Here is a 55,978-nt window from a genome sequence, read left to right as displayed (position 1 = left end):
GCTGTCGGCGAGCCAGCCGGCGACCTTGTCGAGGGCGGCCTCCTGGTGGGCGGCCTCGCGGAAGGCGCCGAGCACGGCGGCGGCGGTCTCGACGGCGCCGAGGCCCTTGCCGCGCACGTCGCCGACCACGGCCCGGACGCCGTGCCGGGTGTTGACCACCTCGTAGAGGTCGCCGCCGATCCGGGCGTGGGCGGCGGCGGCCGCGTAGTGGACGGCGGCCCGGACGGTGCCGACGCGGTCGGGGACGGGGCGCAGCAGGACGCGGCGGGCGATGGCGGCGACGAGCTGGGCGTCGGCGAGGAGGCGCTCCTGGCGCAGCCTCAGGGTGGCGCTGACCCAGCCGATGGCGGCGACGAGGACGATGGCGAAGACGGTGGCGCTGTGCACGGACTCGCTGAGGACGTCGTTGTACACGGCCATGGCGAAGGCGGCGGCCTCGGTGCAGGCGCCGATGGCGAGCGGGTACCAGGTGCGGCGGCTGACCACGGCGGCCAGCGCGGGGACGGCGGTGAGCGCCGGTTCGACGGTCACGGCGGCGTCGGTGAAGTAGTCGAGGACGACGACCAGCGCCATGCCGATGAACGGCAGCGACAGCGCCGTCCTCGGCCAGGTGCCGGTCGCGCCGGGTGCGGTTCCCGGGGTCGGCCCGGCGAACCGTTCTCTGATCCATCCGGTCGCGCTCAACTTCGGTTCTCCAGCAGAAGACGCGGGTGCCCGTGGGCACCTGCGGTGATGACTGAGGGTTGGGGACTGCGGGCCTCGCTGGCGGCCGGAGCACGGGGGTTGACCGGTTACCGACCCCACGATAGGCGCGAAACGTGCATTACGCACAGGTTTCGCCCGTTGCCGTGATGACTTGAATGCTCTCCGTGACTCATTCTTCACTGTTCCCGATCAGGAGCCGTTCCAACTCTTTTCGGTCGGGAAGTCCTGCCGGTTGTTCGACCCGGCCACTCCGGACGTACAGGAACGAGGCCGTGACCTGCTCCAGGGGGACGCCGGCCTGTTCGGCCCAGGCCAGCCGGTAGACGGCGAGTTGGAGCGGGTCGGCGGTCTCCTCGCGGTGGGTCTTCCAGTCCACCACTTCGTAGCGTGACGCGCCGCCGGATTCCGACCCGTCGTCACCGTCACGGTAGACCGCGTCGATCCGGCCGCGCACCACCCGGCCCGCCAGCACCAGGTGGAACGGCGCTTCGACCCGCAGCGGGGCGCGGTCCGCGTACGGGGTGCGCAGGAAGGCCTCCTTGAGGCGTTCGAGGTCCTGCTCGTCCTCGATGCCGTCGTCGTCGGCGCCGGGCAGCGCGCCCGGGCCGATCAGCATCAGCGGTTCGATCCGGGACTGCACCCAGGCGTGGAAGCGGGTGCCGCGCCGGGCGGCGGGCTGCGGCGGGCGGGGCATCGGGCGGGCGAGGTCGTGCGCGAAGCCGTCCGGGTCGGCGGCCAGCCGCAGCAGCTGGGTGGCGGAGAGCGAGGCGGGCAGCGGCACCTCCCGCACCCGGCTGCGGGAGCGTTCCAACTCGCCGAGCAGCGCGGTGAGGTCGCGGTCCCAGGACTCCACCAGCCGGCGGTCCTCGGGGGCCATCGGCCCGGGGTCGGGGGCGGGCTGGCCGGCCAGGCGCCGGTGCACGACCTCGGCGACCCGGCGGCGGGCGTGCTGGGCGGCCGGGTCGAGCGGTAGCGGCCAGGGGCGTTCGGCGGGCGCGGCGAGCGCCGGGTTCTCCGCGCCCTCGGCGGGCGGTTCGGCCCAGACGTCGATCTCGCCGTTGCCCGGCCGTTCGGCGTGCTCGCGCAGCTGCTCCAGGAAGTCGGAGGGGCCGCGCGGGGTCTTCTGGCTGGGCCCCCACCAGTGGCCGGAGGCGAGCAGCAGGGCGCGGGGGCGGGTGAAGGCGACGTAGCCGAGGCGCAGTTCCTCGGTGGCGGAGTGCTCGGCGAGGGAGGTCCTGAACTCCTTCACGGCCTTGGCCGTCCAGCCGCCCCGGACATCGGGCAGGGTGGCGGCGTCGCCGCGCAGGGCGTGCGGCAGGACGCGCTTGGCGCTGGTCCAGCGCTCGCGCGGGGAGGTGCTCGGGAAGGCGCCCTTGACCAGGCCGGGGACGGCGACGACGTCCCACTCCAGGCCCTTGGACTTGTGCGCGGTGAGGACCTTGACGGTGTCCTCGCCGCCGGGCAGGCCGGCGTCCAGGCCGCGGTCGTGCTCCTGGGCGGCGCGCAGGAAGCCGAGGAAGGCGGCCAGGCCGGGGTCGCCGTCGAGGTCGGCGAAGGAGGCGGCGACGTCGAGGAAGGCGTGCAGGGTCTCCCGGCGGCGGGCGGCGAGCGCCTGCGGGGAGGCGGCGAGCTCGACCTCCAGGCCGGTGACGGCGAGGACCCGGTGCAGCACGTCCATCAGCGGCTCGGCGAGCGAGCGGCGCAGGTCGCGCAGTTCGCGGGCGAGCCGGGCGAAGCGGAGCCGGGCCTCGGCGGAGAACGCCGGGCCGTCGGGGTCCTCGGGCGCGTCGTTGTCGAGGAAGCTCTCCAGGGCGTCGGCGAGCGAGACGACCTCGGTGGGGTCGGTCTCGGCGACGGCGGCGGCCAGCGGCTCCACGCCCTCGGGCCGCGCGGTGCGGACGAGTTCGGCGGCCCGCCGGCCGAGCAGGGCGAGGTCGCGCGGGCCGATCCGCCAGCGCGGGCCGATCAGCAGCCGGACCAGCGCGGCGTTGGCGGTCGGGTCCTGGAGCACCTCGCAGACCGCGACCAGGTCGGCGACCTCGGGCAGGTGGAGCAGCCCGCCGAGGCCGACCACCTCGACCGGCACCTCGCGGGCGACCAGCGCGGCGTGCACGTCGGGGAAGGCCGCGCCGCCCCGGCACAGCACGGCGATCCGGCCGGGGGCGGTGCCGGTGCGCACCAGGTGGTCGATCTCGTCGGCGAGCCAGTCGATCTCCTCGGCGTGGGTGGGCAGCAGCGCGGCCCGCACCCGGCCGTCGAGTTCGGCGCCGGGGGCGGGGCGCAGCGCCTCGACGCCCTCGTGCATGGCGCGCAGCGGCGCGGCGAGCCCGTTGGCGAAGGTCAGCAGCCGGCCGCCGCTGCGGCGGTTCTCGCTGAGCGCGTACCGGTCGGCGGGGGTGCCGTCGGCGTCGGGGAAGTGCCGGGGGAAGTCGTCGAGGTTGGCGACGGAGGCGCCGCGCCAGCCGTAGATGGCCTGGCAGGGGTCGCCGACGGCGGTGACGGGGTGGCCGGGGGCGGGGCCGCCGGGGCCGGCGCCGAACAGGCCGGCCAGCATCAGCCGCTGGGCGACGGAGGTGTCCTGGTACTCGTCGAGCAGGACGACCCGGTACTGGTCGCGCAGCAGGGCGCCGACCTCGGGGCGCTGCTGGGCGAGGCGGGCGGCGGCGGCGATCTGGTCGCCGAAGTCCATCAGGCCGGCGGCGTTCTTGCGGCGCCGGTAGTCCTCGACCAGGCGGAGCAGTTCCAGGCGGGCGCGGGCGGTGGCGGGCACGGCCCGCAGGTCCTCGTTGGTGAGCCGGACGCCGGCCAGGGCGTCGAGCAGGTCCTCGTCGTGGGCGCGCAGCCGCCCGGGTTCGACGAGGTGCTCGGCGAGTTCGCCGTCGAGGGCGGTGAGGTCGGCGACCAGGGCGGCGAAGGTGCCGGTGAGGGCGGGGAACGGGCCCCGGGCGGTGCGCAGCACCTTGGCGGCGAGCTGGAAGCGGGTGGCGTCGGCGAGCAGCCGCACGTCGGGCTCGATGCCGATGCGCAGGCCGTGCTCCTTGAGGAGGCGGCCGGCGAAGGCGTGGTACGTGGAGATCTCGGGTTCGCCGAGGGCCTCGCCGTCGGGCTCGGCGGCCCGGCCGTCCTCCTCCGGGGGCTGTCCCACGCCGGCGAGCCGCAGGGCGGCGCGGACGCGCTCGGCGAGTTCGCCGGCGGCCTTGTTGGTGAAGGTGAGGCCGAGGACCTGTTCGGGGCGGACGGCGCCGGAGCCGACCAGCCAGACGACCCGGGCGGCCATCACGGTGGTCTTGCCGGAGCCGGCGCCGGCGACGATGACGGCGGGCCGCAGGGGGGCGCCGACGGCGGCCATCTGCTCCCGGTTGAAGGGGATGCCCAGCAGCTCCTTGAGCTGGTCGGGATGGCTGAGCACGGCGGTCACCACGCAACGGTAACGGGGGGCACCGACAGGCCGGGCGCCGCTGTGGCGACGGCCACGTGTTGCGTCGGCTACTCCGGGCCTACTCGACGACCTGGGCGCCTTCGCGCTGGGCGGAGCAGCTGCGGCGGAAGGCGCAGCGGTCGCAGCCGCCGCCGGTCCGCGGGACGAAGCGTTCGGCGAGGATCCGCCCGGCGGCGTCGGCGAGCAGGTTCTCGATCCACGGCCCGCCCTCGGGCGGGTCCTGCCGCTGCACCTTGGGCGCGTCGGGCACGGCCTTGTCGGGCTTGCGCAGCTGGACGAGTTCGGCGCCGCCGGACTCCGCCGCGGCGGAGTCGAAGCCGGGCAGCCCGTTGAGCGCGCCGGAGCGGACGGCGAGCTGGTAGACGGCGAGTTGCTTGTGCTCGGGCAGGGACTTGTCGGTGGGCGTCTGCTTGCCGGTCTTGAAGTCGACGACGTAGGCGCGGCCGGCCTCGTCCTTCTCGACGCGGTCCATCGAGCCGCGGATGCGCACCTGGACGCCGCCGGCGTCGAGGGTGACGTCGAAGCCGTGCTCGGTGGCGACGACGTCGCGGCCGCGGGCCATGACGTGCCAGGTGAGGAAGCGTTCCAGGGCGTCCCGGGCCTCGTTCTTCTCCTGCTGGGACTTCCACGGCGCGTCGAAGGCGAGCGCGTCCCACACGGTGTCCAGGCGCTCCATGAGGACGGCGAGGTCGGCGGGGGTGCGGCCGGAGCCGACCTCGTCGGCGAGGGCGTGCACGACGTTGCCGAAGCCCTGGGCGGCGGAGGAGGTGCCGCGGGCCTTGACCTCCTTGTCGAGGAACCACTGGAGCGAGCAGTCCTCCAGCTGTTCCAGGCCGCTGCCGGACAGCCGCACCGGCAGGTCGGCGTCGCGCAGCGGGCCGGGGGCGGCGGTGGGGTCGTCCAGGCCCCACCAGGCCTCGGGGCGGGCGGCGGGGACGAGCGGGCGGCCCTCGTCGTCGGTGGCGAGGGCGAGGGTGGCGAGCCGTTCGGCGGCGGCGCGGCGCAGTTCGGGCGAGCGGGCGGGGTCGACGGTGACCGCGCGCAGCTCGGCGACCAGCGCGTGCACGGCGAGCGGGCGGCGCGGGCGGTGGGCGACGTCCTCGACGGTGACCGGCGGGGTGCGGCGCAGCACCCGGCCGGTCCGGGGGTCGACGTCCTCGCGGTAGAGCTCGCGCAGGAAGCGGGACGGCTGGTCGCCGTCGTCGGCGGGGGCCTTGACGGCGGTGACGACCAGGCGGTCCTTGGCCCGGGTGGCGGCGACGTAGAAGAGCCGGCGCTCCTCGGCGAGCAGGGCGGCCGGGGTGAGCGGTTCGGCGAGGCCGTCGCGGCCGATCCGGTCGGCCTCCAGGAGGGAGCCGCGGCGGCGCAGGTCGGGCCAGAGGCCGTCCTGGACGCCGGCGACCACGACGAGCCGCCACTCCAGGCCCTTGGCGCGGTGGGCGGTCATCAGCCGGACGGCCTCGGGGCGCACGGCGCGCACGGTGAGGGTGTCGGCGGCGATGTCCTGGGCCTCCAGCTCGGCGAGCAGGTCGAGGGCGCCGCGGTGGCCGGTGACCTGCTCCTCGGCGCGGGCGGCGGTCTCGAAGAGGGCGCAGACGGCGTCGAGGTCGCGGTCGGCGTTGCGGCCGGCGGCGCCGCCGCGCAGGGCGGCGCGCTCCAGGCGTTCGCGCCAGCGGCGGGAGCCCTCCCACAGCTGCCAGAGGGCGTCCTCGGCGGTGCAGCCGCCGGCGAGCGCCTCGCGGACCTTGCGGAGCAGGGTGCCGAGGTCGTGGGCGCGGCGGGCGTAGGGGGCGTCGAGGACGACGAGGCGCTCCGGTTCGGCGAGGGCCTCGCGGATCAGGTCGCCGGCCGGGCGGGGCACGGCGGCGGGGGCGGGAGCGGCCCCGGCTTCGGCTTCGGCGGCGCGGGCCCGTTCGGCGGCGTCGGCGCGCAGCGCGGCGCGCTCCTCCTCGCGCAGGGTGCGGCCGAGGCGGCGCAGGTCGGCGCCGTCGAGGCCGCCGAGCGGACCGGTGAGCAGGGCGTGGGCGAGCTCGGTGGTGAGCGGGTCGGGCGCGCCCGGGGCGCCGCCGTCCGGGCCGTCAGCGCCGTCAGGGCCGTCGTCCGCACCGTCGCGGACGTCCCGGCGGTCGCGGACGGCCTGCTCGGCGCAGACCCGCAGGGCGAGCAGCAGCTGCGCGACGGCCGGCTCCTCGCGCAGCGGCAGGTCGTCGCCGTCGATCTCCAGCGGCACGCCGGCCGCGCCGAGCGCCCGCTGCACCCCGGGGATGGACCGGGCGCCGGCCCGGACCAGTACGGCCATCTCGCCCCACGGCACGCCGTCCTCCAGGTGGGCGCGGCGCAGCAGGTCGGCTATCGAGTCCAGCTCGGCGCCGGGCGTGGGGTAGGTGCGGACCTCGACCCGGCCGCCCTCGCGGGCGGGCAGCGGGGCGCGGTGCTGGGCGAGCTTGTCGCTGGGCAGCCGGCCCATCGGCATCCGGCGGGTGAGTTCGCGGGCGGCGGCGAGCAGCACGGCGCCGGAGCGTCGGGACACCCGCAGCACCTTGACCTCGGCGGGGCGGCCGTCGGCCTGCCGGAAGGTCTGCGGGAACTCCAGGATGCCGTTGATGTCGGCGCCGCGGAACGCGTAGATGGACTGGTCGGGGTCGCCGACCGCGACCAGCTCGCGCCCGCCGCCGGCCAGCCGGCGCAGCAGCCGGACCTGGGCCGGGTCGGTGTCCTGGTACTCGTCGACGAAGACGGCGTCGTAGCGCTCGCGCAGGCTCCGTTCGACTTCGGGGCGTTCGGCGAGCAGGACGGCGCGGTGCACGAGCTCGGCGTAGTCGAGGACGCCGCGCAGGTCCAGGACGTCGAGGTAGTCGGCGAGGAAGTGGGCGGCGGCGGCCCAGTCGGGGCGCTGGACGCCCTCGGCGAAGCGGGCCAGCTCGGTCTCGCCGAGGCCGAGCTCGCGGCTGCGGGCGAGGACGGCGCGGACCTCGTCGGCGAAGCCCCGGGTGGTGAGGCAGGCGCGCAGGTCGAGCGGCCAGGCGATCCGGGAGCGGCCGCGCCGGGCGTCCTCGGCGCCGCCGGCGAGCAGTTCGCGGACCATGACGTCCTGCTCGGGGCCGGAGAGCAGGCGCAGCGGCTCGGCGTAGTCGGCCGGGTCCTGGTGGGCGCGGAGCAGGGCGTAGCAGAAGGAGTGGAAGGTGGTGGCCTGCGGGGCGGCGGCGCGGGCGCCGGCGGCGGTGGCGGAGAGCCGGCCGGCCATCCGGTCGCGCAGCTCCATGGCGGCCTTGCGGCTGAAGGTGAGGACGAGGATCCGCTCGGGGTCGGTGCCGTTCTCGATCCGCCGGGCGACGGCCTCGACGAGCGTGGTGGTCTTGCCCGTTCCCGGCCCGGCGAGCACCAGCAGCGGGCCGCCGGCGTGCTCGACCACGGCGCGCTGGTACGCGTCGAGTTCGGGCGGGACGGGCGGCGCGAGGGGGCTGCGCACCAGACGGTAGGGGGAGCTCACGGACGTCCTGGGGGTCGTGCTCGGGCAACTGCGGGCGGGCCCCACCGAGGGGCCCGCCGTATCGAGCCTACGATCCTGCCCCGTCATTCCCGTCCGCGCACGGGAATCCGTCCGATCCGCGCCCGGTCGGGGGGCGGTCTCCGGAATCCGTGCCGGGGCCGCCGGAATCCGGGATGCCGGCCCCGTGGGACCGAGGCCGGTGAGGCGCTACTCCGCCGCGGGGCCGCCGTCCCAGCGGGCGCGCCGCAGGTCGACCCGGGGCGGGTCGGCGAGCTCGCGCAGCGGGGTGCCCTCGTCGCCGTAGTGGGCGAGGGCGCGGTGCTCGTGGCCGGGCAGCAGCCGGCCGTCGGCGCGGACCACCCGCCACCAGGGCACGGCGCCGCCGTACAGGGCCATCACCCGGCCGACCTGCCGAGGGCCGCCCTGGCCGAGGTACTCGGCGACGTCTCCGTAGGTCATCACCCGGCCGGGTGGAATCCGCTCGGTCAGGTCGAGCACCAGTTCGGCGAAGGGCGGCAGCTCGCCGTGGTCGGCCTCGTCGGGGGCGTCCGTCACCTGCGGCATTCTTCCGCATCGGGCCGGGCGGTGGGGCCCGTGCGAACGATCCGCCGCGCCCGATCCGGCCCCTGTCCAGCGCGGGGCGCCGCGGCATGCCACCATCTTCGGGGCGGTGAGTGGTGATACGAGGACAAGACCAGATGACCGGGACGGCTGACGTGGGTGTGGACGAGGGCTCCGACGAGTCCTCCGACAGCATGCCCGCAGGTCGCGGCGGAGAGCCCGACGCCGCGCCGTCACCGGAAGTCTCCCTGATCAAGGACCGGACGATCAAGAGCCCCAAGCCGGCCGGCCCCGCGGCCGGGGCCCCCGCCGTCGTACCCGTCCAGCCGTCCGTCCCGGAGCCCGCCACCGAGCCCGTCCCGGAGCCCGCCGCGGCCTCCGGGGCCGGCGGGTCGGACGCCCCCGACCCGGACGCCGCCGACCCGGGCCCCGGGCACGACCCGCTGGACGACGCCCCGCACCTGGACGTCGACGAGCCGCTGCTCGCCGCCCGCGCGCACCGCCCCTCCGACCTCATCCGCTTCCTGGCCGGCGTCTTCGGCATCGTCGCGGTGTTCGTCCTCGCCGGGGTGGCGACCTCGACCACCACCGGCATCGAGATCGACATCGCCGAGAACGCGCCGCGCTTCTCCCCGGTGCTGTCCACCATCACCGGCCTGGTCTCCAACGTCGCCGTACTGGCCGTGCCGCTCGCCTTCGCGGTCGAGCGGCTGATCAAACGCGACGGACTCCGGGTCGCCGACGGCGTGCTCGCCTCGGTGCTGGCCTACGGCGTCTCGCTGGGCATCGACTGGTGGGTCGCCGAGGGCGCCTCCGACCACATCAGGGACGCGCTGACCCGCTTCCCGCTGGACTCCGTCGGCACCCTCACCGACCCGGTGCACGGCTACCTCGCCCCCGTGATCGCCTACATGACGGCGGTCGGCATGTCGAGCAGACCCCGCTGGCGGGTCGCCCTGTGGGTGGTGGTCGTCTTCAGCGGCATCACCGAGCTGCTCGGCGGCTACACCACCCCGCTGTCGCTGCTGCTCACCGTGCTGATCGGCTGGTCCGTCGCCTACGGCACCCTCTACGCGATCGGCTCGCCGAACATCCGGCCCACCGGCCAGCACCTGATGATCGGCCTGCGCAAGGTCGGCTTCACCCCCGCCAGCGCCCACCGCGCCCCCGACGCCCCCGGCGGCACCCGCCGCTACCTGGTCACCCAGCAGAGCGGCCCGCCGCTGGACGTCCACATCGTCGACCGCGAGCAGCAGGCCTCCGGCTTCTTCTACCGGGCCTGGCGCCGGCTGCGGCTGCGCTCGGTGGCCGTCCGGCGCAGCCCCCAGTCGCTGCGCCAGGCGCTGGAGCAGGAGGCGCTGATCGCGTACGCGGCCGCCGCCTCCGGCGCCCGGGCCCCGCAGCTGGTCGCCACCTCCGAGCTCGGCCCGGACGCCGCGATCCTGGTCTACGAGAACGTCGAGGGCCGCACCCTGGACGACCTCGCCGACGAGGAGGTCACCGACCAGGTGATGGCCTCGCTGTGGGAGTCGGTCGCCGCCCTGCACGAGCGCCGGATCGCCCACCGCCGGCTCACCGGCGAGTCGCTGCTGGTCGTCGACGAGAAGACCGCCTGCCTGGTCAACCTCTCCGGCGGCGACATCGCGGCCACCGACCTCACCCTGCGGATCGACGTCGCCCAGTTGCTCACCACCTTCGCCCTGCGGATCGGCCCGGAGCGGACGGTCACCACCGCCAACGCCGTGCTCGGCGCCGAGCGGGTCGCCCAGGCGCTGCCGCTGCTCCAGCCGGTCGGCATGAGCCGCTCCACCCGCGTCGACCTGAAGAAGCTCAGCAAGGAGCGGAAGACCGCCGCCCAGGCCAAGGCCCTGGAGCAGGTCGCGGCCGGCGAGCGCACCCAGCAGCAGGCCGAGGAGGACATCGCGGTCGCCGGCGAGGACCTGCTCAGCCGGATCCGCGCCCAGATCCTGCAGATCGCCCCCGAGGCGCCGATGGAGCCGGCCCGGCTGGAGCGGCTCAAGCCGAAGAGCCTGATCATGGTGATCGCGCTCACCTTCGCCGCCTACCTCACGCTGACCACGGTCAAGCCGGCCCAGCTCAAGCTCTCCCAGATGGACTGGGCCTGGGCGGCGGTGGCGCTCGCCGCGGCGGGCTTCTCCTACGTGGCCGCGGCGATGAGCCTGACCGGCTTCGTCCCGGAGAAGCTGCCGTTCCGCCGGACCGTGGCCGCCCAGATCGCCGGGTCCTTCGTGAAGCTGGTCGCGCCGGCCGCGATCGGCGGCATCGCGCTGAACACCCGCTACCTGCAGAAGGCCGGCATCCGCTCCGGCCAGGCGGTCGCCTCGGTCGGCGCCTCCCAGCTGGCCGGCCTGGCCGGTCACCTGCTGCTGCTGTTCAGCTTCGGCCTCATCACCGGCAGCCAGACCAACGGCGACCTCTCCGCCTCCCGCGCGGTGATCATCGGCGTGCTGAGCGCGGCGGTGCTGGCCCTGGTGGTCGCGGCGGTCGCCCCGCTGCGGCGGTTCGTGCTGAACCGGCTGCGCTCGCTGTTCTTCGGCGTGGTGCCCCGGATGCTCGACCTCATGCAGACGCCCAGCAAGCTGGTCACCGGCTTCGGCGGCATCCTGCTGCTGACCCTGTCGTTCACCGCCTGCCTGGACGCCTCGGTGCGGGCCTTCGGCGGCTCGATCTCCTTCTCGGCGGTCGCCGTGGTCTTCCTGACCGCCAACGCGGCCGGCTCCGCCATCCCCACCCCGGGCGGCATCGGCCCGGTCGAGGTGGCGCTGATCGGCGCGCTCACCGTCGCCGACGTGCCGGCCGCCGTCGCCACCCCGGCGGTCTTCCTCTACCGGGCGCTCACCTTCTGGCTGCCGGTGCTGCCCGGCTGGATCTCCTACAACGTGCTCCAGCGCAAGCGCGCGCTCTGAGCGGAGCCACGACCGGCCCGGAACGCCGAAAGGGCCCGCCGGAGCGGGCCCTTTCGCGCTGACCGGTCGTCCGCGGTGATCAGTACACCGGCTTGTGCGGCTCGATCTGGTTCACCCAGCCGAGCACGCCGCCGCCCAGGTGGACGGCGTTGGCGAAGCCGGCCGCCTTCACCACGGCCAGCACCTCGGCCGAGCGGACGCCCGACTTGCAGTGCAGCACGATCTTCTTGTCCTGCGGCAGCTGCTCCAGCGCGTTGCCCATCAGGAACTCGTTCTTCGGGATCAGCACCGCGCCGGGGATGCTGACGATCTCGTACTCGCCGGGCTCGCGGACGTCGATGAGGAAGATGTCCTCCTCGTCGTCCTGCCACTGCTTGAGCTGCTTCGAGGTGATCGTCGAACCGGCGGCCGCGGCCTGCGCCTCCTCCGACACGACGCCGCAGAAGGCCTCGTAGTCGATGAGCTCGGTGACGGTCGGGTTCTCGCCGCAGAGCGCGCAGTTCGGGTCCTTGCGGACCTTCACCTGGCGGTAGTTCATCTCCAGGGCGTCGTAGATCATCAGCCGGCCGACCAGCGGGTCGCCGACCCCGGCCAGCAGCTTGATCGCCTCGGTGACCTGGATCGAGCCGATCGACGCGCACAGCACGCCCAGCACGCCGCCCTCGGCGCAGGACGGGACCATGCCCGGCGGCGGCGCCTCCGGGTAGAGGCAGCGGTAGCAGGGGCCGTGCTCGGCCCAGAACACGCTCGCCTGGCCGTCGAAGCGGTAGATCGAGCCCCACACGTACGGCTTGCCGAGCAGCACCGCGGCGTCGTTCACCAGGTACCGGGTGGCGAAGTTGTCGGTGCCGTCCACGATCAGGTCGTAGCCGGCGAAGATCTCCATGACGTTGGTGTTGTCGAGGCGCTCGTCGTGGAGGATCACGTTGACGTAGGGGTTGATCTCCTTGACCGAGTCCCGCGCCGACTCGCCCTTCGAGCGGCCCACGTCCGACTGGCCGTGGATGATCTGCCGCTGCAGGTTCGACTCGTCGACCACGTCGAACTCGACGATCCCCAGCGTCCCGACGCCGGCCGCGGCGAGGTACATCAGCGCGGGCGAGCCCAGGCCGCCGGCGCCGACACACAGCACCTTGGCGTTCTTCAGCCGCTTCTGCCCGGCCATGCCCACGTCGGGGATGATCAGGTGGCGGGAGTACCTGCGGACCTCGTCAACGGTGAGCTCGTCGGCCGGCTCGACCAGGGGTGGCAGCGACACGGGGACTCCGATGGTCGTCGGTTCGGGTGGCCAGGGCCAGCTCCAGGGGCATGTTGCTCCGCCACCTCGGTGGCTCTGCTACGCCAACAGTGTCACGCCGCTCCGGTATTCCGAGACAGCCCGTCCGATGGGCGAGACGGGCCGCATCGGATGATGGGACCGCGCGACGGGCCCCGGAGCGGTCCGCGCAAACCGCTCCGGGGCCCGTCCCAAACCCCTCCGAGGCCTGGCCGGAACCGGTTCCCCGACCCTCCCGGACCAGGGCCCGTCCACCGCCGCGCCGGGTCAGACCCGGCAGGCCGTCTCCAGCCAGACGTCCCCCAGCGACTCCTCCAGCGGCACCTGCGTCCGCCAGCCGAGACGGTCCCGGGCGGTCCGCACGTCCGCCTGCCGCCACGGCACCGGCTCGCCCGCCGCCGGCCGCCCCTCGCCCGGCCGGGGCTCCGCCGGACGGTGGCCGGGCAGGTGGTGCGCGGGCACGTGGCCGGGTACGTGCTCGACCGGCCCGCCGGCCTGCGCGGGCAGCACGACCTGCCGGTTCTCCTCGACCACGGCCCCCTCGAAGCCGGACGCCCGGACCAGCAGCTGGGCCGCCTCCCGGGCCCGGACGGCGTGCCCGCTGCCGATGTTGATCACACCGGTCGCGGCCGACACCGCGGCCGCCTGGATCGCCCGCGCGACGTCCCGCACATCCACGAAATCCCGGTATCCGGACAGGTCCGGCATCCGCACCTGGGACTCCTCGCGCTCCAGCGCCCGCCGCAGCCCCTCGGCCAGCCGGCCGAACAGCGAGGCGGTCGGCGCCCCCGGCCCGACCACGTCGAACACCCGCAGCACCGCGGCGTCCAGCCCCGAGGCCAGCACCAGCTCCGTCCCGGCCAGCTTGGACACCCCGTACGGGCCCACCGGCCGCGGCTCGGCGCTCTCCGACACCGGCACCCCGCCCGGCACCGGCCCGTACTCGGCCGCCGAACCGACGTGCACCAGCCGGGCCGGCTCCCGGCTGCGCCGGATCCCCTCGCAGACCGTCGCCACGGCGAGCGTGTTGGCCCGGATCAGCGTGCGCGAGCTGCCGTAGGTGGCGCCCGCGCAGTTGATCACCACCTGCGGCGCGACCGCGTCCAGGAACCGGGCCAGCGCGCCCGGACTGCCGGTGGTCAGGTCGAAGCGGATGTCGGCGGAGTCACGCCGGCCGAGCACCGTCACCTGCAACTCCGGATCCATGAGCAGGCGGTCGGTGACCCGACGGCCGATGAAGCCGTCGGCGCCCAGCAGCAGCACCCTCATCGGGGGCGTCCTTCCACGAAGCCAGACCGGGCACGGTCTGGCGGGTTCGAGTGAACAACGGGAAATCGAGGGGACCGGACGGCCCGGACGGCGGTCGCCGCGCGGGTGCCCGGTCAGCGGTGCGCATCGGGGCGGCCCAGCACCGGCCACGCGTACAGCAGCAGGGCCAGCGCCACCGCGCCGCCGCCGAGCAGCCCGCCGGCCGGGGCGGGCAGCAGCGCCGTCCCCGCCGCGCCGGCCAGCGCGCGCAGCGCGGCCGCTCCGGGCCGTCCGCAGCGCGCCAGCAGCACGGGCAGCACCAGCAGCAGACCGAGCACCCCCTGCGCCGCCCACTGGGCGGGCTCGGCGCGCTCGGCCGCCAGGTGCAGCAGGCCGCCGCCGTGCGCCGGGCCGGGCCTCGGCGCGAGCGCGGTCAGCACGGCGAGCGCCGCGAAGCTCAGTACGGCCAGCACCGCCAGGTGCAGCGCCAGCGCCACCGGGAGCACCGGCCGCATCCGGGAACGGAACTCGGCCAGCGTCGCCGCCGCCCCCAGGTGCCCCCGGCCGATCTGCCGGTACCACCGGGCCGCCCACTCCGCGGACCCGGCGGACAGCGCCGCCGCCAGCACCAGCGCGGCCGTCACCCGCCGCTCGCCCGGCCCGTCGGCCGCCACGGCCAGCGGCACCAGCAGCAGCGCGGCCACCCCGGCCCCCCGCCCGGCCGGCGCCCACCGGTGGCGGCCCGCCACGGGCCGACCGGTCCGCTCCCGCACGGGCCCGGCCGGTCCCAGCTCCGCCTCCGGCCCCTCCTCGGGACCGGGCCCGGCCCAGGGCGCCTCCGCCGCGCCGCCCGTCCGGTCCGCACCGGCGGCCGCCGGGACGAGGGCGAGCGGAACGGCCGCCGCGAGCAGCACCGGACGGCTGCCGCCGAGGGCGGCCGCCGCCGCGCACGGGAGCACGGCCAGCCCCGCCGTCCGCAGGGCCGCCGCGCACCGCCGCTGCCAGCCCTCGGCGGGCCCGGCCGGCTCGGTCGAGGGCGGTCGGCGCGGCACCCGGGCGTACAGCTCCTCGGCGAGCGAGAACAGGTCTGCGTGCCGGCACCGGGCGGCGGCGGCCGGGCCGAGACCGGCCTCGGCCAGCCCGGCGGCGATCTCCAGCGGGTCCACGGCCCGCTCGCAGAGCACCCGGTGCTCGGCCATCACCTCCCGGACCGGGTCCCCGGACCCGTCCGCGAGCCCGACGGCCGGCGCGGCCCCGCCGCCGCCCGCCATCAGACCGCCTCCGCGAGGGTCCCGGCCGGATCGGGCACCGCACCGGCCCCCGCACCGCCCACCGGTCCCCGTCCGCGCGCCAGTGGCAGCACCGCGCCGTCAGGCCCCACGGCCTCGCCCCCGTCCGCGTCGTCGGTGACGGGCCCGGCGGACTGACGGACGCCCGGGGCACCGTCCTCCAGGAGGCCCGCGGCCGCGTGCGCCGGGCCGCCGTCGGGCTCCGGGGCGGTGTGCCGGCGGTCGGTGATCCAGTACTCGGCGGGCCGGGCGAACGGCCGGGGCCGCGGGCCGGCGCCGGCGTCCGGGGCGACGGCCGGGAAGGCCGGCCAGTGCGAGACCAGCTCCAGGTAGATCTCCCGGAAGGCGCCGATCACCGGCTCGACGGCGAAGCGTTCCTGCGCCCGCAGGCGGCCCGCCAGTCCGAGCCGGGCCCGGCGCTCCGCGTCGCGCAGCAGGGCCAGGCAGGCCCCGGCCAGCGCCTGCGGATCGCGCGGCGGGACGAGCAGCCCGGTCGGGCCGACCACCTCGCGGGCCACCCCGACATCCGTGGCGACCACGGCGCGACCGCTCAGCATCGCGTCGGCCAGCAGCCGGGGCCGGCGCTGGGAGAGCGCGGAGAAGACCACGACGGTGCCGTCCGCCCAGGCGTCGGCGGCCGACCGGGGCCGGCCGGCGAACTCGACCGCCCCGGCCACCCCTAGCCGCTCGGCGACGGCCGCGCAGTGCGCCAGGTAGCCGGGGACGGCCTCCTCACCGTGGACGACCAGGCGCGCGTCGGGCAGCTCGGCGCGGACCCGGGCGAAGGCGTGCAGGGCGAGTTCCGGGTCCCGGCCCGGTTCCAGGGCGCCGGCCCAGACCAGCGTGGGCGCGGCCGGCTCGGGGCCGGCGGCGGGCCGCTCGACCGCCGGGGTGCCCTCGTACACCACCCGGGTGCGCACCGGGTCGGCCCCGCAGCGGCGCTGCCACTGCTCGTCGTGGGCGCTGCCGGGGGTCAGTATCGCGGCCTGCCGGTAGGTCTCCTCGGTGAGCGCCCGGAAGAAGGCGAGCAGCAGCGCCCGCACCGGCCAGCGGTAGGGGGCCTCGCGGTAGCCGAGGTACTGCTCGCGCAGGTGCAGCCCGTGCTCGGTGACCACGAACGGCACGCCGTGCAGCTGCTTGGCGACCAGCGCGGGCAGCGCGGCCGGGCCGCCGCCGACGACGTGGCAGAGGTCGGCGGCGCCGAGGCCGCCGGGCTCGGTGCCGTACCAGGGGGCGGAGAGCGGCCGCAGGCACTGTTCGAGCAGGTCGGCGGCGACCAGGACGTCGCAGACCAGGGGCAGGCCCGCGGAGGTGTCGGCGCCGGGCGAGCGCCAGACCCGTTCCAGGACGCGCCGGGCCCGGTCGGAGACCAGGAAGGCGGACAGGGCGCCGTCGGCGCGGGCGAGTTCGGCGAGCCGGTACAGGCCGGGGCCGAACTCGGCGCGCTCGCCGGGGCGCAGCAGGGCCCGGACCAGCCGGTCGTAGGCGGCGGCGTACTGGCGTCCGCGCAGGGCGCCGGGCGCGCGGCCGGCCGGGCGGCGGCCCCGGAGGGTGAGTTCGTGGATCCCGGGCCGGGCGCCGTCGGGACCGGCGCCCGGCGCGGACGCCCCGGCCGTCCCGTCCGTCCCCGCTGTCCCGTCCGTCCCCGCGAGGACGTACCACGCGAAGTCGTGCTCGCGCAGGCCGTCCACCAGGCGGTCGCACCAGCCGCCGGCGCCACGCGAAGCGTGCGGGCGCACACCTTCGGTGAGCAGTGCAACGCGCACGGGAGACCTCCAGGACAGAACGGGATCGGCGGATGGCTGGGCGGGCTGAGCGGGCGGTGCCGGCCGCGCGGGCCGGCCGGCGCCCGGCCGCCTCCGTGCGACGCGTGCGGCGCGTCCGACGTGGGGGCGACCCGGGCGGAGGGGGAAGCCCGCCGCGGACACGGCGGCCCGGACCGGTGGCCACCACCGGCCGCCGGCGGCCCTCGCGCGGCCGCCCTCCGGGTTCTCCGGCGGCCGCGGCTCCCCCACACCTGTTCGGTCCGACAGCAGAAAGGTAGGACCGGCCCGGGGAAATCCATCGGTCACATGCCTGGTTGCCACCTGAACGAGTGAACCGGAGTGACCTCTTCCCGATCATGGCGTTAGCGGCGGCCGATCGCGGGGTATCGGTCGCGCCCCGCCGCGGGCGGAGCCGTCCCCGCCGCGGCCCGTGGACGGCCCGGTCCGGAAGGTCCCGTCTCATTCCCCGGACACCGGCACTGCCGACGGCCCTGGTGAGCGCCGTATTGTGGGCACCTGACAAGGGGGACCATCGCATTTCTCGCACTTGGCAAGCGCGAACACGGTTACCCGAAAGTAGAATCGGTCGTCCTGCCGACCCCGTACGACCCGTGAAGTGAGGAGCGCCGTGACGGCCATCCAGGAGGCGCAGGAGCGCCCGCGCGGTGCCCGCCTGCCGCGAAGCGCCCGCCGTGAACAACTGCTCGGTGCCGCCCAGGAGGTGTTCGTCGCGCAGGGTTACCACGCGGCCGCCATGGACGACATCGCCGACCGCGCCGGGGTGAGCAAGCCGGTCCTGTACCAGCACTTCCCCGGGAAGCTGGAGCTCTACCTGGCGCTGCTGGACAAGCACTGCGACGCCCTGGTCGACTCGACCCGCGAGGCGCTGGAGACCACCACCGACAACAAGCTGCGGGTGGCGGCGACCATGGAGGCGTACTTCAACTACGTCTCCAGCGAGTCCGGCGCGTTCCGGCTGGTCTTCGAGTCGGACCTGACCAACGAGCCGGCCGTGCGCGAGCGCGTCGAGCGGGCCGCGGAGGCCAGCGCGACGCTGGTCAGCAGGGTGATCCAGGAGGACACCGACCTGCCGGAGTCGGAGTCCAAGCTGCTCGCCGCGGGCGTCTGCGGCCTGGCCCAGATCACCGCCCGGTACTGGCTGTCGCAGGGTCTGGAGATCCCGCGCGACGAGGCGGTCCGGCTGGTCGCCAGCCTGGCCTGGCGCGGGCTGAAGGGCTTCCCGATGCACCCGAACACGGAGTCGCCGGAGGCACCCGCCGCCGAGTGATCCACGGACCTTCGCCTCGGCACTGATCCGGTGCTCGTCCGGTGCTCTATGGTGAAGCCGTACGGCGCGGCAGCCGAGAACGCTTGTCCCAGGCGGTCCGGTGCCGCGCGTGGATGGCTGCAACCCCGGAGGGACGGAAGCCCGTGGAGGTCAAGATCGGCGTGCAGAACGCGCCGCGCGAGATCGTGATCGAGAGCTCGCAGACTGCCGAGGAGGTCCAGGACGCGGTCGCCAAGGCACTGGAGGGCACCGCGAAGCTCTTCACCCTGGCCGACGAGCACGGGCGTCGCGTCATCGTCCCGGCCGAGCGCCTGGCGTACGTGGAGATCGGCGAGCCGGCCGCGCGCAAGGTCGGTTTCGGCACGCTCTGAACCGTGGGCCTCGCCCGGTGCCCCGCTCCCTCACCCGAGGGGGCGGGGCACCGTCGTTCCCGGACGCCGTCGGTCCCCGGCGGCGTGAGCGACGTGCCGGGGGTGCCGGGGGTGCCGGGGGTGTACGGACGGGACGGCCGGGGTACGGCGTCAGTGCGGCCGGCCACGTGCCGCACACCCGTACCCCGGGGAGGCATCCTTGCTGGTCGAGACCGTCGCCTTCGCCCTCGTCGGCCTGATCGTCGGCGCCGCCGCACTGGCGTCGTTGCCCGCCTACTTCCCGGCCGGCCGGGCCCTGCCGCTGGGCACGGCCCTGGGCTCGGCGCTGCTCGCCGGGGTGGTCGCGCACTTCGCCCTGGACGGCCGGTACCCGGCGGCGAGCATCGCGATCTCGGCGGTCGCCTCGGCCTTACTCACCTCGGTGCTGGCCCGGCCGGACCTGGCCGCCGGGCGGGCGCCGGCGCACCGCCACCGCCAACACCGGGCGGGCGCCCACCGCGCGGGGGCGCACCGGCGCCACCGGCCCGCCTGAGGGTCCGTCCCGCTCGGCCCGCGCCGAGCAGGACGGGGCCGTGCGGGACGCGGCAGTGCCGGCGGGATCAGGACGCCAGGCCCAGGGCGGCCATCCGCCGGGTGTGCGCCTCGGTGATCCGGTTGAACATCTTGCCGACCTCGACCAGGTCGAAGCCCTGCACCTGGACGCCGCCGACCAGCAGGTTGGAGAGCGCGTCCCGCTCGGCCACCACCCGCTGGGCCTGGCTGAGCGCCTCGCCCATCAGCCGCCGGCCCCACAGGGCGAGCCGGCCGCCGGCCCGCGGGTCGGTCTCGATGGCCCGGCGGACCTTGTCGACCGCGAACTGCGCGTGGCCCGTGTCGGACATCACGCCGAGCACGAGGTCGCGGGTGTCGTCGTCCAGCCGGACGGCCACCTCGCGGTAGAAGTCGGTGGCGATGGCGTCGCCGACGTAGGCCTTGACCAGCCCCTCCAGCCAGTCCGAGGGCGCGGTCATCCGGTGGAACAGCTCCAGCGGCTCGACGAACGGCCGCATCGACTCCTCCGGGTCGGCCCCGATCTCGGTGAGCCGGTCGTGCAGCCGCTGGTAGTGCTGGAACTCGGCGGTGGCCATCCGGGCCAGCGCCGCCTTGTCCGCGAGGCCGGGCGCGAGCTTGGCGTCCTCGGCGAGCCGCTCGAAGGCGCTCAGCTCGCCGTACGCGAGGGCGCCGAGCAGGTCCAGTACGGCGGCCCGGTATCCGGGGTCGGCCGAGCAGGCCGCCCAGTCGCCGATCGAGCCGGCCGCCACGTCGTCCTGCGTCTCACCACGGTTCTCCATGACCCGCACCTTAGCCCCGGTCCGTCCCGGGGCACCTCTCCCACCGCTGCGACCTGCGATGTCGCCCGCGTCACGTGTTCGAGTCGTCGGGTGACTGTATGGTGGTACGGAGGCCCGTCGTGCTCGCACGGTGCCACCGACGTCTCGGTGCGCCTGGCAAGCCCGCTCCGAAGCGCCACCGTCCCCCCGGACGAGTCGCGCGGGAGCCGGGTACTCAACGTACGCGGATGCCCGGTCGGAGAGCCGATCGGCTCCGACCATGGCTTGGACTTCAAGCCTTGGCACCGCATCAGTGGCCGAGCGAGGGCCGCCGAGACCGCGCCAGCCGGCGCAGGTCCCGCGCAGGTCCCTCACGGGAATCCTCCCCGACGCCGCCGGCGACGCGCCCCCTTCACCGGGCCGCGCACCGGCCGGCCGCAGGGACCGGCGCGGTTGTGCGTCCGCGCAGCTGCATTCGAGGCCGTCCAGGCCCGTACGCAGCCGCGCGGCTGCCCGCCCGCCGCTCGCTCTCGGCCCCTCCACACGGAAGAGGCAGCACCCTGTCCACCACCGCTGAACCCACGAAGACCACGTTCCGGGACCTGGGGATCCTCCCGGAGACCGCCGAGGCCCTTGAGTCCGTCGGCATCGTCCACCCCTTCCCCATCCAGGAGATGACCCTGCCGGTCGCGCTGACCGGGCACGACGTCATCGGCCAGGCCAAGACCGGCACCGGCAAGACCCTCGGTTTCGGCCTCCCGCTGATCGAGCGGGTCGTCGTGCGCGCCGACGTCGACGCCGGGCGCGCGACGGAGGAGCAGCTCTCGGAGTCCCCGCAGGCGCTGATCGTCGTCCCGACCCGCGAGCTGTGCACCCAGGTCACCAACGACCTGCAGACCGCCGGCAAGGTCCGCGACGTCCGCGTGCTCGCCGTCTACGGCGGCCGTGCCTACGAGCCGCAGGTCGAGGCGCTGAAGAAGGGCGTCGACATCGTCGTCGGCACCCCCGGCCGACTGCTCGACCTGGCCGGCCAGAAGAAGCTGAACCTCTCCACGGTCCGCTCGCTGGTCCTGGACGAGGCCGACGAGATGCTCGACCTCGGCTTCCTGCCGGACGTCGAGAAGATCATCACCATGCTGCCGGCCAAGCGGCAGACCCTGCTGTTCTCGGCGACCATGCCGGGCCAGGTCATCAACCTCGCCCGCCGCTACATGAGTCAGCCGACCCACATCCGCGCCGCCGCGCCGGACGACACCGGCACCACCGTGGCCAACATCGAGCAGCACATCTTCCGTGCGCACTCGCTGGACAAGGTGGAGATGGTCTCGCGCATCCTGCAGGCCGACGGCCGCGGGCTGGCGATGATCTTCTGCCGGACCAAGCGGACCGCCGCCGACGTCGCCGACCAGCTCACCCAGCGCGGCTTCGCGGCCGGCGCCGTGCACGGCGACCTCGGGCAGGGCGCCCGCGAGCAGGCGCTGCGGGCGTTCCGCAACGGCAAGGTCGACGTGCTGGTCTGCACCGACGTCGCGGCCCGCGGCATCGACGTCGAGGGCGTCACGCACGTGATCAACTACCAGTGCCCGGAGGACGAGAAGACCTACCTCCACCGGATCGGCCGCACCGGCCGGGCCGGCGCCTCGGGCACCGCGGTCACCCTGGTCGACTGGGACGACATTCCGCGCTGGCAGCTGATCAACAAGGCGCTGGACCTGCCGTTCAACGAGCCGGAGGAGACCTACTCCACCTCGCCGCACCTGTACGAGCTGCTGAAGATCGCGCCGGGCACCAAGGGCATCCTGCCCCGCTCGGAGCGGACCAGGGCCGGGCTCGGCGCGGAGGAGGTCGAGGACCTCGGCGAGACCGGCGGGCGCGGTTCGCGCACCGGCGGTCGCGGCAAGGGCGGCCGGACCTCCGGCCCCGCCGCCGTCGCCGAGCCGGCCGCGGCCGAGGAGAAGTCGGCCCGCAAGCCCCGTGAGCGCCGGCGGACCCGCCGGGGCGGCTCGCTCGACGGCGCCCCGGGTGCCGCCGACGAGGCGCCGGCCGCCACCGAGGCGCCCGTCGCGTCGCAGGCCCCGGCCGTCGAGGGCGCCGAGGACGCCGCGGCCCCGCGCCGCCGTCGCCGCCGCTCGCGCGGTGCGGCGTCCGGCGAGGGCACGGCCACCGAGGTCGCCACCGCCGTCGCGGAGGCCGCCGTCGTCGAGCCGGCGGCCGAGGCCCCGGCCGCCGTGGAGAAGCCGAAGCGCACCCGTACCCGGGCGAAGGCGAAGACGGAGGCTCCGGCCGTGGCCGAGGCGACCGCCGCGGCGCCGGCCGAGGGCGCCGCCGAGGCCGCGGCCCCGCGCCGCCGCACCCGGACCCGCCGCCCGGCCGCCGCCGAGGCGACCCCGGAGAGCTGACCCGCGTTTCCCCCGCAGGGGCGGTCCGGACCTCCGGACCGCCCCTGCGGCGTCCGCGCGCCGTGATCCGCAAGACACGCCCTAAGCTCGGGGTTCCTCGCCAGTTCGCACCGGTCGCCGGAGGTCCGTCCATGAGCACGCCGCCGTTCCTCACCCTCCCGCCCGGTGCGCGGGCGCTGCGGCTGGTGACGGCCCGCGGGGAGTTCGCGGCGCTGCGGGCCGAGCCCGTCGGCGCGGCGCGCGGCTCGGCCCTGCTGGTGCCCGGCTTCACCGGCAGCAAGGAGGACTTCATCGCGCTGCTGGAGCCGCTCGCCGCGGCCGGCTACCGGGTGACCGCGGTGGACCAGCGCGGCCAGTACGAGACGGGCGGGCCGCACGACGACCCGGCCGCCTACACGGTGGCGGCGCTGGGCGCGGACGTGCGGGCGCTCACCGCGACCCTCGCGGCCGAGGACGGGACCGGGCCGCTGCACCTGCTGGGCCACTCCTTCGGCGGCCAGGTGGTCCGCGAGGCCGTCCTGGCGGAGGCTGCGGAGACGGCGGCAGCCGGCCCGGGCGCCGCGCGGCTGCCGTGGGTGTCGCTGACCCTGATGGCCACCGGCCCCGGGGCGATCGACCCGGCCGAGGCGAAGCGGACCAGGCTGCTGATCGACGTGCTGCCCACGATGAGCCTGGAGGAGATCTGGCAGGTGATCCAACAGATGGAGGAGGGCAGCGGGGACCGCGCGCGCCGCCCCTCCCCCGAGGTGGCCGCGTTCCTGCACCGCCGCTGGCTGGCGAACGTGCCGCAGGCGCTGATCACCGCCGGCGGCCATCTGGTCGCCGCGCCGGACCGGGTGGCCGAGCTGGCCGCGACGGTCGCCGCCGGACTGCCCGCCCTGGTGCTCTCCGGCGTCCGGGACTACGCCTGGCCGGTTCCGGAGCAGACCGCGATGGCAGAGCGGCTGGGCGCCCGCCGGGTGGTCGTCGAGGACGCCGGTCACTCCCCCAACGCCGAGCAGCCGGCCGCCACCGCCGAGGCCCTGCTGGCCCACTGGGCCTGACGGGCCGCCGACCCTCCCGCACCCCCGAATCGGGACCCCGCCGCGCGGGCCCGCGCGGGCTCCTGGTACAAGGGGGCGACAAAATTCGTTAGTTGCGGTAATATTTGATTAGGTCCTGGAAACATCGTCGACAGTGCCGTCGGCGCGTCGCCGGCGCGACCCTTCCGAAACCAGGACTTCACCGACGGGCAACGGCCCGGTAGCAGCGCCGCCACAGGCTGGTACAGCAGGGACACCGACGCCCTTGGCAATCAGGGGGGAGCCCTCTTTGCCGCGAGAGCAGCTGGTCGGCGACTCGACCCGAGACGAATCGGTCCGAGGCGCCTCGACCCGACAGACCCCGAACGGGCTGATACCCGCTCAGCCACGACCGCCCCGCCCCGCGGGGCCAGGAAAGGAGACGCCCATGCGCTTCGAAATTCTCCGACTGGACGACGCCCACGGCACCGCCACCGACCGCCTGATCGCCGACGCCGAGACCGTCCGCGAGCTCGTCCAGGCCGCCGCCCGCACCGGCGAGCGCCTGCTCATCCGTCCGTGCCCGGCCGTCTGACCGGGCCCGGCGCCACGGAGTCCCCGCACTCCCCCGCCGCCGAGGAGCCCGGCGCGTCCGATCCGGACGTTCCGATACCCGACTGACGCCCCGTCATCGCCGCAGCGACGACGGGGCGTCAGTGCGTCCGGGCCCACCGCCGCGGCCTCCGATCCGGACCTCGACCCGGCTCCCACCCGAACGCCGCTCGAACGGCACCCCGCCGCCGCGCCCCGGCGCACACCCCCGACGTTTGCCGCCGCCCCCCGCTGGACATTTCCCCACGGGAGCCGCCCGCACCGCGCCCACCCCGCGCCAGGCCGGCACCCGCCACCGACAGGTGCCGCGCCGCCCTCCGTACGGGTGATCGTCCTTGACGCGGCCGTCCGGAGGGAGGAGCGTTGTCGGCTATGAGGGGCGAGCCCAGCTGTCCGAGGTGCGCCGGTCGGGTCCGCGCGCCCGGTCTGTTCTCCGACACCTGGCAGTGCGACCTGCACGGCGCCGTGCACCCGATGCAGCCGGTGCTGCCACCGAGTGTGGAGGCGCTCGGCGTCGCCGTCGCCCGGTCGCAGGTCCCCGTCTGGCTGCCCTGGCCGCTCCCCGTGGGCTGGCTCTACACCGGCATCGCGCACGTCGGGGACGACGTCTCGGGCGCCCGGGCCACCGCCGTCGCCTGCTCCGGGCCGGCCCCGCTGGGCGGCTTCGGCGAACTCGTGCTGGTGGCCGAGGAGCTGGGCGTGGGCCTCGGTGCCCGGTACGCGGGGCTGTCCGGGCCGGACCCGGGCGAGTCGGTGTCCCTCTACAAGCCCGCCGACGCCAAGCTGATGGCGGCCGGCCGGCCGACGCCGATGTTCCACGTGCCGGACGCCCCGGCGGACCGCGCGGTGTTCGTCGGCGAGGCCCGCGGCCTCTGGCTCTGGGCGGTCGCCTGGCCCGAGCAGTCGGCCCTGGTGATGTACGACGAGCTGGTGCTGACGGACCTGCGGGAGGCCGGCGCCGAGCTGGACCTGCTGCCCTGCGGGGCCCTGTCGCCCCAACTGCTCGGCTGACCCCCGCCGGTCCGCCCGGCCCCTCACCCGCGGGCGGCGGCCGCACTATCCTGGGCGGCAGCCACCGGCCCGCCGGGCCGGCCCCCAGCGCCGCCCCGCGCGGCGCCGACCTTCGAGGAGCACCGCCCGTGCGCATCGACCTCCACGCCCACAGCAACGCCTCCGACGGCACGGACACCCCGGCCGAACTGGTGGCGGCGGCCGTCGCGGCCGGGCTGGACGTGGTGGCGCTGACCGATCACGACACGGTGGCCGGCCACGCCGAGGCGGCCGACGCGGTGCACGCCCTGCCCGCCGGCACCCGGCTGACGCTCGTCCCGGGCGCGGAACTCTCCTGTGTGGTCGACGACATCTCGATGCACCTGCTGGCCTACCTGTTCGACCCGGCCGAGCCCGCCTTCGCCGCGGAGCGCGAGCTGGTGCGCACCGACCGGTTCCGGCGCGGCCGGGCGATCGTCGAGCGCTGCCGTGAGCTGGGCGCGGAGATCAGCTGGGAGCAGGTCCAGCGGATCGCCGGGGCCGGTTCGGTGGGCCGTCCGCACATCGCCAGCGCGCTGGTCGAGGCGGGCGTGGTGGCCTCGGTGTCGGACGCGTTCACGGCGGACTGGCTGGCCAACGGCGGGCGGGCGGACGTCCGCAAGCACGAGACCGACCCGGTGACGGCGGTCCGGCTGGTCCGGGCGGCCGGCGGGGTCCCGGTCTTCGCCCACCCGGGGGCGGACAAGCGCGGACGGACCGTCTCCGACCAGGTCATCGCCGACCTCGCGGCGGCCGGGCTGGCCGCGCTGGAGGTCGACCACATCGACCACGACGAGCCCACCCGGGAGCGCCTGCGGGGCCTCGCGGCCGAGTTGGGGCTGCTGACCACCGGCTCCAGCGACTACCACGGCGGCCGCAAGACGGTCCGGCTCGGCGAGCACACCACCGATCCGGCGGTCTACGAGGCGCTGGTGGGCCAGGCGACCGGCGCGAAGCCGATCGGCGGCTGAGCACGCTGCCCCCGCCCGCCGGTCCGGCGCGCGCGGGGCGCTGACGCCGGTTCGGGCGGGGCGCCCGGCCGGTCAGTCCAGGCGGACGCCCCGGCGCTCCGGGTCGCGCAGGTCGGTCCCGTACCAGAGCCAGCGCTCCTGGAGGGCCTCGGCGCCGTGCACCCGCTTCCAGCCGGCCTCGTTGGGGGTCATCGGCAGCAGCGGCAGGAAGCGGACCGGATCGGCCGGCGCGTCCAGCTCCAGGTCCTCGACCAGCCCGCCGGGCTCGGCCGCCAGGACGGAGGTGAACGGCGCGCCCTCCCACAGCGGGGCGCCGAGGTCCAGCGAGCCGCCGGGCGCCACCACCAGTCCCTCCACCTGCGGGGTCGCCGCGAAGGTGGCCAGCGGGCGGAGCACGCCGTCGCGCCCGCCGCGGACCGTCAGCACGAGTTCGGCGCGCGGGCCGCGGACCTGGTCGGCGACGGCGGCGCTCGGGTCGGCCATCGGCGCGGCGGACATCCCGAGGGTGGCGTAGCGGACCAGGCCCTCGGCGTCGGGGCCGAAGCGCAGCACCTCGATGCGGTCGGTGCCGAGGAAGGTCACGGCGGCGCGGCCGCTCGTCTCGCCGAAGGTGGTGAGCAGCCTGGCCTCGACGGCGGCCAGGACCGCCGCCCGGGAGGGGCCGTGCGCGCTGCCGCCGGAGGGGTCGCCGAAGAGCGGGAAGTCGTGGGCCATGCCGGTGAGCGTAACCCGCGCGCCGCAGGCCGTTGGCACGGCCTTTACGTGAACGCGGGCGCGGCGGAGGCCGATCGGATGTTAGTGTGAGCGACTGGCTACCGGGGAATTCCCCTTCCTCCGGGGCAGCGGCGCGAAGGAGGTGGTTGCGGTGGATACCAGCCGACCATGCAGTACCGGCAGCTCTACCCGGCCCGGACGCCTTCCCCGTACCCCTCGACACACGGGCTGAAACAGCGGGCTCCGGAAACCTCGGCAGTGCCGAACGGTTTCGTCACCGGCGCGCTGGACCCGCCCGCCCCGTGCCGTCGGCACGCGGCCATCCGGTCCGGCCGGGAGAGCACCCCCACCGACGTCAGGTCGTTCCGTTCCGCGTGCCCCAGCAAGGCCGAGGAGCGACCGCAGGCGCCGGATTCCATCGGTGTTCCTCCGCCGTCGCACCGCGGCCACCCGTCACCACGCCGTCATGCGGCGGTTCCTGCCCAAGGGAGCCTGCCATGTCGATGATCAACAGCCTGCGCGCAGCCGTCCGCACCAACCGCCGCCGAACCGCGGCGGGCCTGTTCGACACCATCCACCCCGGTGAGACGCCGTCGGCGGTGGTGGACTGCGCGGTCTACCAGCACGGCCGGCGCCACGGCGAGACCTGCAGCCCGCGCGAGGCGGCCCGGCTGGTCAAGGCGTCCAAGCAACTGCCGGACGGCGACGGCTCGTTCAGCTGGATCGGGCTGCACGAGCCGACCGAGGCGGAGTTCGAGGGCATCGCCCAGCGCTTCGGGCTGCACCCGCTGGCGGTCGAGGACGCGGTGCACGCGCACCAGCGGCCGAAGGTCGAGCGGTACGACGACGTGCTGTTCGCCGTCTTCAAGACGATCCGGTACGTCGACCACGACCAGCTCACCCCGACCAGCGAGGTGGTCGAGACCGGCGAGCTGATGGTGTTCGCCGGGCGGGACTTCGTGATCACCGTGCGGCACGGCGGGCACAGCTCGCTCAAGGAGCTGCGGCACCGGCTGGAGGCCGACGCGGACGGCACGGGGCTGCTGGCCAAGGGCCCGTCGGCGGTGCTGCACGCGATCGCCGACCACGTGGTGGACAACTACATGCTGGTCGCGGACCAGTTGCAGACCGATGTGGACGAGATCGAGTTCGAGGTGTTCTCCAACCGGGGCGGCCGGGGCGCGGACGTCGGGCGGGTCTACCAGCTCAAGCGCGAGGTGCTGGAGTTCAAGCGGGCGGTGGCGCCGCTGCTGCGGCCGATGCAGCAGCTGTCGGAGCCGCTGCAGCGGCTGGTCGACCCGGAGATCCAGAAGTACTTCCGGGACGTCGCCGACCACCTGGCCCGGGTCACCGAGCAGGTGCACGGCTTCGACGAGCTGCTGAACTCGCTGCTCCAGGCCAATCTGGCGCAGGTGTCGGTGGCGCAGAACGAGGACATGCGCAAGATCACCGCCTGGGCGGCGATCTTCGCGGTGCCCACCATGATCACCGGCGTGTACGGGATGAACTTCGACTACATGCCGGAGCTGCACCACCGGTACGGCTACCCGATGGTGCTCGGCAGCGTGGTGCTGATCTGCATCGGCATGTACCGGGGCTTCCGCCGCAACGGCTGGCTGTAGCCGGGGCCCGACGGCGAGCCCCGGCGACAAGGCCCGGCGACAAGGCCCGACTACACGGCCTGGCCCGCGGCTACCGCCGGTCGGCGCGGGCGACCAGGACGAGGCCGAGCAGGACCAGCACCACCGCCGGGTAGGCCGCGGCCGGCGGCCACTGGCCCAGCCAGAGCGCGGCGATCAGCGCGGCGCCCGGGGTCTCCAGCAGGATCGCGGTGGAGGTCACCGAGGGCCCGAGGGTGCGCACCACCCGGTTGCTGAGCGAGTGGCCGAGCAGCTGGGCGGTGGCCATCAGCAGCACGATCTGCCACCAGACCCCGCCGGACCAGCCGGACAGCGGCGTCCCGGCGACCAGGCAGACCACCAGCAGGACGGCGGCCGCGGTGGCGTAGCAGACCAGGGTGTACGCGGTGGTGCTGACGGTCCGCCGGACCTCCGCCCCGAGCAGCATGTACCCGGCGGCGGCGAGGCCCGCGCCGAGCGCGAGCGCGTCACCGGCCAGGGCGCGCGGCGAGAGCGAGAGGTCGACGCCGGTGAGCACCAGGACGCCGGCGAAGGCCACCACCGTGCCGATCCACACCATCCGGGGCGCCCGTACCCCGAGCAGCCGCATCAGCACGATGGTCCACAGCGGGGTGGTGGTGACCAGGGCGGTCGCGGAGGCCACCGAGGTCATCCGCAGGCTGGGCATCCACAGCGCGAAGTGGACGGCGAGCAGGACGCCCGCGGCGATGGCCAGCAGCAGCGCGCGCCGGGGGACGGCCCGCAGTTCGGCGCGGTGGCGCAGCAGCGCGTAGGGGCCGAGGACACCGACCGACATGACGTTGCGCCAGAAGGCGATGGCCAGGGCGGGCGCGGCGGTGGCGCTGATCAGCGGGGCGGAGAGCGAGATGGCGCCGACCGAGACGGCGAGCAGCACCAGGTCGGTCCTGGGGAGGGGGCGCCCGGGGGCGGCCGGCGTCCCGGCGGTGGGGTCGGGAACGGGGACGGCGGCGGTGACGGCGGCGGTGACGGCGGCGGTTTCGGCGGCGTCGATCTCGGGCCGGGCGGCGGGCACGGCACTCCTCTACATCTGGTCGGCGGTGCGGGGCGCTCTTACCGTAAGGCCCATGGGGCCGTCATGGAACTGTCGCCCGAGGCGCGAGACGCCGCCCGCCCGACGCGGCCCGTACCACGCAGGCCGTACGCTGTGCGCCATGGACCGTACGCCCGCCGCAGCCGCGACCGCCGACGACTTCCTCGACCGGGCCCTGCTGGAGGAGGCCGCGAAGAAGTCCGGACTGCTCTGGGTCCTGGCGGACGGCCAGGAGCACGCGCGGGCGCTCTGGCACGCCTGGCACGACGGCGCGGTGGTGGTGGTCGGCGACGGCGCCGAGCAGCCGCTGCACGGGCTGGCCGGCGGGGCGGGCGCGACGGTCACCGTCCGCAGCAAGGACAAGGGCGGCCGACTGACCGGCTGGCAGGCCCGGGTGGTCGAGCTGGCCCCGAAGAGCGAGGCCTGGCTGGGCGCCGTCGAGGAGCTGAAGGGCAAGCGGCTGAACGCGCCGGACACCGACGCCATCGCCGACCGCTGGGCCCGTGAGTGCCGGGTGCTGCGGCTGGAGCCGGCCGGGGCGGCGGGCGCCGAGCTCGCCGAGCGGCCCGGAGCGATGCCGGAAGGCTCGCACGCCACGGCGCCGATGGCCACGCCGGCCACCACCCGCCGGCCGATCCCGGCGGGGCTGCCGAAGCTGCTGCTCAAGCGCCGCAAGGGCTGACGCAGCGCCACACCCTCCCATCCGCCCCCGTTCGCCCGATTCGCCCGGCCCCCACCGAGCCCGGGCGGAGCCGCCCGAGTAGCCTTGGCCGCGGGGCGTGCCCGCGACGCCCGACCGGGCGTCGAGCGAGGCGAGGGAGTCCATGGCAGGGCCAGCCAACCGGGTCTTCATCTCACACCTGGCCGGCATCGCCGTCTTCGACCCGAACGGCGACCAGGTCGGCCGGGTGCGGGACGTCGTCGTCGCCCTGCGGATCGGCAGTCGCCCGCCCCGGGTGCTCGGCCTGGTGATCGAGGTGGTCGGCCGGCGCCGGATCTTCCTCCCGATGATCCGGGTGACCAGCCTGGAGTCCGGCCAGGTGATCACCACCGGTGTGCTCAACATGCGCCGCTTCGAGCAGCGCCCCGCCGAGACCCTCGTCCTCGCCGAGTTGCTGGACCGCACCGTCACCTGGACCAAGACCGGCCAGGAGGTCACCGTCCTGGACGTCGCGATGACCCAGACCCGGCTGCGCGAGTGGGAGATCGGCAAGGTCTTCGTGCAGGTCGGCCGGATCGGCCGGCTGCGCAAGGCCCGCGGCGAGACGCTCACCCTGGGCTGGCAGGACGTCACCGGATTCACCCTGCCGGAGGAGAACCAGGGCGCCGCCAACCTGCTCGCCACCTTCGACCAGCTGCGCGCCGCCGACCTCGCCAGCGTCATGCACCACCTCTCGGCCAAGCGCCGCGCCGAGGTCGCCGCCGCACTCGACGACGAGCGGCTCGCCGACGTCCTGGAGGAGCTGCCCGAGGACGACCAGGTCGAGATCATCGGCAAGCTGAAGGACGAACGGGCCGCCGACATCCTGGAGGCGATGGACCCGGACGACGCCGCGGACCTGCTCTCCGAGCTGCCCGGCGAGGAGGCCGAACGGCTGCTCCAGCTGATGGAGCCGGACGAGGCCGAACCGGTCCGCCGGCTGCTGACCTACGAGGAGAACACCGCCGGCGGTCTGATGACCACCGAGCCGATCGTGCTGGAGCCGGACGCCACGGTGGCCGAGGCGCTCGCCCGGGTGCGGGTCTCCGACCACAAGCCCGCGCTGGCCGCCCAGGTCTTCGTCTGCCGCCCGCCGAACGAGACCCCGACCGGCAAGTACCTGGGCACCGTGCACTTCCAGCGGCTGCTGCGCGAACCCCCGTACACCCTGGTCGGCTCGCTGGTCGACGACGACCTCGACCCGCTGCCGCCGGACACCCCGCTGACGCTGATCACCAGCTACCTGGCGACCTACAACATGGTCGCCGCGCCGGTCGTCGACGAGGCGGACCACCTGGTCGGCGCGGTCACCGTCGACGACGTGCTCGACCACCTGCTGCCGGAGGACTGGCGGGAGGCCGCGCTGCACGGCGGCCCAGGCGAGGAGCAGGCCGACGAACCGGACGAGAGGGAGGTGACCGGTGGACGCTGACCGCAAGGGCCGGCGGGAGGAGTCCCCCCGCCAGCGGCTCAAGGGCGAGCTGCGCGAACTGCGCCAGCTGCGCGCCCGCGAGGGCGCCCGGGACCGCCGGACCGAGACCGTCTCGCTCGGCCCGGCCTCGCGCAACCGGCTCGACCAGCCGCGCACCGGCCGCCCCGGCCTGCTCACCCTGCCGTCCTACGACCCCGAGGCCTTCGGCAAGCTCTCCGAACGGATCGCCCGCTTCCTCGGTACCGGCCGCTTCCTCGTCTGGATGACGGTGGTGATCATCCTCTGGGTCGCCTGGAACACCCTGCTGCCGGACGTGGCCCGCTTCGACGACTACCCCTTCATCTTCCTCACCCTGGTGCTCTCGCTCCAGGCCTCCTACGCGGCGCCGCTGATCCTGCTCGCGCAGAACCGCCAGGACAACCGGGACCGCGTCAACATGGAGCAGGACCGCGCCGCCAGCGACCGCAACATCGCCGACACCGAGTACCTCACCCGCGAGGTCGCGGCCCTGCGCCAGGGCCTCGGCGAGGTCGCCACCCGCGCCTACATCGGTTCCGAGCTGGGCAGCCTCCGCTCCGAACTCCAGTCGCTGCTCAAGGAGATCGACGACCGCCGGGAGGCCCCGGAGCCGCTGTGACCCGCGGCACGCTACCGGCCGGTTAAGCACCCCCCGCGGCGCCGTACCATCAAGGCATGGCCAACGAGACAGAGGTTGCGGCCGGCGTCACGGAGGAGTCCGTGCGCCAGGCGCTGGCGACCGTCAACGACCCGGAGATCAACCGCCCGATCACCGAGATCGGCATGGTGAAATCGGTCGGGATCGGCGAGGGCGGCGCCGTACGGGTCGCGGTCTACCTGACCGTCTCCGGCTGTCCCATGCGCGACACCATCACCACCCGGGTCCGCGAGGCCGTCGGCCGCGTCCCCGGCGTGACCGACGTCGAGGTCGAGCTCGACGTGATGAGCGACGAGCAGCGCAAGGAGCTCTCCCAGCTGCTGCGCGGCGGCGCCCCCGAGCGGGAGATCCCGTTCGCCAAGCCCGGCACGCTGACCCGCGTCTACGCCGTCGCCTCCGGCAAGGGCGGCGTCGGCAAGTCCTCGGTGACCGTCAACCTGGCGGCCGCGATGGCCGCCGACGGCCTGAAGGTCGCCGTGGTGGACGCCGACATCTACGGCCACAGCGTGCCGCGCATGCTGGGCGTCGACGGCCGGCCCACCCAGGTCCAGGACATGATCATGCCGCCGCAGGCGAACGGCGTGAAGGTCATCTCGATCGGCATGTTCACCCCGGGCAACACCCCGGTGGTCTGGCGCGGCCCGATGCTGCACCGCGCGCTGCAGCAGTTCCTGGCCGACGTCTACTGGGGCGACCTCGACGTCCTGCTGCTGGACCTGCCGCCCGGCACCGGCGACATCGCCATCTCGGTGGCCCAGCTGGTCCCCAACGCGGAGATCCTGATCGTCACCACCCCGCAGATGGCCGCCGCCGAGGTCGCCGAGCGGGCCGGCACCATCGCGGTGCAGACCCACCAGAAGATCGTCGGCGTGATCGAGAACATGTCCGGCATGCCGTGCCCGCACTGCGACGAGATGATCGACGTCTTCGGCACCGGCGGCGGCCAGACCGTCGCGGAGGCGCTCACCCGCACCGTCGGCGCCACCGTCCCGGTGCTCGGCTCGATCCCGATCGACGTCCGGCTGCGCGAGGGCGGCGACGACGGCCGCCCGGTCGTCCTGGCCGCCCCCGACTCCCCCGCCGGCACCGCCCTGCGCGCCATCGCCGGCAAGCTCGGCGGCCGCCAGCGCGGCCTCTCGGGCCTCTCCCTCGGCCTCACCCCGAAGAACAAGTTCTGACGCACCGACGACAGGGGCCCGCCGGTTCGTACCGGCGGGCCCCTGTCGCGTGTCCGGGCTGTTGAGGACGGCCTCTACGGGCGGGTGTAGGCCGTGAGGTCGGGGACGGTGGCGAAGCCGGCGCCGTAGGCGCTGATGCCGCGGCCGTAGGCGCCGAGCATGACGCCGGGGGCCTCGCCCGCCAGCACCCAGCCGTACTCGGACTCGCGGTAGCGGAACGGCTGCGGCAGGCCGTTCACCGGGAGGCTGAGGGTGGACCAGCCGGAGCCGGCCAGGTCGTCGGCGAGGTCCCAGGCGAGCGCGGACTGCTGGTCCAGCCAGTCCTGGCGCAGCGCCCGGTCCAACTGGCCGGGCCAGGTCGCGGCCAGCAGGCCGGAGCCGGCCAGCCAGGCCGCGGACGAGGCGGAGGTCGCCTCCAGGGTGCCGGTGTTGTCGGCACTGCGCCGGCTCTCCCGGCGGGCGACCGTGACGGTGACGGCGAACTTGCGCATGTCGCGCGGCTCGTACTGGCGGGCCGGCTCCTCGCCGTGACCCAGGCTGCCGTAGTCGACGGTGCCGTGCGCGCCGGAGCGCGGGCCGCCGAAGCCGCTGGGCAGCAGGAAGCGGCGGCCGTTCCAGCCGTCGTCCAGTCCGTACCAGGGGAAGTCCGCGGCCAGGTACGGCACCAGCGGGTCCGCCGGGCCGGCCTGTCCGCCGACCATGGGTCCGCCGGCCGTGGCCGTTCCCACCGCCTGACTCGTCGCGTCCATCCCCGGAGCCTCCTCAACGACGTTTGCCTGCCGTGGTGCGCTCCCATCGTGGCGTACCGCGGCGCCCCCGCCGACCGACTTCGGCCCGGACGGGACCGGAAAGTGACAGACGGCACAGCGGGCACAATCAGCACAATAGCGGCGCACACGCCGACGCCCCGCTCAGCCGTGCGGCTCGGCGGGGCGGGGGTGTCCCGGATGCCGGACGGGGCCTACGTCGCGTCGGGGTCGAACGGGGGGCGCTCGCCCACCGCGAGCGGGGCTCCGGCGGACGCGGGGGCCGGGCCGGCGGCCTTGTCGAAGGAGACGCTGCCGCTGCGGCCGTGGCCGTTCACCGGCGCGGCCGGCTTGTCGTCCAGCACCGAGCGGATGTCCAGGGTGTCCCGCATGTCCTTGAGGCCCAGCGGGTCCTCGTCGCCGCCCATCAGCTGCTTGCGGACGAAGGTCTTCGGGTTGAGGTCCTCGAACTCGAAGTCCTTGAACTCCGGCCCCAGCTCACTGCGGATGTCCTCCTTCGCGGAGTCCGCGAAGGACCGGACCTTCCGGATGAAGCCCATGGTGTCCTGGATCAGCTTCGGCAGCTTGTCCGGACCGAAGATCACGATGGCCATGATGACCAGGGTCAGGATCTCCAGTGTGCCCACGTCGCTGAACACCAAAGCTCCCTAAGCTCTCGGCCGGATCGGACAAACGCTCCTCACAGCGTAATGGCCATCGGCGGGTCCGTGACCCCCGGTGTGATGAAGCCGTGGTGAAGACCCGCCGATGACCGCGCGACCCCTGAGGGGGCCGGCGAGGTCTATCTGTTCTCGCGGTGCAGACCGGCGAGACCGGAGCTCGGTGTGCGCTCGGGGAGCTCGTGCGACGGCCACGCGCCCCGGATGTCCGCCACCGGGCGGAGCGGCAGGTCCGCCGCCGGCACCTGGGCGTTCATCGGGACCATGCCGCCCCGGCCGCCGCCGGCCGGGCTGATCGTGGTGCCGCGCTGCTCCTCGCCCTGGTCGGCGATGCCGCCGACGCCGCCGAGCGTCACCGCGGCCACCGAGAAGGCGCCGGCCGCCGCGAAGACGAAGCGCCGGCCGCGCGGCGGGACCGGCCGGACCACCGGGGCGATCGCGGCCGCGGCCGCCGCCAGCGGCTGGACCAGGGCGTCCGGGCGGGTGGCGCGGCGTCCGATCAGCGGGCGCAGCACCGAGCCGCCGCGGCCGAAGGCCCGCGGGTCGACGCCGGGCACCGGGGTGTCCGCCCCGAGCGCCCCGCCGCCGAAGGAGGCCCCGGCGCCGCGGCCGAACGAACCGCCGTTCAACCGGCTGCCGCCGAGCGTGCCCGGGGCGGCCACACCGCCGCCGGGCAGGTCGTCGTCGTCCCGGCGCGGCCGGTCGGCGCCCGGCTGCCGCTCGTCCTCCGGGAGCGCCCCGACGGCCATCAGCCGGGCCATCAGCCCGGAGGACAGGCCGGGCGTGCCGGTCCGGGTCAGCAGGTGCTTGACGGCGCGGCCCTCGTCGGCCTCGGCGAGGCACTGCGGGCAGGTCGCCAGATGGGCCTGGACGCGCTCGCGCGAGTCGTGGCCGAGTTCGCCGTCGACGAAGGCGGACAGCCGCTCCCCGAGGTGGTGCTCCTCGGCGGGCTCGACCGGCCGGACGGCGACGGCGCGCAGCGCCGGCTCGCCCGGCGGCACGGGACCGTCGGCCGGCCCCGGTCCGTCCTGGCCCCGGCGGCCCAGCGCCGGCCAGCCGGCGCGCCGGGCGGCCGTACGGCCGGGGGTGTCCGGACAGTCCGGCCCTGACCGGCCGGTTGCGCTCACGATCGCCTCCGTCCGCGCCCGCCCGGCACGGCCGGGGCCTCACCGACTCCGGCGCCGACCGGGACCGGCTGCTCCTCGGCACCGCCGCCGCGGCGCTCACGGCCGGGGGCCGAGCCGGGGGCACGGTGCTTGAGGGCGGCGCGCAGGTGCGAACGGCCGCGGTGGATGCGGCTGCGGACGGTGCCGAGCTTGACGCCGAGCGTCGCGGCGATCTCCTCGTAGGAGAGGCCCTCGATGTCGCAGAGCACCACGGCGGCACGGAACTCGGGCGCCAGGGTGTCCAGGGCCTGCTGGACGTCGGCGTCGAAGTGGGTGTCGCTGAAGTGCTGGGCCGGGCTGGGCTCGCGGGAGGCGAGCCGCTCGGCCGCGTCCTCGCCGAGCGCGTCGAAGCGGATGCGCTGGCGGCGGCGGACCATGTCCAGGAAGAGGTTGGTGGTGATCCGGTGCAGCCAGCCCTCGAACGTGCCGGGGGTGTAGGTGGACAGCGAGCGGAAGACCCGGACGAAGACCTCCTGGGTGAGGTCCTCGGCGTCGTGCTGGTTGCCCGTCAGGCGGTAGGCCAGCCGGTAGACGCGCGCGCTGTGGGCCTCGACGATCTCCTCCCAGCTGGGCGGAGTCCAGGTCTGCGCGTCGGGGCCCTCGGAGAAGGTCGCGAGAGCGGGAGCCTCGGCGGCGCCGGCGGCCGGCGCGTCGTGCGCGGCGGTCGGCTGGTCCAGGGTGGAGTGCGCAGGCTGGTTCATCACGGGCTTCGGCGTACGGGCCGACGTGGTGCCGCGGGAGTGCCGCCGCACAGGGACGTCGCCCTCGGCCACACCTCCTCGGTTGGCTCTTCTGCCCAGCAGGGCCACCACCATATCCACCTCGCCCGTCAAGCCCGGATAAGAAGTCTCCGGGACCGCGTCCGGCATCTCCGGCGTCGTCCGGCCCGGAGGACGGCTCCCGGAGGGTCTCCGGGACGGCCTGTTCCCCCGGTCCCTGCTTCACCAACGGCCCGCCGCCGTACGCGGTTCCCGCCCGGCCAGTAACCTGTGGCAGGAAATATCGACATCCGCTCGGCGCCGGGCCGCCACCCGGGGCTCCGAAAGAGGCAGCCATCAGCGAGTTCGGGCCCGCGCGCGCGGCGCTCTCCGACACCTTTGTCGGCGAGGACGCGGTGCTGACGTACGCCCGGGCGCAATCCGCGCGCACCGGGATCCGGGCGATCGGCCCGAGCGGGGGTGCCTGCCTGCGGCTGATGGCCGCCGCGCTGGACGCCAAGGCGGTGGCCGAGATCGGCACCGGGACGGGCGTCTCCGGGGTGTACCTGCTGCGCGGGATGCGACCGGACGGCGTGCTCACCACCGTCGATTCGGAGCCGGTGCGCCAGCAACTGGCGAAGGAGGCCTACCAGGCCGCCGGGTTCGCGGCCAACCGGTCGCGGTTCATACCGGGCCGGGCGCTGGACGTGCTGCCGCGGCTCGCCGACGGCCAGTACGACCTGGTCTTCTGCGACGGCGACCCGGCGGAGTCCGGCGAGTACCTGGCGGAGTCGCTGCGGCTGCTGCGGCCGGGCGGGATGGTCTGCTTCGAGGGCGTGTTCCAGGAGGGCCGGCTGGCCGAGCCGGAGCTCCAGGACCCGCAGACCCGGTCGGTCCGGGACCTCGTCCGGGACGTCCGGGAGAGCGACACCCTGCTGCCCGCGCTGCTGCCGGTCTCGGACGGGCTGCTCTGCGCCGTGAAGCGGTAGCGGCGCTAAAAGCGGTAGCCGGGCGCCCCGGGACGGGACGCACAGGGCCGGACCGTACGGCGCCGGAACGTACGGGGCCCGGGCCGACGAGATCGTCGTACCCGGGCCCGGCAGCACATCTCCAGGAGATGGCGAGCACCTGCTGCGGTCAGCCGCAGGCCTTCTTCAGGGCCTCGCCGAGGGCGTCGGCCTCGTCAGGCGTGAGCTCCACCACGAGGCGTCCGCCGCCTTCGAGCGGAACGCGCATGATGATGCCCCGCCCCTCTTTGGTGACTTCGAGCGGGCCGTCACCCGTCCGCGGCTTCATGGCCGCCATGCTCGTTCCCCTTCCTGCAACCGCTCAGCTACGCACCGGCAGTCCGTCCACCGCCGGTATCGAACGCATTGATCGGAAGCCATTATCCCGCATGCCACGGCCTGATGACCAACATCACTCTCGGTGCAACCTCGTCCGGACCGCCGCAATCCGTGCCAATTTCCGGCATAAGCCCCGGCGCGGCGCGGCTCCGTACGCCACCGGAAGGTGCGATACCTCACACTCCCCAGGTGGCCGTGCGCTCCGGCATCCTGGCAGCCGACGATCACGAGCAAGGGAGCTCCCGCCCAATGTCCGATTCCGTGCTGTACGAGCTGGACGGCGGCCTGGCCGTCATCACCGTCAACCGCCCCGAGGCGATGAACGCGCTGGACGTGGCGACCAAGGTGGCGCTGCGTGACACCGTGACCGCCGCCGCCGAGGACCCGGCCGTGCGCGCGGTGCTGCTGACCGGCGCGGGCGACCGGGCGTTCTGCGTCGGCCAGGACCTCAAGGAGCACCTGGGCCTGCTGAAGCGGGCCGAGGAGACCGGCGAGGGGGCGCTGAGGACCGTCGCCGAGCACTACAACCCGCTGGTGCGGGCGCTGGCCGGGATGCGCAAGCCCACCGTGGCCGCGGTCGGCGGGGTGGCGGCCGGCGCGGGCGCCTCGCTGGCCTTCGCCTGCGACTTCCGGATCGTCGCGGACACCGCCGGCTTCAACACCGCGTTCGCCGGGATCGCGCTGACCGCCGACTCCGGCGCCTCCTGGACGCTGCCGCGGCTGGTCGGCCACGCCAAGGCGACCGAGCTGCTGATGCTGCCGCGCACCGTGAAGGCGGCCGAGGCGATGGAGCTGGGCCTGGCCACCAAGGTCGTGCCGCTCGCCGAACTGGCCGCCACCGCCCGGGTGTTCGCCAAGGAGCTGGCCGAGGGCCCGACGGTGGCGTACGGCGCGATCAAGGAGTCGCTGGCGTACGGCGCGTCGCACTCGCTGAGCGAGCTGCTCGACAAGGAGGACGAGCTGCAGACCCTGGCCGGCGCGAGCGAGGACCACCGGATCGCGGTCCGCGCCTTCATCGCCAAGGAGAAGCCGGCGTACCTGGGCCGGTAGCCCCGGCGTCCGAGGGGGCTACCGCGTGAGCGCGGTGCGGACGTGGCAGTCGGCCAGGTGGTCGTCGACCAGTCCGCAGGCCTGCATCAGCGCGTACGCGGTGGTCGGGCCGACGAACCGGAAACCGGCCTTCTTCAGGGCCTTGGCCAGCGCCGTCGACTCGGGCGTGACGGCCGGCACCTCGTCCGTCGTACGGGGCGCCGGCCGGTCCGGGTCGCCGGCGAACCCCCAGATCAGCGCGTCCAGTCCGCCGTCGAGGTCACGGGCGACCCGGGCGTTGGCGATCGACGCCTCGATCTTGGCGCGGTTGCGGATGATGCCGGTGTCGGCGAGCAGCCGCTCGACGTCGGCCGGGCCGAACTCGGCGACCGCGGCGATCTCGAAGCCGGCGAAGGCGGACCGGAAGCCCTCGCGGCGGCGCAGGATGGTGATCCAGGAGAGGCCGGACTGGAAGGCCTCCAGACAGACCCGCTCGAACAGGGCGTCGTCGCCGCGGACCGGGCGGCCCCACTCGGTGTCGTGGTAGACGCGGTAGTCGTCCGAGGAGTCGCCCCAGCCGCAGCGGCGCAGCCCGTCCGCCCCCAGGACGGCGCCGGTGGCGGTGCTCACCGCTGCTCCCCCTCCGGCGCGGCGTCGTCGAGCTCGCGGGCCGCGGGGGCCCAGACGGACTTGGTGAGGGCGACGGCGGGCTCGACGACCTGGGCGAACTCCTCCAGGCCGGGCAGCGGCTCGGCGCCGGGCTCCGGGTGGTCGGTGGTCTCGACCGCGCCGCGCACCGCGGCCAGCGCCTCCAGCTCGGCGATCCGGGCGTCCCGGTGGGAGAGTTCGGCGCCCAGCCGGTCGAGGACGTCGTCCACCTCGTCCATCCGGTAGCCGCGCAGGGCCATCGGCAGGCGCAGCGCGTCCACGTCGGCGCGGCCCAGCGGGCGGTCCTGCGGCAGTCGGGCGGAGATCCGGTCCTGCACGGCCTCCGGGAGCGAGCCGCCGCCGCCGAGCGCCACCAGCGCGGCGCCGCCGACCACCACGGCCATGGCCACCACGATCACCCAGAACACGAGCGGTCCTCCCGATTTTCCGGCCGGCCCCGACAGGAGTGGGATCATGGTCCCGATGGGCCGGGGGCCATCATCGCACCCGCAGCAGCTCTGGAGGAGACATCGGTGGCACTGCGCCTGGGACCACGGGAATTCGGTGACGACGAGCTGGTGATCATGGCGATCGTCAACCGCACGCCGGACTCGTTCTTCGACAAGGGCGCGACCTTCGCCGACGAGGCCGCGTTCACCGCCGCCGACCGCGCGATGGCCGAGGGCGCCGCGATCCTCGACATCGGCGGGGTGAAGGCCGGGCCGGGCGACGAGGTGACCGTCGAGGAGGAGCTGCGGCGCACCGTGCCGTTCGTGGCGGAGCTGCGCAAGCGCCACCCGGAGGCCGTGATCAGCGTGGACACCTGGCGGCACGAGGTCGGCGAGGCGGTCTGCGAGGTGGGTGCGGACCTGCTGAACGACGCCTGGGGCGGGGTGGACCCGCGGCTGGCCGAGGTGGCCGCCCGGTACGACGTCGGGCTGGTCTGCACCCACGCGGGCGGCGCCGAGCCGCGTACCCGTCCGCACCGGATCGGCTACGAGGACGTCATGGCGGACATCCTGCGGGTGACCGTCGGGCTGGCCGAGCGGGCGGTGGGGCTGGGCGTGCGGCGGGACGCGGTGATCATCGACCCGGGGCACGACTTCGGGAAGAACACCCGGCACTCGCTGGAGGCGACCCGGCGGCTGCCGGAGATGACCGCGACCGGGTTCCCGGTGCTGGTGTCGCTGTCGAACAAGGACTTCGTCGGCGAGACGCTCGACCGGCCGGTGGACGAGCGGCTGCTGGGCACCCTGGCGACCACGGCGGTCTCCGCCTGGCTGGGCGCCCGGATCTACCGGGCGCACCAGGTGGCGGAGACCCGGCAGGTGCTCGACATGGTCGCCTCGATCCGCGGCACCCGCCCCCCGGCGGTGGCCCGCCGGGGGCTCGCCTGAGGATCCGCGCGGATCGCCGTCGGGATGCGGCCTAGATCTCGTGCACGGGCCGGCGGGCCTCGGCGAGGATCTTCATGACCTCGTCGATCTCGTCGGTCACCTGGAAGAGCTCCAGGTCGTGCGGGGCGGCCTTGCCCTGGGCGACCAGGGTGTCGCGGAGCCAGTCGACGAGTCCGCCCCAGTAGGCGCTGCCGAAGAGGATCACCGGGAAGCGGGTGACCTTCTTCGTCTGCACCAGGGTGAGCGCCTCGAACAGCTCGTCCAGCGTGCCGAGGCCGCCGGGCAGGACGACGAAGCCCTCGGCGTACTTCACGAACATCGTCTTGCGGACGAAGAAGTACCGGAAGTTCAGCCCGAGGTCGACGAACTCGTTGAGCCCCTGCTCGAAGGGCAGCTCGATGCCGAGCCCGACGCTGAGCCCGCCGGCGTCCGAGGCGCCGCGGTTGGCCGCCTCCATCGCGCCCGGGCCGCCGCCGGTGATCACCGCGTAGCCGGCCTCGGCCAGCGCCCGGCCGATCGCCACGCCCGCGGCGTACTCGGGTGAGTCGACCGGGGTCCGCGCGGAGCCGAAGACACTGATCGCGGGCGGGAGTTCGGCCAGCGCGCCGAAGCCCTCGACGAACTCGGAGGTGATCCGCAGGACCCGCCAGGGGTCGGTGTGCAGCCAGTCGGTCGGGCCGGTGGTGTCCAGCAGGCGCTGGTCCGTGGTGCTCTCGCCGACCTGGTCCCGGCGCACCAGCACCGGGCCCTTCTGCTTCTCGGGCCACGCCTTCTTCGGGCGCGGCTCGCCCACCTGCTCAGGACCGTGCCCGTAGTGCTTTTCGTCTCCAGTGCCTGTCATGACGAAACCCTACGCCCGCGTCCCGCCTTTTTCAGGCAACGGTGGAAGGTCGGTCAGGCAACCGGAAGATGGCGTTCGGCCGATGGTCGGACGGTCGGACCGGCCGCGCGGACCGGTCCGGCCGTCCGCCGGGTTCAGGCCGTCAGCCAGGCGCGCAGCCGCTCCTCGGTCTCGGCGATGGCGCTCAGCGAGCAGTGCTCGTCGCGCTTGTGCGCCATGTTCGGGTCGCCCGGGCCGTAGTTGACCGCGGGGACGCCGAGCGCGCTGAACCGGGCCACGTCGGTCCAGCCGAACTTGGCGCGGGCGGTGCCGCCGGTGGCGGCGAGGAAGGCCCGGGCGGCCGGCTGGTTGAGGCCGGGCAGCGCGCCGGGGGCGAAGTCGGTGACGGTGACCTCGAAGCCGTCGAAGACCTCGCGCACGTGCTTCTCGGCCCCGGCCTCGTCGCGGTCCGGCGCGAACCGGAAGTTGACCGTCACCACGCACTCGTCGGGGATGACGTTGCCGGCCACGCCGCCGTCGATGCGGACGGCGTTGAGGCCCTCGTGGTACTCAAGCCCGTCGATCTCGACCTTGCGCGCCCGGTACTCGGAGAGCCGGCGCAGCACCTCGGCGGCGTGGTGGATGGCGTTGTCGCCGAGCCAGCTGCGGGCCGAGTGGGCGCGGACGCCGGTCAGCCGGACCTGGGCGCGCAGGGTGCCCTGGCAGCCGCCCTCGACGACCGCCCCGCTGGGCTCCATGAGCACCGCGAAGTCGGCGGTCAGCCAGTCCGGGTGGGCCTGGGCGAGGTGGCCGAGGCCGTTGCGGTTCGCCTCCACCTCCTCGCAGTCGTAGAAGACGAAGGTGAGGTCCCGGTTGGGCTCGGGCAGGGTGGCGGCGAGCCGGAGCTGGACGGCGACGCCGGACTTCATGTCCGAGGTGCCGCAGCCGTACAGCAGGTCGCCCTCGACCCAGGAGGGCAGGTTGTCGGCGATCGGCACGGTGTCGATGTGGCCGGCGAGCAGCACGCGCTCGGCGCGGCCGAGGCCGGTGCGGGCGACCACGTTGTTGCCGTACCGGTCGACGGTCAGGTGCGGGAGGGCGCGCAGGGCGTCCTCCACCGCGTCGGCGAGCGCCTGCTCGTCGCCGCTGACGGAGGGGAAGTCGACCAGCTGGGCGGTCAGCGCGCCGCCGTCGAGGGTGAGGTCCAGGGGCGTCTTCGGGCTGCTCATGGTGGCCCAGCGTAGTCCTGCCGGGATCCCGGGCGGGGCCGGGCCGTGGCAGGCCTGTGACACCCTCGCGGCAACCGCCCGCCGCCGCACACCCGTCCGAGTGGGTACGGTGTCGGTTCGGAGTGCTCGGTTGGAGAGGGGCGGCGGTGGCCAGGCGGAAGAGCGGCGGCGGGGGCGAGGACGCGGCTCCGCCGCGGCGTCGCAGGCCGCTGCGGGTGGTGCTGATCGGTCTGCTCGTCCTGGCCGTGGTCGCGGTCGGCCTCTACTGGCTGCGCGACCAGAAGCTGCTGACCCCCGAGGGCTGCTCGGTGAAGACGCCGGCCGGCGAGGGGACGCTGGAGATCCCGCAGGCCGCCAACGCGGCGACCATCGCCGCCGTCGCGCACGCCCGCGCCCTGCCGGACCGGGCCGTGACCATCTCGCTGGCCACCGCGATGCAGGAGTCCAAGATCCGCAACCTGGCCGGCGGCGACCGGGACTCGGTGGGCCTGTTCCAGCAGCGGCCCTCGCAGGGCTGGGGCACCGTGCAGCAGATCATGGACCCGGTCTACGCGACCAACAAGTTCCTGGACGGCCTGGTGAAGGTGCCCGGTTACACCCGGCTACCGCTGACCGACGCGGCCCAGCAGGTGCAGAAGAGCGGCTACCCGCAGGCCTACGCCAAGCACGAGACCAAGGCCACCCTGCTGGCCTCCGCGCTGACCGGGCGCGAGGCGGCCGCGCTGAACTGCGTGGTGCGCGACTTCGCCGCGCCGGACACCGACGAGGAGGACGCCTCGCCGGCCCCGGCCGGGGCGACGCCGGCCACCGGTGCCGCGGCGCCCCGCCCGGACCGGGCGCAGGTGCTGAGCGACCGGGTGCGCCGGGAGTTCGGCCGGACGGTGACCCCGGCGGCCGGCTACACCTCGACGATCAAGGGCGCGGAGAACGCCGTCTCGCTGACCCCGGACCCGACCGCGTCCACCGACGCCGGGCCGGACGCCGAGCGGCAGAACGGCTGGGCGGTGGCGCAGTGGGCGGTGACCCAGGCGCAGAAGCTGGGCATCGAGACCGTCGCGTACGACGGGCGGATCTGGCGGAAGGCGAAGTCCGAGGACGGCTGGAAGCCGCAGCCGACGGGGACGTCCACCAAGCTGGTGCTGGTCTCGCTGGCTGCCCCCGCGAAGGGCTGAGCTCCGGCCCGGAACGCGGTACCGGGCGGTTGACGCACTGGTGTCCGGGTAGCCGCCGACCGGGTGATTCCCGTCAACGCAGGTGGACGCGGGGGTGTCCCGGCCGGGCGGGGCGCAGAACCGTCACTCCCCTTGGCCCGTCGCACGCGGACGCCCCCGGCCGGGCCCCGGGAGCGGCCCCCTCTGCGGTCCTACCATCCGATGGTCGGGCCGGCGTATTCCTTGCACCGACCGAAACCTTCTGGCTTCTCAAGCGGTAAGAACGTCGTCCGCCCGGCGGACGGTACGGACCCAGACCCCTTCGAGGAGCCCCATGTCTCACCCCCTCACGCGCCGGATCGCCCAGGCCGCGCTGCTCGTGGCGGCCGGCGCGACCCCGCTGGTCGCGGCCGGCTCCGCGTCCGCCGCCGACGCCCTGCTGCCGAAGAGCGACCTGGCCGCCCCGCTGGGCCAGCTGACCAACACCGACACGGGTTCCACCCTGCAGCACACCACCCACGAGCTGGGCCAGGCCGCCGGGAACACCGGCGCCGCCACCGTCGCCGCGGGCGTGCCGGCCACCGCCGACGCCACCGGCAACATCGTCGCCCACCAGCTCCCCGAGGCGAACGAGAAGGCCAGCTCGCTGACCGCGCCGGTCGACCAGACCGCCGCCACCACCGGCCAGCTCTCCGGTGTCACCCCGAAGGTCGCCAAGACCCTGGCCGGCAAGCTCGGCGAGGCCGTCACCGGTCACGCCGCCGGCCCGCAGCGCAGCTCGCAGGCCGGCTCCGGCCCGGTCGGCGGGCTCGCCCAGGCCGGCTCGGTCGCCAACGCCGTGCCCGGGGCGGGCGGCCTCACCCAGGCCGTGCCCAGCACCGGCGCCGTCACCGACGCGCTGCCGATCGGCGCCGTCGGCCGCGCCCTCCCCGGCGGCCTGACCTCCGACCTGCCCGGCGCCGACGTGCTCGGCCTGGCCGAGCACGGTTCGGCCAACCGCCTGGGCGGCGCCGACCTCGGCCCGAACAGCCCGCTCCAGGGCCTCGGCGGCCTGACCGGCGCGCTCGGCCCGGTCGGCGGCCTGCTGGGCGGCGTCAACGGCGGCGGCCTCGGCCTGTAGGACCGGCGCCCCGGGCGCCCCGGTCCCTGCGGCGCCCGGCTCCGACGACGGCGAAGGGGCCGGTGTTCCTCCTCGGAACACCGGCCCCTTCGGCCTTCTAGCTGCGAGCCTCAGTCAGCGGGCCGCGCGAAGCCGCTCCGCGGCCGCCTCGACCCGCTCGTCGGTCGCGGTGAACGCGACCCGGACGAACCGGTCCCCGGCCGGGCCGTAGAAGTCGCCGGGCGCCACCAGGATGCCCAGTCCGGCGAGTTCGGCGACGGTCTCCCAGCACGGCCGGTCCTGGGTCGCCCACAGGTAGAGGCTCGCCTCCGAGTGCTCGATCCGGAAGCCGTACGCCTCCAGCGCCGAGCGCAGCACCGCGCGCCGGGCCGCGTACCGCTCCCGCTGCTCGGCCACGTGCGCGTCGTCCCCGAGCGCGGCCACCGTCGCGGCCTGCACCGGCGCCGGCACGATCATGCCGCCGTGCTTGCGCACCTCCAGCAGCTCCCTGACCACCACCGGGTCGCCCGCCACGAAGGAGGCGCGGTAGCCGGCCAGGTTGGAGCGCTTGGACAGCGAGTGCACCGCCAGCAGGCCCTCGTGGTCGCCCCCGCACACCTCCGGGTGCAGCACCGAGACCGGCTCGGCCTCCCAGCCCAGCTCCAGGTAGCACTCGTCGCTGACCAGCAGGGCCCGGTGCTCGCGCGCCCACGCCACGGCGCGGCGCAGCTCGTCCGCGCCGAGCACCCGCCCGGTCGGGTTGGACGGCGAGTTGACCCAGAGCAGGCGCACCCGGGAGCCGTCCAGCTCGTCCACCGAGTCGTACGCGACCGGCTCGGCGCCGCAGAGCCGCGCGCCCACCTCGTACGTCGGGTAGGCCAGCCGCGGGTAGGCGACCTGGTCGCCGGGGCCGAGGCCCAGCTGGGTGGGCAGCCAGGCCACCAGCTCCTTGGAGCCGACGGTCGGCAGGACGGCCTGCGGGCCGATCTCGGCGCCGAGCCGGCGGTGCAGCCAGCCCGCGATCGCCTCGCGCAGCTCCAGCGGGCCCCAGACGGTCGGGTAGCCGGGGGTGTCCGTGGCAGCGGCGAGCGCCTTCTGGATCACCTCGGGCACCGGGTCGACCGGGGTGCCCACGGAGAAGTCGCAGAGCCCGCCGGGGTGGGCGAGCGCCGTGCTCTTGTACGGCTCCAGCTTGTCCCAGGGGAAGACCGGCAGGAGGTCGGAAACGCGGCGCGCCGCCCCCGGGTGGCCCGGGAACGGCGCGCGCGTGCTGTTCGTGGTACTCACAGCTCAGTTGCCACCGATCGGTCAGTGCTCGGCGTTCTGCGGCGGCAGAGCGGCGATGAACGGGTGGTCGCGTTCGATCAGCCCGAGCTTCGAGGCACCACCGGGCGAACCGAGGTCGTCGAAGAACTCGACGTTCGCCTTGTAGTAGTCCTTCCACTCCTCCGGCGTGTCGTCCTCGTAGAAGATCGCCTCGACCGGGCAGACCGGCTCGCAAGCGCCACAGTCGACACACTCATCCGGGTGGATGTAGAGCGATCGCTCGCCCTCGTAGATGCAGTCAACCGGGCACTCTTCGATGCAGGCCTTGTCCTTGACGTCGACACAAGGCTGCGCGATGACGTAGGTCACGCTGTCGTTCCTCCTCGGAAGGGCTCGGCGGCCCAGTTCTGTGTTCTCGCGTGCGCGGGTGAGCGCGGTGTCGTCGATGCCCGCCCCTAGTATCGCGGGTCGGAGACCGCAAATGCACAGGAGGTGCCCAGATGGCCGTCGAAGGGCCGGTTCAGCACCGTCCGGAGGTCCGGATGGATCGCTCTGACGTGGGCCGGAGGGTCTCCGTACGGCGACTCGCCGGATTCGCCGACGACAACCGGCCAGTCTTCCGCGACGCCATCGGCGTGCTCGCCGCCTGGGACGACGACGGCCTCACGGTGGTGCCGCGGGCCGGCGACCCGGTCTCCTTCGACGAGCGGCTGCTGGTCGCGGGCAAGGTGGTGCCGCTCTTCCCGGCCCGGCGCGCGCCGCTGCCGACGGCGGACCCGGCCGGGCTCCGCCGGATCGCCGCGCGCGGCTGGCCGGCGGTCGAACAGGAGCCGCTGGGCGCGTGGACGCTGCGCGCCTCGGCCGGCTTCACCCGGCGGGCCAACTCCGTCCTGGCGCTCGGCGACCCCGGCCGGCCGCTGGACGAGGCGCTCGCGGCCGTCCGGGCCTGGTACGCGGCGCGCGGGCTGCCGGCCCGGGTGGAGGTCGGCACCCCGGGTTCGCCGGAGGGGCTGCGCGAGGAGCTGGACCGGCTGGGCGCGACGTACGCGCCGACCCTGTTCCGGGTCGCGCCGCTGGCCGGGCTCGCCCGGACCGGGCTCCCCGCCGCGCTCCGCGAGGTCCGGCTCTCCCGGACCGCCGGCCCGGCCTGGCTGTCGCTGTACCGGCGGGCCGGCGGCGGCCCGGCGGTCGAGGAGGCCGCCCTGCGGGTCGTCCACGGCGGCCCGTCGGTCTGGTTCGCCACCGTCCCGGGCGCCGGGCCCGGGCAGCCGCCGCTGGCCGTCGGACGCTGCGTCATCGACGGACCGTGGGCCGGCTTCGGCGCGATCGAGGTCGCCCCGCACGGGCGCCGGGCCGGCCTGGGCACGGCGGTCATGGCGGTGCTCGCGGCCCGGGCCGCCGAGGAGGGGGCGAGCGGCGCGTATCTGCAGGTGGAGGCGGAGAACACCGGAGCGGTCGCGCTCTATGACGGGCTGGGCTTCACGACCAGTCACACTTACCAGTACGCACTCCTGCCGCAGGGGTAGGAGTCCCGGCCACGCCCCGTTCCTTCCTTGTCCCCGTCCCCTCCCCGCCCGACCGTACGAAAGCCGCCGCCACCGCCGTGACCGAGCAGAGCAGAGCACGCTTCCGGACCGAGGCCCGGGCCGAGCACCCCGATCCGGTGCTGCTCTGCCTGCTCGCGGCCGCCGAACACACCCCCGCCCCCGACCCGTCCGACCCGGACGGCCTCCAGGACCCGCCGGCGCCCGACGCCCTGCTCGCCGCCTGCGAGGCGGCGCTGGAACGGCACGCGGCCGCCGTACGGCGCGCCGTCGCCGAGCGGGCCCCGGCCGGGCCGGAGGAGACCGCGGCGCTGCTGGCCGCCGTCCTCGGCGGGCGCGAGCGGTTCCACGGGCGCACGTCCGACTACCGGCGGCTGGAGTCCTCGCTGCTGCCCGACGTGCTGCGGCGCCGACGCGGACTGCCGATCATGCTCTCGCTGGTCTGGTCGGCGGTCGCCCGCCGGGCCGGGCTCACCGTGCACGGGATCGCCCTGCCCGGGCACTACATCGTCGCGGTCGGCGGCCCCGCCGGCGGCGAGGACTACGTCCTGGCCGACCCGTTCCACGGCGGTCGGCTGCTCGACCTGGAGGACGCGGCCGAGCTGGTGCACACCGCCGGACACGAGTTCACGCCCGAACTGCTCACCCCCGCGCAGCCGCTGGACACCGTGCTGCGGGTGCTCGGCAACATCCGCGCCTGGGCCGCCGACCGGCCCGAGCACGCCCGCACCCAGCTCTGGGCCACCGAACTCGCCCTGCTGCTCCCCCGCCACCCCGCCCAGCTCCGGCTCGAACGGGCCGAACTGCTGGTGCGCACCGCGGACTTCCTGGGCGGGGCGCGGGAGATGGACGAATACGCGGAGATCCTGGACGCCTTCGACCCCGACGGCGCCGCCAAGGTCCGCCAGGAGGCCCGGGCCGCCCGCCACCGGCTGAACTGAGCGTCTCCTCCGGACCCCTACAACCAGCCCTTCTCGCGGGCGATCCGGACCGCCTCGGTGCGGTTGCGGGCGTCGGTCTTCTGGATCGCCATCGAGAGGTAGTTGCGCACCGTGCCCTCGGACAGGTGCAGCCGCCTGGCGATCTCCGCGTTCACCGCGCCGTCCGCCGCGGCCGCCAGCACGTCCCGCTCGCGGGCGGTCAGCGGGTTCGCCCCCTCGGCGAGCGCGGCCGCGGCCAGCGCCGGGTCGATCACCCGCTCGCCGCGCAGCACCCGGCGGATCGCCTCGGCCAGCTCGGCGGCCGGCGCGTCCTTCACCAGGAAGGCGTGCGCGCCGGACTCCATGGCCCGCCGCAGATAGCCGGGGCGGCCGAAGGTCGTCGCGATCACCACCTTGGTCTGCGGCCGCCGCGCGCGCAGCGCCGCCGCCGCCTCGATGCCGGTCATCCCCGGCATCTCGATGTCCAGCACCGCCACCTGCACGTCGTGCGCGACCGCCGCGTCCACCACCTCGTCCCCGCGACCGACCTGGGCGACGACGTCGATGTCCCCCTCCAGCCCGAGCAGCGCGGCGAGCGCCTCCCGGACCATCCCCTGGTCCTCCGCCAGCAGCACGCGCACGGAGGCCGGGCCGCCCTGAATCTCACTCATACCGCCCGACCTTACGGCGTACCGGTCACCCGAACCCCCTTGAGTCTCCCGTGGGGGGAGACGCCAGGCTGGTCCCCATGCGGGACGACGACACCCTGTACTCCATCGGAGAGCTGGCGCGGCGCACCGGACTGACCGTGAAGGCCGTCCGGTTCTACGCCGACACCGGGCTCGTCCCGCCCACCGACCGCACGGCGGCCGGGTACCGGCGCTTCGACGTGCACGCCCTGGCCCGGCTCGACCTGGTCCGCACGCTGCGGGAGCTGGGGCTCGACCTGGCCACGATCGGGCGGGTACTGGAGCGCTCCGCCCCGCTGCGCGAGGTCGCCGCCGCGCACGCCGACGCGCTGGACGTGCAGATCCGCACGCTCCGGCTGCGCCGGGCGGTGCTGCGGGCGGTGGCCGAACGCGGTTCCACAACTGAGGAGATGAGACTGATGCACAAGCTCGCCAAGCTGTCCGACGCCGAACGCCGGCGCCTCGTCCACGACTTCATCGACGCCACCTTCGGCGGACTGGACGCCAACCCCGAGTTCGTCGCCATGATGCGCTCCGCCATGCCGGAGCTGCCGGACGACCCGAGCGCCGAACAGGTCGACGCCTGGGTGGAGTTGGGTGAACTCGTCCAGGACGAGGACTTCCGCGCCGCCGTCCGCCGGATGGCCGTCCACCAGGCCGCCGACCGCGCGGCCGGCGACGACTCCGGCCTGCACGCCACCCTCACCGAGACCGTCCGCACCACGATCACGGCCGCCCTCGACTCGGGCGTCACCCCCGACTCCCCGGCCGCCGACGCCGTGCTCGACACCCTCGCCGCCGCCTACGCCACCACCTTCGGCCGCCCCGACGACCCCGCTCTGCGCACCTGGCTCCTCGACCGCCTGGACACCGCCAACGACCCCCGCGCCGAGCGCTACTGGCACCTCCTGGCCACCGTCAACGGCTGGCCCACCCACGAAAGCCTCCACACCGTCTTCGCCTGGTTCACCACCGCCCTCCGCGTCCGGGCGACGCCCCAGGAGTAGGAAGTCGATCACCCAGCCGACAGCCCAGTTCGCGAGGAGCGTGGCCGCACAGACGGCGAACAGGAAGAGCAGGCTGGCCAGGCCCTCGTCGTCGCTCCCGATCGGAGCGACGACGAGGGTTGCCACACCGTAGCCCGCCGCTACGGCGAAGGCTGCTCCGGCGATACGGGCGGCAATGTCAGTGGGGCGATGTGCGCGGGGGCGGCGCAGGCGAAGGCAGCCGTCGACGGTGAGAGTCACGAGGTCGTCGACCACGTCGACGACCTCGGCGGGGATGCGCGGAGCCCAGGGAGTGGAGATCTCCCAGTCCGGCGGCACGATCGCAACCGTCTCCCCCGCTCCCGGCACCCAGGGGGAGTCCGCGCCCTTCACGACCTCGCGCCCCTGCGGAGGGCCTCCACCAGCTTCGCCACCTCGACCGGGGAGGCCGCCCCGAGGTCGATCAGCACCACCCCACTCGTGCACACAGACCGCCAATCCACGGCGGCGGAGGGCAACTTGACCTCAATGGCGGCGAGCACCGCCACCAGGTCCTCGAACACCCCCGCTGCCTCCCGGCGCAGTTCCTCGGTCGCCTTGTTCATCATCGAGCCCACAGCCGGCACTCCTCACGATCGAACACGCATGGCAGCGGCTCACCAACGGAGCGTTAGTGAACTAGTCCAGCATGAAGAGTGACGTAGTTCACCCGCTACGGTTTCGAGTGAACTAGTCTGCTCTCACTGTCCGTCAGCAACGGGAGCGAGAGAGCGCCATGTCCGGTGGAGCCGCCAAGACTTACTCCGTCATCGCCGACCACTACCGTCAGCGGATACTGTCCGGCGAGCTGGCGCCCGGCACGAAGTTGCCCAGCAACAAGGAGATCTGCGGGCGCTGGGGGGTGGCGGTCGCGACCGTCTCGCGGGCGCTCCAGCACCTCCAGGTGGAGGGCTACCTGCGGACCAGCCCGCGCGGCACGTTCGTGGCGGACGATCCCCGGGTGACCGCCAGCAGCCGGGAGCGGCTGGCCCGGGTGAACCGGCGGAAGTCCTCGCTCATGGACGGCGAGACGAGCCGGGTCACGGCCGCCGAGCTGGTGGTGCCGCCGCTGTACGTCGCCGACCTGTTCGACCTCGACGGCGGGGCCCAACTCGTCCGGCGCGAGTACATCGTGGGCCGGGGGAAGGCCCGGACGATGTTCGCCGTCTCCTGGTACCCCGCCCACTTCGCGGCGCTCTGCCCGGACCTGCTCAACACCAACCCGGCCCGCAACGACGGCATGACCGCCCGTGTCCTCGAAGCCACCGGCCGCGCGATCACCGTGGGCCGCGACGACATGCACGCCCGCGACGCCACCGCCCGCGAGGCCGCCGCCCTCGCCCTGACCCCCGGCACCCCGATCCTCGCGCTCGTCCACCGCTGGTCCGACGATCAGGGGATCATCGAGTACACCGAGGCCTGCCTGCCGACGCGCTTCACGATCGGCTACGACTACGCGCCCTGAGTGCCTCCCGTGGAGCAGGAAGTCGGGCGGGCCGACTTCCTGCTCCGTGGGGCGAAAACCCGGGACGATCCGGCGTCGGCGGCGCTGTTTCGGGGGCTGGGGTTCAGCGGGGCCGGTCGGCGGGCGCGGTTCGAGCGCCGGTAGCGGCCGGCGGGCAGCCCGGGACGGCGGGACCGGGGCCGTCGAGCGGCGCGTACGCGAAGTAGCCGGCCACGCACGGTGCCCCCGAGGCCGGGCCGCCCGCCTCGGTGAGGGCGGCGCACGGGATCAGCGACAGGAGCAGGACGACGAGCACCAGTACGGCAGGCTTCGACATGCCCGTCATGCTGCCCGCCCTCCACTCCCACCGGCGGTGCGACGGGCCGTGGGGCGGCAGGATCCGCCGGACAGGCCCCTACCGCGCCTCGGCGGACTCGGGGGTGACGGTGACCGTCCGCAGCGGTACCAGGGCCCGCAGCCGGAAGCCCCGGCCCCGCTCGCCCGGCCCGGTCTCCAGCCGGCCGCCGACCAGGGCGAGCCGCTCCTCCAGGCCGGAGAGCCCGTTGCCCGGCTGGGACTTGCCCGGCCCGCGCCCGTTGTCGCCGACCTCCAGGACGGCGTAGCGCTCGCCGTCCCCCTCCCAGCTCTCGTCGGCCCGCACGGTGCAGACGGTGGCGCCCTCGCCGTGCCGGACGATGTTGGTGACCGCCTCGCGCAGTGCCCAGGCGAGCGCGCCCGCCTCCTCGGCGGCCAGCCCCGGCCAGGCGTCGACCAGCTCCGGCGCCGCCTCCAGGGTGACCTGGGCGGCGGCCAGCGCGGTGCGGGCGGCGGCCAGCTCGACCGGCAGGGTGGGCCGGCGGAAGCCGGTGACCGCCTCCCGGACGTCGATCAGCGACTGCCGGGCGACGTTCTCGATGTCGGCGACCTGCGCCCGCGCCGCCTCGTCCTTGCCCGCGTCCATGCTGTGCTGATCCATGAGGCGCCCGGCCAGCTCGCTCTTCAGCGTGATCAGCGACAGCGAGTGCCCGAGCAGGTCGTGCAGGTCGCGGGCGAGCCGCAGCCGCTCCTCGGAGGCGGCCAGGTGCGCGACGGCGGCCCGGGCCTCGCGCAGCTCCTTCATGGTGGCGACCAGGCGCTGCAGGCCGGTCATCGCGACGCCGGAGAGGAAGGCGGTCAGCGCGATGGTCGGGATGTCGCCGCGGTCGGCGTCCGCGGCCAGCCCGACCAGGACGGCGAGCCCGGCCATACCGGCCACCGCGGCGAGCGCGAACCGGGCCGGGGCGATGATCGCGACCGCCACCGAGGCGTAGGTGAACAGGGTCAGGAAGGCGGTGCCGAGGCCGAAGGTGGTGACGATCGCGACCGCCACCATCGTCGCGACGATCGCCCGGCAGAGCCGGAGCCGCATCCCCGCCAGCGAGCGGAAGACGATCAGCGCGACGTACCCGGCCACGAACGCCGCCAGCGCCAGCCAGCCGGCCACCCGGCCGGCCGCCGAGTGGCCGCCGTGCAGCAGGTCCTGCACCGGGTAGATCAGGTAGAACATCCAGAGCAGCATCCAGCTGATCTTGACCATCAGCTGCCGCCGGGTCTCCACCGGGCCGCCCGGGATGTTCATGAACGACGCCCGCGCCACACCCGCCTCCGGATGCTCGTCGGTGCGGTGGATCGGGCGCGCGTCGCTCATGTCGATCATCATGCCTGTCGGGTGTCGCGGCGGTACAGCGCCGCCGCGGCGGCGACGAACACCGCGAGGAAGGCCGCCAGCCCGGCGACGGCGACGGTGTCCAGGGAGTGCCCGGGCTGGGTGAAGGTGGCCAGCCGGTTGTACAGGTACACCGGGTTGAACCGGGCGAAGGTCTCCAGCGAGCCGCTCACCGGGAACCACGTCCCGCCGAACAGCGCCATCGCCATGTAGGCGATCATCACGATGGTCTGCACCGAGTCCGGCGCCGCCGCGTAGCCGAGCGCCACGCCGAGCGCCGCGAAGACGAAGCTGCCCAGCCAGAGCGCGGCCAGCAGGCCGATCCACTGCCCGGCGCCCAGCGAGACGCCCTGGCTCGCGCCGACCGCGAAGACCACCAGGATCGCGGGCAGCGTGGTGACGGCGCTCGCGGCGATCTTCCCGAGGGTGTACGCCCGGCCGGGCAGCGCGGTCAGCCGCAGCTGGCGCACCCAGCCGCTCTTGCGCTCCAGCGAGATCCGCTGCGCGCTGCCGGTCAGCACCGCGCCGACCGCGCCGAAGGTGGCCATCGAGACCATGAAGTAGGTCTTCACCGGGAGTCCGCCGGCCAGCTTGTCCGAGCTGTAGGCGTGGATGAAGAAGAAGTACATCAGCGCCGGGTAGGCGATCGTGAAGAGCAGGTAGCGCCGGTTGCGGAGGCTCCGCAGGATCTCCAGCCGGATCAGGGTGGTCATCGCGCACTCTCCAGAGCGGTCTCGGCGGCGTCGGCGGCTGCTGCGGCGTCCGCGGACTCGGCGGCGTCCTGCTCGCCGGTGATGGTCAGGAAGGCCTGTTCCAGACCCAGGCCGGTGACCTCAAGGCCGCGCGGGTACAGCCCCGCCCGGTAGACGGCGGCGACGGCGGCGTCCGCGTCGGCGGTGCGGATCCGCACCGTCCGCACACCGGGGACGCGGGCCGTGACCTCCAGGCCCCGCACCCCGGGCAGCCGGCGCAGCGCCGCCTCGTCGAACGGGCCGTCCGCCTCGTGCAGCTCGAAGGTGATCCGGCGGACGCCGGCCCGGGCCTTGATCTCGGCCGAGCTGCCGTCCGCGATCAGCCGGCCGCGGTGCAGGACGAGGACGCGGTCGGCGATCGAGTCGGCCTCCTCCAGGTAGTGGGTGGCGAACAGCACGGTGCGGCCGGCGTCGGCCTGGGCCCGCATGCTCGCCCAGAAGGACTGCCGCACCGAGACGTCCATGCCGGTGGTGGGCTCGTCCAGGACGATGAGGTCGTTGGCGCCCGCGATCGCGAGGGCGAAGCGGACCCGCTGCTCCTGGCCGCCGGAGAGCTTGTCGACGCGGCGCTCGGCGAGTTCGGTGACGCCCGCGTCCGCCAGCACCTCGGCGACGGTCCGGCCGCGCGGGTGCACGTCGCAGGCGAGCCCCACCAGTTCGCGGACCTTGACGTCGGCCATCAGACCGCCGCTCTGCAGCATCGCGCCGACCCGGCCGGCGGCGATCGCGGCCCGCGGGGCGCCGCCGAACAGCGTGACGCTGCCGTGGTCGGGCTCGCGCAGGCCGAGCAGCAGGTCGAGGCTGCTGGACTTGCCGGCCCCGTTCGGGCCGAGCAGGGCGACGGTCTCGCCCGGCCGCAGGACGAGGTCGAGGCCGTCCACGGCCCGCACCCGTCCGTAACTCTTGCTGACGCCCCGGAAGGCGGCGACTTCGCCCGTGCTCATCGTCCCGGTCCTCTCCCCTGCTGGTGGTGTCCTTCGCACCACCTCAGAGTCCCGCGCGGCCGGGGTCGGGCGGCAGTCACCGCCGTCGTGCGTTCGGCATGACAGATGTCATGCCGAACGCACGCCGCGCGTCACGGGGCGCACCACAGCGCTTGTCGGTGGCGGCCGCCAGCGTGTCGCCCACATCGAGGCCGGACAGGCCCTTGGGGGAGCGGGGTGGGCACGCCCCGGCACCGCTCGTCCGCGGGCCCGGGCTCCCTGCTCCGGCCCCGCTCCCCCTCCTCCCGCTCCTCCCGCCTCAGCCGCCGAGCGACTTCTTCACGAAGTCGACCTGGAGCAGCAGCAGGTTCTCGGCGACCTCCTCCTGCGGCGTCATGTGGGTGACGCCGGAGAGCGGCAGCACGGTGTGCGGGCGCCCGGCGGCGAGCAGCGCCGAGGAGAGCCGCAGGGTGTGCGCGGCCACCACGTTGTCGTCGGCGAGCCCGTGGATGATCATCAGCGGCCGCTCCAGGCCGGGCGCGTAGGCGGTCAGCGAGTTGCCGTCGTACACCTCGGGCCGCTCGGCCGGGTGGCCCAGGTAGCGCTCGGTGTAGTGGGTGTCGTAGAG

At 74.9% G+C, this 55,978-nt stretch carries 52 protein-coding genes (2 of these 52 running past the window's edge); 23 read left to right on the top strand and 29 right to left on the bottom strand.

What is annotated here, in order from left to right; all coding sequences use genetic code 11:
* The 4 genes from ACFP3U_RS05570 to ACFP3U_RS05555 form a co-directional block, all read right to left on the bottom strand.
* Positions 1-684 carry the 5' portion of a PP2C family protein-serine/threonine phosphatase gene (locus ACFP3U_RS05570; RefSeq protein ID WP_380224058.1) on the bottom strand. The gene continues 600 nt to the left of window position 1, outside the view, so 684 of the gene's 1,284 nt are visible here — the first part of the coding sequence; its start codon is at positions 682-684; its stop codon lies beyond the left edge, outside the window.
* 190 nt (positions 685-874) lie between these two features.
* Positions 875-4,123 (bottom strand): UvrD-helicase domain-containing protein, encoded by a 3,249-nt coding sequence (locus ACFP3U_RS05565; RefSeq protein ID WP_380224057.1) that lies wholly within the window; start codon positions 4,121-4,123, stop codon positions 875-877.
* Positions 4,124-4,202: 79 nt separating this feature from the next.
* On the bottom strand, positions 4,203-7,721 hold the full coding sequence (locus ACFP3U_RS05560) for an ATP-dependent helicase (RefSeq protein WP_380224056.1): 3,519 nt from the start codon (positions 7,719-7,721) through the stop codon (positions 4,203-4,205).
* Positions 7,722-7,841: 120 nt separating this feature from the next.
* The gene (locus tag ACFP3U_RS05555) at positions 7,842-8,198 is read right to left on the bottom strand and encodes an MGMT family protein (protein ID WP_380224055.1); all 357 of its coding nucleotides are present in this window, start codon (positions 8,196-8,198) and stop codon (positions 7,842-7,844) included.
* Between the two features lie 134 nt (positions 8,199-8,332).
* On the opposite strand from ACFP3U_RS05555, the gene ACFP3U_RS05550 reads away from it, so the two are divergent.
* Complete coding sequence (locus ACFP3U_RS05550; RefSeq protein WP_380224054.1) at positions 8,333-11,122, top strand: flippase-like domain-containing protein; 2,790 nt, start codon at positions 8,333-8,335, stop codon at positions 11,120-11,122.
* Between the two features lie 79 nt (positions 11,123-11,201).
* On the opposite strand, the gene moeZ is transcribed toward ACFP3U_RS05550, so the two are convergent.
* From moeZ to ACFP3U_RS05530, 4 genes are all read right to left on the bottom strand, one after another.
* Positions 11,202-12,380 carry an adenylyltransferase/sulfurtransferase MoeZ gene (gene moeZ, locus ACFP3U_RS05545; RefSeq protein ID WP_380224053.1) on the bottom strand — a complete coding sequence of 393 codons (1,179 nt, stop codon included), beginning with the start codon at positions 12,378-12,380 and terminating at the stop codon, positions 11,202-11,204.
* Positions 12,381-12,665: 285 nt separating this feature from the next.
* Entirely contained in the window at positions 12,666-13,667 is a 1,002-nt protein-coding gene (locus ACFP3U_RS05540) for an NAD-dependent epimerase/dehydratase family protein (RefSeq protein ID WP_380224052.1), read from the bottom strand.
* Positions 13,668-13,780: 113 nt separating this feature from the next.
* A complete protein-coding gene (locus ACFP3U_RS05535) occupies positions 13,781-14,917 on the bottom strand; it encodes a hypothetical protein (RefSeq protein ID WP_380224051.1) in 1,137 nt (378 codons plus the stop codon).
* On the bottom strand, positions 14,917-16,701 hold the full coding sequence (locus ACFP3U_RS05530; RefSeq protein WP_380224050.1) for a DUF3492 domain-containing protein: 1,785 nt from the start codon (positions 16,699-16,701) through the stop codon (positions 14,917-14,919). Before ACFP3U_RS05530 ends, ACFP3U_RS05535 begins: the two co-directional genes overlap by 1 nt.
* A gap of 628 nt (positions 16,702-17,329) precedes the next feature.
* Here ACFP3U_RS05530 and ACFP3U_RS05525 point away from each other — a divergent pair.
* The 3 genes from ACFP3U_RS05525 (at position 17,330) to ACFP3U_RS05515 (ending at position 18,892) form a co-directional block, all read left to right on the top strand.
* Positions 17,330-17,989: a TetR/AcrR family transcriptional regulator gene (locus ACFP3U_RS05525; RefSeq protein WP_380224049.1), complete on the top strand. Its 660-nt coding sequence runs from the start codon at positions 17,330-17,332 to the stop codon at positions 17,987-17,989.
* 143 nt (positions 17,990-18,132) lie between these two features.
* Positions 18,133-18,360: a DUF3107 domain-containing protein gene (locus ACFP3U_RS05520; protein ID WP_380224048.1), complete on the top strand. Its 228-nt coding sequence runs from the start codon at positions 18,133-18,135 to the stop codon at positions 18,358-18,360.
* A gap of 199 nt (positions 18,361-18,559) precedes the next feature.
* Positions 18,560-18,892 carry a hypothetical protein gene (locus ACFP3U_RS05515; protein WP_380224047.1) on the top strand — a complete coding sequence of 111 codons (333 nt, stop codon included), beginning with the start codon at positions 18,560-18,562 and terminating at the stop codon, positions 18,890-18,892.
* Between the two features lie 67 nt (positions 18,893-18,959).
* Here the strand turns inward: ACFP3U_RS05515 and ACFP3U_RS05510 are convergent, their stop codons facing one another.
* On the bottom strand, positions 18,960-19,691 hold the full coding sequence (locus ACFP3U_RS05510; protein WP_380224046.1) for a ferritin-like fold-containing protein: 732 nt from the start codon (positions 19,689-19,691) through the stop codon (positions 18,960-18,962).
* A gap of 653 nt (positions 19,692-20,344) precedes the next feature.
* Between ACFP3U_RS05510 and ACFP3U_RS05505 the strand changes: the two genes are divergently transcribed.
* The 5 genes from ACFP3U_RS05505 to ACFP3U_RS05485 all read left to right on the top strand — a co-directional run bounded on the left by ACFP3U_RS05505 (position 20,345) and on the right by ACFP3U_RS05485 (position 25,682).
* Positions 20,345-22,069 (top strand): DEAD/DEAH box helicase, encoded by a 1,725-nt coding sequence (locus ACFP3U_RS05505; protein ID WP_380224045.1) that lies wholly within the window; start codon positions 20,345-20,347, stop codon positions 22,067-22,069.
* A gap of 131 nt (positions 22,070-22,200) precedes the next feature.
* Positions 22,201-23,112 carry an alpha/beta fold hydrolase gene (locus ACFP3U_RS05500; RefSeq protein ID WP_380224044.1) on the top strand — a complete coding sequence of 304 codons (912 nt, stop codon included), beginning with the start codon at positions 22,201-22,203 and terminating at the stop codon, positions 23,110-23,112.
* 406 nt (positions 23,113-23,518) lie between these two features.
* Positions 23,519-23,665, top strand: coding sequence for a hypothetical protein (locus tag ACFP3U_RS05495; protein ID WP_093860651.1), 147 nt, complete (start codon positions 23,519-23,521; stop codon positions 23,663-23,665).
* 389 nt (positions 23,666-24,054) lie between these two features.
* Complete coding sequence (locus ACFP3U_RS05490; RefSeq protein ID WP_380224042.1) at positions 24,055-24,693, top strand: DUF6758 family protein; 639 nt, start codon at positions 24,055-24,057, stop codon at positions 24,691-24,693.
* A gap of 128 nt (positions 24,694-24,821) precedes the next feature.
* On the top strand, positions 24,822-25,682 hold the full coding sequence (locus ACFP3U_RS05485) for a PHP domain-containing protein (RefSeq protein WP_380224041.1): 861 nt from the start codon (positions 24,822-24,824) through the stop codon (positions 25,680-25,682).
* Between the two features lie 72 nt (positions 25,683-25,754).
* Here the strand turns inward: ACFP3U_RS05485 and ACFP3U_RS05480 are convergent, their stop codons facing one another.
* Complete coding sequence (locus ACFP3U_RS05480; protein WP_380224040.1) at positions 25,755-26,396, bottom strand: suppressor of fused domain protein; 642 nt, start codon at positions 26,394-26,396, stop codon at positions 25,755-25,757.
* A gap of 497 nt (positions 26,397-26,893) precedes the next feature.
* On the opposite strand from ACFP3U_RS05480, the gene corA reads away from it, so the two are divergent.
* The gene (corA, locus tag ACFP3U_RS05475; protein WP_380224039.1) at positions 26,894-28,018 is read left to right on the top strand and encodes a magnesium/cobalt transporter CorA; all 1,125 of its coding nucleotides are present in this window, start codon (positions 26,894-26,896) and stop codon (positions 28,016-28,018) included.
* A gap of 70 nt (positions 28,019-28,088) precedes the next feature.
* On the opposite strand, the gene ACFP3U_RS05470 is transcribed toward corA, so the two are convergent.
* Positions 28,089-29,069 (bottom strand): DMT family transporter, encoded by a 981-nt coding sequence (locus ACFP3U_RS05470; RefSeq protein ID WP_380224037.1) that lies wholly within the window; start codon positions 29,067-29,069, stop codon positions 28,089-28,091.
* Between the two features lie 139 nt (positions 29,070-29,208).
* Here ACFP3U_RS05470 and ACFP3U_RS05465 point away from each other — a divergent pair, with 139 nt between their 5' ends.
* The 4 genes from ACFP3U_RS05465 (at position 29,209) to ACFP3U_RS05450 (ending at position 33,073) form a co-directional block, all read left to right on the top strand.
* A complete protein-coding gene (locus ACFP3U_RS05465; protein WP_380224036.1) occupies positions 29,209-29,769 on the top strand; it encodes a hypothetical protein in 561 nt (186 codons plus the stop codon).
* 142 nt (positions 29,770-29,911) lie between these two features.
* Positions 29,912-31,219: a magnesium transporter MgtE N-terminal domain-containing protein gene (locus tag ACFP3U_RS05460; protein ID WP_380224035.1), complete on the top strand. Its 1,308-nt coding sequence runs from the start codon at positions 29,912-29,914 to the stop codon at positions 31,217-31,219.
* A gap of 49 nt (positions 31,220-31,268) precedes the next feature.
* Positions 31,269-31,856, top strand: coding sequence for a DUF1003 domain-containing protein (locus tag ACFP3U_RS05455; RefSeq protein WP_380224157.1), 588 nt, complete (start codon positions 31,269-31,271; stop codon positions 31,854-31,856).
* 56 nt (positions 31,857-31,912) lie between these two features.
* A complete protein-coding gene (locus ACFP3U_RS05450; RefSeq protein WP_380224034.1) occupies positions 31,913-33,073 on the top strand; it encodes an Mrp/NBP35 family ATP-binding protein in 1,161 nt (386 codons plus the stop codon).
* 74 nt (positions 33,074-33,147) lie between these two features.
* Here ACFP3U_RS05450 and ACFP3U_RS05445 read toward each other — a convergent pair whose 3' ends face one another.
* The 4 genes from ACFP3U_RS05445 to sigE form a co-directional block, all read right to left on the bottom strand.
* Entirely contained in the window at positions 33,148-33,822 is a 675-nt protein-coding gene (locus ACFP3U_RS05445) for a hypothetical protein (RefSeq protein WP_380224033.1), read from the bottom strand.
* 212 nt (positions 33,823-34,034) lie between these two features.
* Entirely contained in the window at positions 34,035-34,478 is a 444-nt protein-coding gene (locus ACFP3U_RS05440; protein ID WP_380224032.1) for a sec-independent translocase, read from the bottom strand.
* Between the two features lie 143 nt (positions 34,479-34,621).
* Positions 34,622-35,626 (bottom strand): zf-HC2 domain-containing protein, encoded by a 1,005-nt coding sequence (locus ACFP3U_RS05435; RefSeq protein ID WP_380224031.1) that lies wholly within the window; start codon positions 35,624-35,626, stop codon positions 34,622-34,624.
* Positions 35,623-36,366 (bottom strand): RNA polymerase sigma factor SigE, encoded by a 744-nt coding sequence (gene sigE, locus ACFP3U_RS05430; protein WP_380224156.1) that lies wholly within the window; start codon positions 36,364-36,366, stop codon positions 35,623-35,625. Before sigE ends, ACFP3U_RS05435 begins: the two co-directional genes overlap by 4 nt.
* A gap of 353 nt (positions 36,367-36,719) precedes the next feature.
* Here sigE and ACFP3U_RS05425 point away from each other — a divergent pair, with 353 nt between their 5' ends.
* Complete coding sequence (locus ACFP3U_RS05425) at positions 36,720-37,352, top strand: O-methyltransferase (RefSeq protein WP_380224155.1); 633 nt, start codon at positions 36,720-36,722, stop codon at positions 37,350-37,352.
* 148 nt (positions 37,353-37,500) lie between these two features.
* Here the strand turns inward: ACFP3U_RS05425 and ACFP3U_RS05420 are convergent, their stop codons facing one another.
* A complete protein-coding gene (locus ACFP3U_RS05420; protein ID WP_014137929.1) occupies positions 37,501-37,668 on the bottom strand; it encodes a DUF3117 domain-containing protein in 168 nt (55 codons plus the stop codon).
* A 290-nt stretch (positions 37,669-37,958) separates the two neighbouring features.
* On the opposite strand from ACFP3U_RS05420, the gene ACFP3U_RS05415 reads away from it, so the two are divergent.
* Positions 37,959-38,759, top strand: a complete 801-nt coding sequence (locus ACFP3U_RS05415) for an enoyl-CoA hydratase-related protein (RefSeq protein ID WP_380224030.1) — start codon at positions 37,959-37,961, stop codon at positions 38,757-38,759.
* 18 nt (positions 38,760-38,777) lie between these two features.
* Here the strand turns inward: ACFP3U_RS05415 and ACFP3U_RS05410 are convergent, their stop codons facing one another.
* Entirely contained in the window at positions 38,778-39,368 is a 591-nt protein-coding gene (locus tag ACFP3U_RS05410) for a DNA-3-methyladenine glycosylase I (RefSeq protein WP_380224029.1), read from the bottom strand.
* Positions 39,365-39,814 carry a DivIVA domain-containing protein gene (locus tag ACFP3U_RS05405; RefSeq protein ID WP_380224028.1) on the bottom strand — a complete coding sequence of 150 codons (450 nt, stop codon included), beginning with the start codon at positions 39,812-39,814 and terminating at the stop codon, positions 39,365-39,367. Before ACFP3U_RS05405 ends, ACFP3U_RS05410 begins: the two co-directional genes overlap by 4 nt.
* A 156-nt stretch (positions 39,815-39,970) precedes the next feature.
* Between ACFP3U_RS05405 and folP the strand changes: the two genes are divergently transcribed.
* Complete coding sequence (gene folP, locus ACFP3U_RS05400) at positions 39,971-40,783, top strand: dihydropteroate synthase (RefSeq protein ID WP_380224154.1); 813 nt, start codon at positions 39,971-39,973, stop codon at positions 40,781-40,783.
* Positions 40,784-40,814: 31 nt separating this feature from the next.
* Here folP and ACFP3U_RS05395 read toward each other — a convergent pair whose 3' ends face one another.
* Both ACFP3U_RS05395 and dapE read right to left on the bottom strand, forming a co-directional pair.
* Positions 40,815-41,624, bottom strand: coding sequence for an LOG family protein (locus tag ACFP3U_RS05395; protein WP_380224026.1), 810 nt, complete (start codon positions 41,622-41,624; stop codon positions 40,815-40,817).
* A gap of 134 nt (positions 41,625-41,758) precedes the next feature.
* On the bottom strand, positions 41,759-42,832 hold the full coding sequence (gene dapE, locus ACFP3U_RS05390) for a succinyl-diaminopimelate desuccinylase (protein WP_380224025.1): 1,074 nt from the start codon (positions 42,830-42,832) through the stop codon (positions 41,759-41,761).
* Positions 42,833-42,978: 146 nt separating this feature from the next.
* Between dapE and ACFP3U_RS05385 the strand changes: the two genes are divergently transcribed.
* Together ACFP3U_RS05385 and ACFP3U_RS05380 are read left to right on the top strand one after the other, a co-directional pair.
* Positions 42,979-44,004: a VldE C-terminal domain-containing protein gene (locus ACFP3U_RS05385; protein ID WP_380224024.1), complete on the top strand. Its 1,026-nt coding sequence runs from the start codon at positions 42,979-42,981 to the stop codon at positions 44,002-44,004.
* Positions 44,005-44,317: 313 nt separating this feature from the next.
* Entirely contained in the window at positions 44,318-45,103 is a 786-nt protein-coding gene (locus ACFP3U_RS05380) for a hypothetical protein (RefSeq protein WP_380224023.1), read from the top strand.
* A 114-nt stretch (positions 45,104-45,217) separates the two neighbouring features.
* Here the strand turns inward: ACFP3U_RS05380 and dapC are convergent, their stop codons facing one another.
* Both dapC and fdxA read right to left on the bottom strand, forming a co-directional pair.
* Positions 45,218-46,369, bottom strand: coding sequence for a succinyldiaminopimelate transaminase (gene dapC / locus ACFP3U_RS05375; protein ID WP_380224022.1), 1,152 nt, complete (start codon positions 46,367-46,369; stop codon positions 45,218-45,220).
* 21 nt (positions 46,370-46,390) lie between these two features.
* A complete protein-coding gene (gene fdxA / locus ACFP3U_RS05370; RefSeq protein WP_030459925.1) occupies positions 46,391-46,717 on the bottom strand; it encodes a ferredoxin in 327 nt (108 codons plus the stop codon).
* 173 nt (positions 46,718-46,890) lie between these two features.
* On the opposite strand from fdxA, the gene ACFP3U_RS05365 reads away from it, so the two are divergent.
* Positions 46,891-47,874 carry a GNAT family N-acetyltransferase gene (locus ACFP3U_RS05365; RefSeq protein WP_380224021.1) on the top strand — a complete coding sequence of 328 codons (984 nt, stop codon included), beginning with the start codon at positions 46,891-46,893 and terminating at the stop codon, positions 47,872-47,874.
* Between the two features lie 77 nt (positions 47,875-47,951).
* Positions 47,952-48,833, top strand: a complete 882-nt coding sequence (locus ACFP3U_RS05360; protein WP_380224020.1) for a transglutaminase family protein — start codon at positions 47,952-47,954, stop codon at positions 48,831-48,833.
* 17 nt (positions 48,834-48,850) lie between these two features.
* Here the strand turns inward: ACFP3U_RS05360 and ACFP3U_RS05355 are convergent, their stop codons facing one another.
* The gene (locus ACFP3U_RS05355) at positions 48,851-49,483 is read right to left on the bottom strand and encodes a response regulator transcription factor (protein WP_380224019.1); all 633 of its coding nucleotides are present in this window, start codon (positions 49,481-49,483) and stop codon (positions 48,851-48,853) included.
* A gap of 77 nt (positions 49,484-49,560) precedes the next feature.
* On the opposite strand from ACFP3U_RS05355, the gene ACFP3U_RS05350 reads away from it, so the two are divergent.
* Positions 49,561-50,508: a MerR family transcriptional regulator gene (locus tag ACFP3U_RS05350; RefSeq protein ID WP_380224017.1), complete on the top strand. Its 948-nt coding sequence runs from the start codon at positions 49,561-49,563 to the stop codon at positions 50,506-50,508.
* Positions 50,509-50,876: 368 nt separating this feature from the next.
* Here ACFP3U_RS05350 and ACFP3U_RS05345 read toward each other — a convergent pair whose 3' ends face one another.
* Complete coding sequence (locus ACFP3U_RS05345; RefSeq protein ID WP_380224016.1) at positions 50,877-51,104, bottom strand: hypothetical protein; 228 nt, start codon at positions 51,102-51,104, stop codon at positions 50,877-50,879.
* A 158-nt stretch (positions 51,105-51,262) separates the two neighbouring features.
* Between ACFP3U_RS05345 and ACFP3U_RS05340 the strand changes: the two genes are divergently transcribed.
* Positions 51,263-51,991 (top strand): GntR family transcriptional regulator, encoded by a 729-nt coding sequence (locus ACFP3U_RS05340; RefSeq protein ID WP_380224015.1) that lies wholly within the window; start codon positions 51,263-51,265, stop codon positions 51,989-51,991.
* Positions 51,992-52,094: 103 nt separating this feature from the next.
* Here ACFP3U_RS05340 and ACFP3U_RS05335 read toward each other — a convergent pair whose 3' ends face one another.
* From ACFP3U_RS05335 to ACFP3U_RS05315, 5 genes are all read right to left on the bottom strand, one after another.
* Positions 52,095-52,307, bottom strand: a complete 213-nt coding sequence (locus ACFP3U_RS05335; RefSeq protein WP_380224014.1) for a hypothetical protein — start codon at positions 52,305-52,307, stop codon at positions 52,095-52,097.
* 78 nt (positions 52,308-52,385) lie between these two features.
* Entirely contained in the window at positions 52,386-53,657 is a 1,272-nt protein-coding gene (locus ACFP3U_RS05330; RefSeq protein WP_380224013.1) for a sensor histidine kinase, read from the bottom strand.
* Between the two features lie 8 nt (positions 53,658-53,665).
* Positions 53,666-54,388 carry an ABC transporter permease gene (locus ACFP3U_RS05325; RefSeq protein WP_380224012.1) on the bottom strand — a complete coding sequence of 241 codons (723 nt, stop codon included), beginning with the start codon at positions 54,386-54,388 and terminating at the stop codon, positions 53,666-53,668.
* On the bottom strand, positions 54,385-55,371 hold the full coding sequence (locus tag ACFP3U_RS05320) for an ABC transporter ATP-binding protein (RefSeq protein ID WP_380224011.1): 987 nt from the start codon (positions 55,369-55,371) through the stop codon (positions 54,385-54,387). Before ACFP3U_RS05320 ends, ACFP3U_RS05325 begins: the two co-directional genes overlap by 4 nt.
* 298 nt (positions 55,372-55,669) lie before the next feature.
* Positions 55,670-55,978 carry the 3' portion of a S9 family peptidase gene (locus ACFP3U_RS05315; protein WP_380224010.1) on the bottom strand. 1,845 nt of this gene lie beyond the right edge of the window, so the window shows 309 of its 2,154 coding nt (coding positions 1,846-2,154); its start codon lies beyond the right edge, outside the window — the gene reads right to left on this strand; it ends in the stop codon at positions 55,670-55,672.

Source organism: Kitasatospora misakiensis (genome assembly GCF_042656005.1).
Lineage (GTDB): Bacteria > Actinomycetota > Actinomycetes > Streptomycetales > Streptomycetaceae > Kitasatospora > Kitasatospora misakiensis.
This window is presented reverse-complemented; position numbering and strand designations above follow the sequence as displayed.

Excerpts from the sequence above, each read along its gene's own strand:
- ACFP3U_RS05550 (WP_380224054.1), top strand. The coding sequence starts at position 8,333 with ATGACCGGGACGGCTGACGTGGGTGTGGACGAGGGCTCCGACGAGTCC.
- ACFP3U_RS05540 (WP_380224052.1), bottom strand. The coding sequence starts at position 13,667 with ATGAGGGTGCTGCTGCTGGGCGCCGACGGCTTCATCGGCCGTCGGGTC.
- folP (WP_380224154.1), top strand. The coding sequence starts at position 39,971 with ATGGCGATCGTCAACCGCACGCCGGACTCGTTCTTCGACAAGGGCGCG.
- ACFP3U_RS05445 (WP_380224033.1), bottom strand. The coding sequence starts at position 33,822 with ATGGACGCGACGAGTCAGGCGGTGGGAACGGCCACGGCCGGCGGACCC.
- ACFP3U_RS05380 (WP_380224023.1), top strand. The coding sequence starts at position 44,318 with ATGTCTCACCCCCTCACGCGCCGGATCGCCCAGGCCGCGCTGCTCGTG.
- ACFP3U_RS05560 (WP_380224056.1), bottom strand. The coding sequence starts at position 7,721 with ATGACGGGGCAGGATCGTAGGCTCGATACGGCGGGCCCCTCGGTGGGG.
- ACFP3U_RS05505 (WP_380224045.1), top strand. The coding sequence starts at position 20,345 with ATGACCCTGCCGGTCGCGCTGACCGGGCACGACGTCATCGGCCAGGCC.
- ACFP3U_RS05420 (WP_014137929.1), bottom strand. The coding sequence starts at position 37,668 with ATGGCGGCCATGAAGCCGCGGACGGGTGACGGCCCGCTCGAAGTCACC.
- ACFP3U_RS05495 (WP_093860651.1), top strand. The coding sequence starts at position 23,519 with ATGCGCTTCGAAATTCTCCGACTGGACGACGCCCACGGCACCGCCACC.
- ACFP3U_RS05395 (WP_380224026.1), bottom strand. The coding sequence starts at position 41,624 with ATGACAGGCACTGGAGACGAAAAGCACTACGGGCACGGTCCTGAGCAG.
- ACFP3U_RS05340 (WP_380224015.1), top strand. The coding sequence starts at position 51,263 with ATGTCCGGTGGAGCCGCCAAGACTTACTCCGTCATCGCCGACCACTAC.
- ACFP3U_RS05500 (WP_380224044.1), top strand. The coding sequence starts at position 22,201 with ATGAGCACGCCGCCGTTCCTCACCCTCCCGCCCGGTGCGCGGGCGCTG.
- ACFP3U_RS05450 (WP_380224034.1), top strand. The coding sequence starts at position 31,913 with ATGGCCAACGAGACAGAGGTTGCGGCCGGCGTCACGGAGGAGTCCGTG.
- corA (WP_380224039.1), top strand. The coding sequence starts at position 26,894 with ATGTCGATGATCAACAGCCTGCGCGCAGCCGTCCGCACCAACCGCCGC.
- ACFP3U_RS05510 (WP_380224046.1), bottom strand. The coding sequence starts at position 19,691 with ATGGAGAACCGTGGTGAGACGCAGGACGACGTGGCGGCCGGCTCGATC.
- ACFP3U_RS05355 (WP_380224019.1), bottom strand. The coding sequence starts at position 49,483 with ATGAGTGAGATTCAGGGCGGCCCGGCCTCCGTGCGCGTGCTGCTGGCG.
- ACFP3U_RS05555 (WP_380224055.1), bottom strand. The coding sequence starts at position 8,198 with ATGCCGCAGGTGACGGACGCCCCCGACGAGGCCGACCACGGCGAGCTG.
- ACFP3U_RS05320 (WP_380224011.1), bottom strand. The coding sequence starts at position 55,371 with ATGAGCACGGGCGAAGTCGCCGCCTTCCGGGGCGTCAGCAAGAGTTAC.
- ACFP3U_RS05490 (WP_380224042.1), top strand. The coding sequence starts at position 24,055 with ATGAGGGGCGAGCCCAGCTGTCCGAGGTGCGCCGGTCGGGTCCGCGCG.
- ACFP3U_RS05325 (WP_380224012.1), bottom strand. The coding sequence starts at position 54,388 with ATGACCACCCTGATCCGGCTGGAGATCCTGCGGAGCCTCCGCAACCGG.
- dapE (WP_380224025.1), bottom strand. The coding sequence starts at position 42,832 with ATGAGCAGCCCGAAGACGCCCCTGGACCTCACCCTCGACGGCGGCGCG.
- ACFP3U_RS05465 (WP_380224036.1), top strand. The coding sequence starts at position 29,209 with ATGGACCGTACGCCCGCCGCAGCCGCGACCGCCGACGACTTCCTCGAC.
- ACFP3U_RS05365 (WP_380224021.1), top strand. The coding sequence starts at position 46,891 with ATGGATCGCTCTGACGTGGGCCGGAGGGTCTCCGTACGGCGACTCGCC.
- ACFP3U_RS05535 (WP_380224051.1), bottom strand. The coding sequence starts at position 14,917 with ATGGCGGGCGGCGGCGGGGCCGCGCCGGCCGTCGGGCTCGCGGACGGG.
- ACFP3U_RS05480 (WP_380224040.1), bottom strand. The coding sequence starts at position 26,396 with ATGGCCCACGACTTCCCGCTCTTCGGCGACCCCTCCGGCGGCAGCGCG.
- ACFP3U_RS05415 (WP_380224030.1), top strand. The coding sequence starts at position 37,959 with ATGTCCGATTCCGTGCTGTACGAGCTGGACGGCGGCCTGGCCGTCATC.
- ACFP3U_RS05460 (WP_380224035.1), top strand. The coding sequence starts at position 29,912 with ATGGCAGGGCCAGCCAACCGGGTCTTCATCTCACACCTGGCCGGCATC.
- ACFP3U_RS05350 (WP_380224017.1), top strand. The coding sequence starts at position 49,561 with ATGCGGGACGACGACACCCTGTACTCCATCGGAGAGCTGGCGCGGCGC.
- sigE (WP_380224156.1), bottom strand. The coding sequence starts at position 36,366 with ATGAACCAGCCTGCGCACTCCACCCTGGACCAGCCGACCGCCGCGCAC.
- ACFP3U_RS05335 (WP_380224014.1), bottom strand. The coding sequence starts at position 52,307 with ATGTCGAAGCCTGCCGTACTGGTGCTCGTCGTCCTGCTCCTGTCGCTG.
- ACFP3U_RS05330 (WP_380224013.1), bottom strand. The coding sequence starts at position 53,657 with ATGAGCGACGCGCGCCCGATCCACCGCACCGACGAGCATCCGGAGGCG.